Source organism: Caenispirillum bisanense (genome assembly GCF_900230255.1).
Classification (GTDB): domain Bacteria; phylum Pseudomonadota; class Alphaproteobacteria; order Rhodospirillales; family Rhodospirillaceae; genus Caenispirillum; species Caenispirillum bisanense_A.
The window spans coordinates 1-56,236 of record NZ_OCNJ01000008.1; the positions used below are offsets into that span (position 1 = coordinate 1).

At 70.2% G+C, this 56,236-nt stretch carries 48 protein-coding genes (1 of these 48 cut by a window edge); 14 read left to right on the forward strand and 34 right to left on the reverse strand.

The features are described 5' to 3' along the window. The 4 genes from CRP50_RS17140 to CRP50_RS17155 form a co-directional block, all read left to right on the forward strand. Window positions 1-591: glycosyl hydrolase family 8 (locus CRP50_RS17140; RefSeq protein WP_245913512.1), on the forward strand; the 591-nt coding region annotated here is incomplete at its 5' end. Window positions 592-677: 86 nt separating this feature from the next. Continuing rightward, on the forward strand, window positions 678-1,883 hold the full coding sequence (locus tag CRP50_RS17145) for an HlyD family secretion protein (RefSeq protein WP_097280412.1): 1,206 nt from the start codon (window positions 678-680) through the stop codon (window positions 1,881-1,883). After that, a complete protein-coding gene (locus CRP50_RS17150; protein ID WP_097280413.1) occupies window positions 1,883-3,853 on the forward strand; it encodes a glycosyltransferase in 1,971 nt (656 codons plus the stop codon). The genes CRP50_RS17145 and CRP50_RS17150 overlap by 1 nt, the downstream gene beginning before the upstream one ends. A gap of 29 nt (window positions 3,854-3,882) precedes the next feature. Beyond that, the gene (locus CRP50_RS17155; RefSeq protein ID WP_097280414.1) at window positions 3,883-4,986 is read left to right on the forward strand and encodes a cache domain-containing protein; all 1,104 of its coding nucleotides are present in this window, start codon (window positions 3,883-3,885) and stop codon (window positions 4,984-4,986) included. Window positions 4,987-5,284: 298 nt separating this feature from the next. Here the strand turns inward: CRP50_RS17155 and CRP50_RS17160 are convergent, their stop codons facing one another. The 17 genes from CRP50_RS17160 to CRP50_RS17235 are packed head-to-tail and all read right to left on the reverse strand — an operon-like array spanning window position 5,285 to window position 23,916. Beyond that, the gene (locus CRP50_RS17160; protein ID WP_097280415.1) at window positions 5,285-5,905 is read right to left on the reverse strand and encodes a Bro-N domain-containing protein; all 621 of its coding nucleotides are present in this window, start codon (window positions 5,903-5,905) and stop codon (window positions 5,285-5,287) included. 35 nt (window positions 5,906-5,940) lie between these two features. Beyond that, window positions 5,941-8,877 carry a TraI/MobA(P) family conjugative relaxase gene (gene traI, locus CRP50_RS25820; RefSeq protein ID WP_097280416.1) on the reverse strand — a complete coding sequence of 979 codons (2,937 nt, stop codon included), beginning with the start codon at window positions 8,875-8,877 and terminating at the stop codon, window positions 5,941-5,943. Then, the gene (locus tag CRP50_RS17170; RefSeq protein WP_097280417.1) at window positions 8,874-9,236 is read right to left on the reverse strand and encodes a plasmid mobilization protein; all 363 of its coding nucleotides are present in this window, start codon (window positions 9,234-9,236) and stop codon (window positions 8,874-8,876) included. The genes traI and CRP50_RS17170 overlap by 4 nt, the downstream gene beginning before the upstream one ends. A gap of 10 nt (window positions 9,237-9,246) precedes the next feature. After that, window positions 9,247-9,780: a hypothetical protein gene (locus tag CRP50_RS17175; RefSeq protein WP_217992071.1), complete on the reverse strand. Its 534-nt coding sequence runs from the start codon at window positions 9,778-9,780 to the stop codon at window positions 9,247-9,249. Between the two features lie 28 nt (window positions 9,781-9,808). Beyond that, a complete protein-coding gene (locus CRP50_RS17180; protein ID WP_097280418.1) occupies window positions 9,809-10,066 on the reverse strand; it encodes a hypothetical protein in 258 nt (85 codons plus the stop codon). Further along, a complete protein-coding gene (locus CRP50_RS17185; RefSeq protein WP_097280419.1) occupies window positions 10,048-10,587 on the reverse strand; it encodes a hypothetical protein in 540 nt (179 codons plus the stop codon). The genes CRP50_RS17180 and CRP50_RS17185 overlap by 19 nt, the downstream gene beginning before the upstream one ends. A 53-nt stretch (window positions 10,588-10,640) precedes the next feature. Beyond that, window positions 10,641-13,550 carry a zincin-like metallopeptidase domain-containing protein gene (locus CRP50_RS17190; protein ID WP_097280420.1) on the reverse strand — a complete coding sequence of 970 codons (2,910 nt, stop codon included), beginning with the start codon at window positions 13,548-13,550 and terminating at the stop codon, window positions 10,641-10,643. Beyond that, entirely contained in the window at window positions 13,543-13,761 is a 219-nt protein-coding gene (locus CRP50_RS17195; RefSeq protein ID WP_097280421.1) for a hypothetical protein, read from the reverse strand. Before CRP50_RS17195 ends, CRP50_RS17190 begins: the two co-directional genes overlap by 8 nt. After that, window positions 13,751-15,574, reverse strand: a complete 1,824-nt coding sequence (locus CRP50_RS17200) for a type IV secretory system conjugative DNA transfer family protein (RefSeq protein WP_097280422.1) — start codon at window positions 15,572-15,574, stop codon at window positions 13,751-13,753. The genes CRP50_RS17195 and CRP50_RS17200 overlap by 11 nt, the downstream gene beginning before the upstream one ends. Then, complete coding sequence (locus CRP50_RS17205) at window positions 15,568-16,545, reverse strand: ATPase, T2SS/T4P/T4SS family (protein WP_097280423.1); 978 nt, start codon at window positions 16,543-16,545, stop codon at window positions 15,568-15,570. Before CRP50_RS17205 ends, CRP50_RS17200 begins: the two co-directional genes overlap by 7 nt. Window positions 16,546-16,547: 2 nt before the next feature. After that, window positions 16,548-19,319: a hypothetical protein gene (locus CRP50_RS17210; RefSeq protein WP_141415185.1), complete on the reverse strand. Its 2,772-nt coding sequence runs from the start codon at window positions 19,317-19,319 to the stop codon at window positions 16,548-16,550. Next, complete coding sequence (locus CRP50_RS17215) at window positions 19,316-20,386, reverse strand: TrbI/VirB10 family protein (RefSeq protein ID WP_097280425.1); 1,071 nt, start codon at window positions 20,384-20,386, stop codon at window positions 19,316-19,318. The genes CRP50_RS17210 and CRP50_RS17215 overlap by 4 nt, the downstream gene beginning before the upstream one ends. Beyond that, a complete protein-coding gene (locus CRP50_RS17220) occupies window positions 20,383-21,432 on the reverse strand; it encodes a TrbG/VirB9 family P-type conjugative transfer protein (protein ID WP_097280426.1) in 1,050 nt (349 codons plus the stop codon). The genes CRP50_RS17215 and CRP50_RS17220 overlap by 4 nt, the downstream gene beginning before the upstream one ends. Further along, complete coding sequence (locus CRP50_RS17225; protein WP_097280427.1) at window positions 21,429-21,812, reverse strand: hypothetical protein; 384 nt, start codon at window positions 21,810-21,812, stop codon at window positions 21,429-21,431. Before CRP50_RS17225 ends, CRP50_RS17220 begins: the two co-directional genes overlap by 4 nt. Continuing rightward, window positions 21,809-22,624, reverse strand: a complete 816-nt coding sequence (locus tag CRP50_RS17230) for a VirB8/TrbF family protein (protein WP_097280428.1) — start codon at window positions 22,622-22,624, stop codon at window positions 21,809-21,811. The genes CRP50_RS17225 and CRP50_RS17230 overlap by 4 nt, the downstream gene beginning before the upstream one ends. After that, window positions 22,612-22,779: a hypothetical protein gene (locus tag CRP50_RS25635; protein WP_176525238.1), complete on the reverse strand. Its 168-nt coding sequence runs from the start codon at window positions 22,777-22,779 to the stop codon at window positions 22,612-22,614. Before CRP50_RS25635 ends, CRP50_RS17230 begins: the two co-directional genes overlap by 13 nt. Before the next feature lie 45 nt (window positions 22,780-22,824). Then, a complete protein-coding gene (locus CRP50_RS17235) occupies window positions 22,825-23,916 on the reverse strand; it encodes a type IV secretion system protein (protein WP_097280429.1) in 1,092 nt (363 codons plus the stop codon). On the opposite strand from CRP50_RS17235, the gene CRP50_RS17240 reads away from it, so the two are divergent. Further along, a complete protein-coding gene (locus CRP50_RS17240; protein WP_097280430.1) occupies window positions 23,915-24,391 on the forward strand; it encodes a hypothetical protein in 477 nt (158 codons plus the stop codon). The genes CRP50_RS17235 and CRP50_RS17240 overlap by 2 nt on opposite strands. Window positions 24,392-24,414: 23 nt before the next feature. On the opposite strand, the gene CRP50_RS17245 is transcribed toward CRP50_RS17240, so the two are convergent. From CRP50_RS17245 to CRP50_RS17280, 9 genes are all read right to left on the reverse strand, one after another. Beyond that, window positions 24,415-25,236 carry a hypothetical protein gene (locus tag CRP50_RS17245; protein WP_176525239.1) on the reverse strand — a complete coding sequence of 274 codons (822 nt, stop codon included), beginning with the start codon at window positions 25,234-25,236 and terminating at the stop codon, window positions 24,415-24,417. After that, window positions 25,218-27,599 carry a VirB4 family type IV secretion system protein gene (locus CRP50_RS17250; protein ID WP_097280432.1) on the reverse strand — a complete coding sequence of 794 codons (2,382 nt, stop codon included), beginning with the start codon at window positions 27,597-27,599 and terminating at the stop codon, window positions 25,218-25,220. The genes CRP50_RS17245 and CRP50_RS17250 overlap by 19 nt, the downstream gene beginning before the upstream one ends. After that, window positions 27,596-27,901: a VirB3 family type IV secretion system protein gene (locus CRP50_RS17255; RefSeq protein WP_097280433.1), complete on the reverse strand. Its 306-nt coding sequence runs from the start codon at window positions 27,899-27,901 to the stop codon at window positions 27,596-27,598. Before CRP50_RS17255 ends, CRP50_RS17250 begins: the two co-directional genes overlap by 4 nt. A gap of 11 nt (window positions 27,902-27,912) precedes the next feature. Next, window positions 27,913-28,203: a TrbC/VirB2 family protein gene (locus CRP50_RS17260; RefSeq protein ID WP_176525240.1), complete on the reverse strand. Its 291-nt coding sequence runs from the start codon at window positions 28,201-28,203 to the stop codon at window positions 27,913-27,915. A gap of 127 nt (window positions 28,204-28,330) precedes the next feature. Then, window positions 28,331-28,750 (reverse strand): hypothetical protein, encoded by a 420-nt coding sequence (locus CRP50_RS17265; protein ID WP_097280435.1) that lies wholly within the window; start codon window positions 28,748-28,750, stop codon window positions 28,331-28,333. Continuing rightward, window positions 28,747-29,487: a conjugal transfer protein TraL gene (locus CRP50_RS17270; RefSeq protein WP_097280436.1), complete on the reverse strand. Its 741-nt coding sequence runs from the start codon at window positions 29,485-29,487 to the stop codon at window positions 28,747-28,749. The genes CRP50_RS17265 and CRP50_RS17270 overlap by 4 nt, the downstream gene beginning before the upstream one ends. Before the next feature lie 14 nt (window positions 29,488-29,501). Continuing rightward, window positions 29,502-29,957: a TraK family protein gene (locus CRP50_RS25235; protein ID WP_141415186.1), complete on the reverse strand. Its 456-nt coding sequence runs from the start codon at window positions 29,955-29,957 to the stop codon at window positions 29,502-29,504. 273 nt (window positions 29,958-30,230) lie between these two features. Then, window positions 30,231-30,650 (reverse strand): hypothetical protein, encoded by a 420-nt coding sequence (locus CRP50_RS17275; protein WP_097280437.1) that lies wholly within the window; start codon window positions 30,648-30,650, stop codon window positions 30,231-30,233. A gap of 25 nt (window positions 30,651-30,675) precedes the next feature. Beyond that, window positions 30,676-30,981 (reverse strand): hypothetical protein, encoded by a 306-nt coding sequence (locus CRP50_RS17280; RefSeq protein ID WP_141415187.1) that lies wholly within the window; start codon window positions 30,979-30,981, stop codon window positions 30,676-30,678. A gap of 441 nt (window positions 30,982-31,422) precedes the next feature. Between CRP50_RS17280 and CRP50_RS17285 the strand changes: the two genes are divergently transcribed. From CRP50_RS17285 to CRP50_RS17295, 3 genes are all read left to right on the forward strand, one after another. Next, on the forward strand, window positions 31,423-32,151 hold the full coding sequence (locus tag CRP50_RS17285; protein ID WP_097280439.1) for a DUF2652 domain-containing protein: 729 nt from the start codon (window positions 31,423-31,425) through the stop codon (window positions 32,149-32,151). A 100-nt stretch (window positions 32,152-32,251) separates the two neighbouring features. Beyond that, window positions 32,252-32,590, forward strand: coding sequence for a P-II family nitrogen regulator (locus CRP50_RS17290; RefSeq protein ID WP_097280440.1), 339 nt, complete (start codon window positions 32,252-32,254; stop codon window positions 32,588-32,590). Window positions 32,591-32,692: 102 nt separating this feature from the next. Continuing rightward, the gene (locus CRP50_RS17295; protein ID WP_097280441.1) at window positions 32,693-34,000 is read left to right on the forward strand and encodes an ammonium transporter; all 1,308 of its coding nucleotides are present in this window, start codon (window positions 32,693-32,695) and stop codon (window positions 33,998-34,000) included. 108 nt (window positions 34,001-34,108) lie between these two features. Here the strand turns inward: CRP50_RS17295 and CRP50_RS17300 are convergent, their stop codons facing one another. From CRP50_RS17300 to CRP50_RS17310, 3 genes are all read right to left on the reverse strand, one after another. Further along, window positions 34,109-34,843 (reverse strand): pyrimidine 5'-nucleotidase, encoded by a 735-nt coding sequence (locus tag CRP50_RS17300; protein ID WP_097280442.1) that lies wholly within the window; start codon window positions 34,841-34,843, stop codon window positions 34,109-34,111. A gap of 369 nt (window positions 34,844-35,212) precedes the next feature. Continuing rightward, window positions 35,213-36,136: an acetylglutamate kinase gene (argB, locus tag CRP50_RS17305; RefSeq protein ID WP_097280443.1), complete on the reverse strand. Its 924-nt coding sequence runs from the start codon at window positions 36,134-36,136 to the stop codon at window positions 35,213-35,215. Between the two features lie 88 nt (window positions 36,137-36,224). Beyond that, window positions 36,225-37,130: a LysR family transcriptional regulator gene (locus CRP50_RS17310; protein ID WP_176525241.1), complete on the reverse strand. Its 906-nt coding sequence runs from the start codon at window positions 37,128-37,130 to the stop codon at window positions 36,225-36,227. Between the two features lie 106 nt (window positions 37,131-37,236). Between CRP50_RS17310 and CRP50_RS17315 the strand changes: the two genes are divergently transcribed. Continuing rightward, a complete protein-coding gene (locus CRP50_RS17315; protein WP_097280657.1) occupies window positions 37,237-38,361 on the forward strand; it encodes an alkene reductase in 1,125 nt (374 codons plus the stop codon). A gap of 573 nt (window positions 38,362-38,934) precedes the next feature. Beyond that, a complete protein-coding gene (gene purH / locus CRP50_RS17320; protein ID WP_097280445.1) occupies window positions 38,935-40,515 on the forward strand; it encodes a bifunctional phosphoribosylaminoimidazolecarboxamide formyltransferase/IMP cyclohydrolase in 1,581 nt (526 codons plus the stop codon). Window positions 40,516-40,725: 210 nt separating this feature from the next. Here purH and CRP50_RS17325 read toward each other — a convergent pair whose 3' ends face one another. After that, window positions 40,726-41,919: a hypothetical protein gene (locus tag CRP50_RS17325; protein WP_097280446.1), complete on the reverse strand. Its 1,194-nt coding sequence runs from the start codon at window positions 41,917-41,919 to the stop codon at window positions 40,726-40,728. A gap of 241 nt (window positions 41,920-42,160) precedes the next feature. On the opposite strand from CRP50_RS17325, the gene CRP50_RS17330 reads away from it, so the two are divergent. Continuing rightward, entirely contained in the window at window positions 42,161-42,481 is a 321-nt protein-coding gene (locus CRP50_RS17330) for a heavy metal-binding domain-containing protein (protein WP_097280447.1), read from the forward strand. A 5-nt stretch (window positions 42,482-42,486) separates the two neighbouring features. On the opposite strand, the gene CRP50_RS17335 is transcribed toward CRP50_RS17330, so the two are convergent. The 4 genes from CRP50_RS17335 to CRP50_RS17350 form a co-directional block, all read right to left on the reverse strand. Then, complete coding sequence (locus CRP50_RS17335) at window positions 42,487-42,828, reverse strand: type II toxin-antitoxin system PemK/MazF family toxin (RefSeq protein WP_097280448.1); 342 nt, start codon at window positions 42,826-42,828, stop codon at window positions 42,487-42,489. Next, on the reverse strand, window positions 42,825-43,073 hold the full coding sequence (locus CRP50_RS17340; RefSeq protein ID WP_141415188.1) for an AbrB/MazE/SpoVT family DNA-binding domain-containing protein: 249 nt from the start codon (window positions 43,071-43,073) through the stop codon (window positions 42,825-42,827). Before CRP50_RS17340 ends, CRP50_RS17335 begins: the two co-directional genes overlap by 4 nt. Before the next feature lie 60 nt (window positions 43,074-43,133). Beyond that, entirely contained in the window at window positions 43,134-44,459 is a 1,326-nt protein-coding gene (locus CRP50_RS17345) for an MFS transporter (RefSeq protein ID WP_097280450.1), read from the reverse strand. 83 nt (window positions 44,460-44,542) lie between these two features. After that, window positions 44,543-49,597, reverse strand: a complete 5,055-nt coding sequence (locus CRP50_RS17350; protein WP_097280451.1) for a choice-of-anchor L domain-containing protein — start codon at window positions 49,595-49,597, stop codon at window positions 44,543-44,545. A gap of 387 nt (window positions 49,598-49,984) precedes the next feature. Here CRP50_RS17350 and CRP50_RS17355 point away from each other — a divergent pair, with 387 nt between their 5' ends. The 3 genes in view from CRP50_RS17355 to CRP50_RS17365 are tightly spaced (each overlapping or abutting the next) and all read left to right on the forward strand, a layout consistent with a single transcriptional unit that may run on beyond the window. After that, window positions 49,985-50,851: an endo alpha-1,4 polygalactosaminidase gene (locus tag CRP50_RS17355; RefSeq protein ID WP_097280452.1), complete on the forward strand. Its 867-nt coding sequence runs from the start codon at window positions 49,985-49,987 to the stop codon at window positions 50,849-50,851. Further along, window positions 50,848-53,193, forward strand: a complete 2,346-nt coding sequence (locus CRP50_RS17360) for a polysaccharide deacetylase family protein (protein WP_097280453.1) — start codon at window positions 50,848-50,850, stop codon at window positions 53,191-53,193. Before CRP50_RS17355 ends, CRP50_RS17360 begins: the two co-directional genes overlap by 4 nt. Next, window positions 53,190-56,236 carry the 5' portion of a tetratricopeptide repeat protein gene (locus CRP50_RS17365; protein WP_097280454.1) on the forward strand. Its footprint extends 364 nt past the window's final position, so only the first 3,047 of its 3,411 coding nucleotides appear in the window; its start codon is at window positions 53,190-53,192; its stop codon lies off the right edge, out of view. The genes CRP50_RS17360 and CRP50_RS17365 overlap by 4 nt, the downstream gene beginning before the upstream one ends.

Genomic DNA, 56,236 nt, shown 5'->3' on the forward strand with positions numbered 1-56,236 from the left:
AGTGCCATTGCCCGCCTCCTTATCGTCGAGGAGCCTTTCGGCCTGGTGCTGCGGCCCGGGCTCTCCGGCTTTCAGTTTCCTGATCGGCGGATCGCAAACCTGTCGTACTGGGTTTGGCCGGCGCTCGACGCGCTGGCGAGCCTCACCCAGGACGGAATTTGGTCGCGCTTGGGTGGGAGCGGCCTCGATCTGCTCCGCAACGCGCGGTTCGGTCCAGACTTGCCGCCGGACTGGCTCGACCTCACGCGGGGACTGTCCATCGCAACGGATTATTCATCCCGCTTCGGCTACGATGCCATCCGGATCCCGCTCTACCTCGTGTGGGGTGGGCGAGAAACAGACGTCCTCCTCGCTCCCTTCGTGCGTCACTGGAGCCGTGACCCGATACCCGCTTGGACCGATCTGATCGGCGGTGGGGAAGGCGGGGCACCGGCTCCGACGGGGATGGCGGCAGTGGCCGAACTCGTTCGAGCCCGGTTTGAAGGGCGGCCGGCGCAGTTCCCGTGTCTGACGGAACGCGACGGGTACTATTCGGGAACTCTTCTTCTGCTGGCGCGACTGGCCGAAAAGGAGGCGACGGATCCGGCGTGACGGCATGCAGGCGCACTGTTGCACTCCGGTCCCTAAGGGGTAACCATTAAGCCCTACTGGTCCACTACGGTATGTGAGTGCCCTTCATGCGGATCGTCAAACTGGTGGTAGCCGGCTCCATCGTGGTGTTGGGCTCCTTCGTCATCATCGGGGAGCAACTTTCCGGAGCCAGTACGGACGCAGTCATCAACGCCCGCCTCACGACCGTGACCGCGCCGGTGGCCGGGCAGCTGACGCTCGCCGACCGGCCACTTGGCGCGCTGGTACGCCGCGGCGAGCAGCTCGGCTCGATACAGGATCCCCTGGTCGACACCATACGGCTCGACGACCTGAGCCTAGAACGCAGCCTCGCCCAGAGCGAGCGGACGCGTCTAAGCGAGCAGATCTCGGCGATCAACCAGTCGGTGGACGGGCTGACGAAGCGGTCGGACCGCTATCGGAACGAGCGCATCCGCCAGTTGGAAGCGGAGGTGGCCGCCGCGGGAGCCAGGGCCGAAGCGGCCAAGGCTCGCCTGGAAGAGGCGCGCGGCACGCTGCGGCGGGCGGAGGACCTGTCGGGGCGTGGCTACCAGACCGCAGCCGCCCTCGAAAGCGCCCGTGCGGATGCCCGTGTGGCAGAGAGAACACTGGAGCAGGCGCAGAACGAACTCAGCGTCTCCAACATCCAGCTGGAAGCCGCGCGCAACGGCACTTTCCTAGGTGACAGCTACAACGACGCGCCCTACTCGGAGCAGCGTGTCGAAGAGTTGTTCCTGCGGCGGCAGGAACTCGAGGCGCAACTCGCGGAGGTGACGGAGCGGATCGCCGCCCTCACGGATCGCATCGCCGCAGAACAGCGCCGAGTTGCCCGTTTTTCCGGTTCGGAGATAGCGGCCAACGTCAATGGGCGGCTGTGGCAGATTCCGGCCGGCGACGGCGAGAGAGTGCAGCGTGGCGAGCCCGTAATGCGGCTGGTGAACTGCGAGTCCGTGATCGTCACGCTCAGCGTCACCGAAAGTGTCTACAACGATCTTCGCATCGGAGATCCAGCCACGTTCCGCTTACGAGGGTCTGACGTGGCCTTCGAGGGCACCATTTCCCGTCTCGCCGGGTCCGGCGCCGCGACGATCTACGAGAACCTGGCGGTCAAGCCAGGGCAGAAGCAGTTGGAGCGCTATGACGTGACGCTGCTGTTGCCAGCCTTGCGAGACGATCAGGAACTGGGATGCGCCATCGGCCGCACCGGGCGTGCCTTCTTCACTGCCCGGCCGCTGGACCGCCTGCGGGCCTGGATCGGTGGTGACGGTGCGTGATGCTGGCTCTCACGGAGACGCAATCAGCCCTCGTGCATCTTGTGGTCGCCGCGGCGATGGTGGTCGTCTTTACCACGATCCTGCGTCCGGAACGGAATGCCCACCGAGTTGTCATGTTCGGGCTGGCGAGCTTTTTTGCACTTCGCTACATCGCGTGGCGGGCGACCGAGACGCTCGCGCCGTTCGGCGCGACATGGGATTGCGTCGCGAGTTGGAGCTTCTTCCTGTTCGAGTGCGGCGCCCTTCTGTCGTCGCTTAGCGCCTTTCTCATCCTGTCTCGGACCAAGTCGCGCAGCGCGGAAGCCGATGCCCATGCGCAATGGTGGTCGCCCCGCCGGGCGCCAAAAGTGGCAGTGCTGATTGCGACATATAACGAGGATCGCTCGATCCTGGAGCGCACGCTGGCAGGGGCCAGTGCGCTCGATTACCCCGACGTGGACGTCTACGTTCTCGACGATGGGCGTCGCGAATGGCTGTCGGAGTTCGCGGCCGCTTACGGCGCGCGACACGTAATGCGCCCCGATAATACCCACGCCAAAGCCGGAAACATCAACCACGCTCTCCGGATGCTCCTCGCGCAGGATGAACCGCCGGACTTCGTGGCGGTCCTGGACGCCGACTTCGTGCCGCACAGCGACTTTCTGACGCGAACGTTGGCGCTCTTTCACGAGCAGGACGTCGGACTCGTGCAGACGCCCCAGCATTTCTTCAATCCGGATCCGGTCCAGTACAACCTGGGCCTTCAGCGCTCTTATCCCGACGAGCAGCGCTTCTTCTTCGATCATCTCCAGCCATCGCGGGATGCCTGGGGTATCGCCGTCTGCTGCGGTACGTCGTCGGTGATCCGCACGTCGGCGCTCGCGGACGTGGGGCTCTTTCCGACGGACAGCGTGACGGAAGATTTTCTCCTCACCCTGGTTCTGAAGAACGCGGGCTACCGAACCGTCTACCTCGCCGAGCCCGTGACCGAGGGCCTGGCGCCCGAGGGGTTGAAGGAGTACGTCACCCAGCGTGCTCGGTGGTGCCTGGGGCAAATGCAAATTCTCCGCGGGCGGCTCGGTCCCTTCCGCCCCAACGCGCTGTCGTTGGCGGACCGCTGGAGCATGGTGGACGCGATGCTCTATTGGACCTTGAGCTTCCCTTTCCGCGTGGCAGCTCTCGTTTATCCGATTTTGTATTGGTACTTCAACATCATCGTCGTGAATGCCGACGTTCCTGATGTCCTCACCTACTTCGGCGTCTACTTCGTCTTTGTCCTAGGCACGATGAACTTCATTTCCGGCGGTCTCATCGTTCCGCTGGTCCACGACGTTAGCCAGCTTCTGGGGGCCTTTCCCATAATGCGAGCGGCAGCCATCGGCCTCGTCCGGCCGCATGGCCACCCCTTCAAGGTGACGGCGAAGGGCGGTGACCGAACCCGCACGGTTGTTCAGTGGACGTTGATGCGGCCGTTCATGGTGCTGTTCTCTCTGACCGCCGGCGGCCTTCTCATCGGCCTGTTCTCGCCCAGCTTCGCTTTTGCTGACGCAGGCGACGGAAAGGCGGTGATTCTGTTTTGGACGCTGGTCAACCTGCTCGTGCTGGCCCTCGTCATGATGGCGTGCGTCGAACTGCCGCGCAGCGAGCGCCATCTCGTCGACTTGCCTGACCGGGTCGGTGTCGAGATCGGGGGTGAGCAGCACGTCGTGTGGATGCGCGGCCTGACACCAGACGGAGCCCGCTTGCGCGGGATCGTGGGGCGCGTCGGCGAGCCACTACGGGTGTCGATCGAACGCATCGGCGTGGTACCGGGTGTCGTCGCCGCCGTCGACGAAGGCGGCATTCGCGCCTCCCTGCAGCCGGATCAGGCTCAACGGACGGCGATCCTGCGCCATCTCTACGGCACTGGATCGGCGCCTGGTGTCGTGAAGTCGAGTTCGACGAGCGTCTTCAAAGATTTCGTCATTCGCCTGCGATCCGGGCGCCCCTAACGGTCCTTCAGACGACGAGAGGAACAAGGATGGAGCCCCTATCTGTTCGCGCGCCGGCCCTCGCGTCCTCGATCATCCGCTATTCGTTGATGAGTGTCGCGCTGGTCATGGTCATCCTCGGCGTCGGCGCCTACCGGCACTTGGGTACGGTGAACCACGACACGCTCGCCACAGCGACGCAGGCGCGAGGGCAGGGGCTGGCACTGGTGCTGATGCGCGCGCTTCACCAGACATGGACGGATCTTCAAGCCATCGGCAGTGACTATTCGACCCTGCCGCCCGACGAACTGGCGACGCGCCTCACGGCTCTGACGGAGGGAGAACGCTGGGTCGCGTGGGCAGGCTATGCCGGCCTGGACGGACGGGTCCGAGCGGCGTCCGGTGGGCTGCTGGATGGCGCCGACGTGGCGGGAAGGCCTTGGTTCCGGCAGGGCCTGGAGGGACCCTTTGCCGGAAATCCGCACGAAGCGAAGCTCCTGGCGCCCCTCCTGCCGGCCAATGCCGACGGCAGCCCGGTGCGCTTGCTGGACCTCGCCGTTCCCGTGACCAACGACCGTCGGCAAGTGGTGGGCGTGGTTGGCGCCCATGTCGGATTGGCGGAGGTGGCGGAGTTCGTTCGCGAGACGGCCGCGGCTCTGGACATCGACGCCTTCATGATCACCGGAGACGGAGCCGTGGTCATCGCGTCGTCCGGTCCCGCTGAGGCTACCATCGATACCGCGAGTATTCGTGCCGCCATGGCAGGCGCGCGCCGGCCGTTCGTCGAGACCTGGCCCGACGGCGCGGCCTACATGACATATGTCCTGCCCAAGCTGACCTACAAGGACCTACCGCCCTTCGATTGGTCGTTGGTCGTTCGCATCCCGGTCAGCGCGCTGGCGTCGCGGAGCGAAACGATGCTGCAGGTCATGGGTATTGCCGCGCTGGTGGCGTCCCTTGTCGCTGCAGGCCTGGCGCTGTGGTACGCACGGTCGGTTGGAGGACCTCTTCAGAGCTTGGCGGAAAGTGCCGTGGCGATCTCGCGCGGCGAGGACGTCTATCCGGCCGAGTCCCGGCGCACGCGGGAAGCCGCCATTCTCTCCGGCGCTCTGGCTTCGCTGCAGCGTCAGCTTCGCCGTCGTGCGGCGGAGTGAGCCTGCCCTTGCGATGAGCTCCTTTTAGGATCACTTCGGCGCGAGTCAGGATGGTCGCGTTCCGCTCATCGCTATCGTGTGCTCTGACACTGCCTCCGATCACGTCCGTTCGGTCGATACATCCAGATCCAGATAAGGTTATCCTCGGATCCGCATGAGGCCACCGGGGGCGTTCCTCGCGCGTAAGCGACTCCCTGCCCATGCCGCATTTGCAAGCGCTAGGGCTGCAACAAAGGCCTGCCATTTGCGATCCGCCCGCGATGCGGGAGCCTTCTGGAGGCGCTCGGCGAGGGGCTGGTCACGACGATGCGGAGGATTCTCCCAGCTTGCGCCGCTGCCACGCCACCCATTCCGGGGCATAGGAGCCCAGCACGTCTTCCATGGTATGGGCGATGTCCTCGTCCGACAGGCCGGTCGTCAGCATCGCCTGGGCCATCTTCACGAAGAGGTCCCGGCCGGCCACCTTGGACAGCTTCCGCTCCAGCGCGGCAATGTGGTCCTGCTTGGCGATCAGGTCCTGAAGCAGGCGCTCGTAGCGCTGGAACGGGATGCGCACGTCGAAGGCCTGGTCCGACGGCGCCGGCTGGCCGGCCGGCTCGTAGCGGCCGGTCTTGCGGATCGCCGGCAGGACCTCGCCCACCACCCAATCCTCGAACCGCTCGGCCGCCGGCAGCTTGGAGCGCATGATCAGGCGGTACAGGTCGCGCTCTGGAATCACGTTGGTTTGAGGGTCCAGGGTGGGCGAAACGCCCACCCCCACCGGACGATAACACTTGCAGTGCGCCTTGATCGCCTTGGCCGTGTCGGCGTAGCCCAGCACATCGGCGACATCTTTGGCGATGAACCAGGGTTCACCGTCGATGCTCAGGCAGCGCACACCGGCGCCCTCGAAGTCGAAGGACACGATCTCAGTGGTCATGGCGAGGATCTCCGTATGCGGGTGGTGAAAGTGGATCAGTCGAGGCCGGCGCCCTTCGCTCGGCCGTTCTGAAGGCCGCGCGGCTCCAGCCCAGCGGCCGTCACGGCGACCTGGACCTGTCGGCGGTGGTCGGAGTTATCGGCGCGGGCCGGCAACGCCAGCGTTACGGCCTTCACGGCTGCCGGAAGCGGCGCCGACGCTGCCGCCGCGACCAGCACCCGCCGCTCCGGGAAGCGCTTTCGCAGGGCGTCCACGGTGGCGGACAGATCACCGGCGGCCTGCACCACCGGCGCCTTGGTCTCGCGGTGGAGGGCGAGCGCTGTCGGCAGGCTGTCGGCCACCACCAGCGGGCCACCGTCCTTGCCACCGAGCCAGCCGCCGAGGACGTGAATCAGGGACTTCGCGGCGTCGGCCGGAAGGTCGTCCAGGCGCCATCGCTCGCGGCCTTCGGCGTCGACGACCAGCAGGCCGGCGTGGCGGAGGTCGGCGTCGCGCAGCGGCAGGAGGATGTCGCCGGCGTCGTCGATGCGGGCGGCGGCGATAATGCGGCCGGCGGCTAGCCAGGGGTAGGTGGCGATGTCGTCGCGGGTGGCCGGGCGGGCGGCATCCCAGCGCAGGAACACCTGGTCGTCCAGCGACGAGGCGAACAGGCGGCGGAGGTCCTTCGCGTGTTCCGGTCGGGTGCGGTTCGCCAGGTCCTCGGCGACCACCGTTAAGCCCAGCTCGGCGGCCGGCTCGGCTGCCGCTGCGGCGTGTGCCGGCGGCAGGGCGAGGACGATGCGGGCCTCGGGGTGCTTGTCCTTCAGCGCCTTGGCGATGGCGGGCCAGTCGGCCGCGTCGGCGGCCGTCACCACCGGCGCCGCCGTGGCGCGGTGGAGGGCGGCGGCTTCGGCGTAGCCGGTGGTGATCACCACCGGCCCGCTGCCGAGGCGGTTGCGCGGGTCGATCACATGCACCAGCGGCTTCGGTGCGTCGGCGCCCACGATGCGCCGGCCGGCGCCGGCCTGGTCGATGAGCAGCACGTCCTCGATGCGGCCGGCGAGGGTGCGCAGCGGCACGGCGATGCTGCCGTCCGTCGTTGAGCGGACGCCGAAGCCGGGCACGCCCCTGTCCTTCAGCCAAAGGCTGGTCTTGGGTGTCGCCCAGTCGGTGGTGGCGTCCCAGGCGGCGATGGCGAGGTCGCCCAGCTCGGCGGCGAAGAGGGAGCGCAGGACGTGGCCGGGCCGCTTCTCGGGTAGCAGGATGCGCGGGCAGGACACCGGCACCGTCACCTTGGGCGAGGTGGCAGCCAGGATGGGGCGGATGCCGCCGTGCTGCCGGTCGAGGGCGGCGATCACCGCCGGCAAGTCGGCCTCGCTCGGCGCCACCACGACCGGCGCGCGGGTGGCGCGGCGGATCGCCACGGCCGCCTCGTAATCGGTGGTGACGACGATGGCGGCGCCGGGGCCGATCTGCCGGCGCGGGTCGATCACGTGCATGGTCGCACCACCGACGGCGCCGATGTCCAGCTGTTGGCCGGCGCCGTCGAGCAGGCGCAGGCCCTGGAGCAGGCCGCTCGCCTCCCGGAAGGGGATCACCAGGTTCCCGGCCTCGTCGATGCGGGTGTCGGCGCTGACCCTTGTCCTTTCCTTCAGCCATGGCGAGGCGGGCGCGTCCTGCCAACGGCCGGCGGCGCGCCAGCGGGCGAGGATGCTGGAGATCTCAGGCGACACCGGCTTCGGCGGGGCCGGTTCGGCCTCGCCGAGGAGAACGGCCAGAGCCTCCTGGTGCGCCATGAGGACGACGAAGGCGAAGGGGTCGTCGTACGCCTCCATCATGAGGAAGGCCTTCCAGTTGCGGGCGACCTTGCCCACGAGCGTCGGGCGCTTGCGTCCGCGCTGGGCCAGGTAGGCGCGCCACAGTGGCGCGATTCCGGGCCGGCGCAGCAGCGGGCGCGGCGTGTAGCGGGCCACCGGCCGGGGCGTCGGGAGGGGCGGCAGGTTCAGGCCGTCCCGCGGCGGCTCCGGCGCGCCGGCAACGTGGGTGATGCTGACCGGGGGCGCCGGCGGTAGGGTGGGCTGGGCCGTGTCAGGCGCTGGCGGCGCATCCGGCGCGCCATCGTTGGCCGGTGCGGCAGGTGGCGGTTCGTCATTCGCCGGCCGGTCGCCCCCAGTACTCTGATCCGCGAACCGCGCCGCCTGAAACCGCCCGAACCGCCGCTCCAGGGCGGTCTTGCCGCAGGACCGGTGCAAGGCGCTCGCCTTCATGGTCTGGCGCCCGGTCGGGTCGGTCAGCACCAGGCCGGCGCCGTGCGGTTTCAGGCGGATGTTGTAGCGGGCGAGGACGCTGTGCACGTCCTGCCAGTCGGTCGCCGTCTTCAGCTCGTCCAGGATCTCGTCGCGGTGTTCCAGCACGTGGCGCTGGAAGCTCTGCTGCCAAGTGTTGGCTTCGAAGTCCCGCGCACCGGGCGACAGCGTGGCCTCGGGCTTGGGGTCGGACATGCCGCGGTCGATGGCGAGGCCGTACTTCTTCTCCAGCGCCCGTGACGCCTTCTCCAGGGCCTTGAAGTCCTTGAACGGCGCGTGGAGCTTCAGCGTCTGCGGGTGGACCCGGTTGAAGGCGATGTGGAGGTGGAAGTTGTCGGTGTTGATGTGGCTGCCGGCGACGTACTGATGCTCGGCGAAGCCCAGGGCGTCCGCGAAGGTGGCGGCGATGTCCTTGAGTGCTGTGCCGTCCAGCCGCTCCCTGTCGTCGGGCCGCACGCTGACCACCAGGTGATAGGTCTTGTCGCCGGCCGGGGCGCTGAGGTGGCGCACCGCCTCGATCTCGGCGAGGGCGGCGTCGAGGTCGGCCAGCTCGGTGCCGGCATCGCAGTTGGCGATCCAGAAGCGGTCGAGCTTCTCGCCCTCCTCGCGGGCGGCCGCGATGTACTCCGCGAGGTGGGTGAAGTCGTCGGCGACCTCGGGCCGGCGGGCGATCTTCTTGGCGATCATGCCTGGCGGCGAGGCTGGAGGGTGCGGCGCAGGTCGACCACCAGGGCCTTCAGCTCGGCCTGGGTGGCGGCGATGTCGGCGGCGAGCGTCGTCACCTTGGCGGGGATCTCGGCCTCGGGCGCCTGGTCGAGCACCAGCTTCAGCAGGTTGCCGAGGCGGGCGAGGTCGGCGTTGGCGGCCATGAGGTCGCGGATGTGCTCCCAGCCGGCGGCGCGGGCGGGATCGGGCAGGTGCTGGCCGAGGATGAGGCGGCGCAGGATCGCGGAGCGGGAGAGGCGGGTCTGGGCGGCCAGGGCGTCGAGGCGGGCGCGCTCGTCGTCGCTGAGGTAGGTCTTGACCTGGTGGAGGGTGGAGGGCATCGGCCGCGCCTCACATACCGGCGGCCTGGGCCCTGTTCCGCTGGCGCTCCGGCGGCGGCAGCCCGAGGGCCTCGCGCTGGAGGGCGGTGTAGACCTTCTCGGCCGCCCGGATGTTGGCCTTGCGCTGGTCGAGGAGCTGCTTTTCCTCGGGATCGAGGCGGGAGCGGTCCTGGTTCAGCAGGCGGGTGGCGTGGGACTTGAAGAACTGGCGGGCCTCGTCATGGGGGACGCCGGCGGCGTTGCCCTTGGGCAGGCGGTTCTTCGGCAGGCTGTAGGTCTCGTCGATGGCTTTGTAGGCGGCCGGGTCCCGCACCAGCTGGACGTGCCGCTCGGCGGAGCCGAGTTCGGCGAGGGCGGCGGCCAGACTGTCGGCCATGCCCTTGCTGTTGGCGTGTCGGTCGAGGTCGTTCTGGAGGAAAGTACGCTCGGCGGTGAGGATCAAATCTAGGTCGCCGCTCTTGCCGACCACCTTCACCTGCTCAAGAAGGTCTCCACGGGTCTCCTGGAGCCGCACGGCCGGAGGGGTTCGGCCACGCTCCATCATGAAACCACCTTCCTGGAGTTGGAGGCGTTTAATGATCTCGATCAAGCCAGTCTTTTCCATAGACCTTCTCCGCCGTTTCCGTTCTCAATCCCTTGGCGCGAACCCAGTCCGCACCATTCAGCTTCTTCGCCGACATCAGCGAGTGCGCCGGCAGTTCTGCCAGCGCCAGCCATTGCCACGCGGCTTCCTCGTCGCCTGCTTTTCCGGCCGCAAGAGATTCCGCCAGGATGGCGCAGTTCTCGCTCATACCGGCCTTGTCGGCGTCGCTCAGGTAGCTCTTCGGCATGGTGGGTCTCCCATGGTGTGGTGTCCTTCGGAGGGGAGTTTAGCCGCCGGGGAGGCGGGCGTCAGGGGGTGAATTGTTGAAGCTCCGGCCTGAAGCACACGCCGCTCGACCAGCCGCAACAGGGTGCTTTTTCCTGCCGGTGGCGGCGGGGTGGTGGTGAGGTCGAGGGTGCCGAGGCCGGAGAGGCCGAAGGTCTGGCCGCCGGCGTCGGGGCGGAAGGTTGTGACGATGTCGTGCTCGATCAGCAGCGCTTGCGCTGGCAGGGTCCAGGTGATCAGCACCGACAGCTCCATCAGCGGCGCCGCCGGCAGGCGCACCTGAAGGCGACCGTCGTCGTCGGGACCATGGGCGACCAGCTGGTCGCCGTCGCGGCGCACCGTCAGAGGTGGCATGGGGATCTCGGTCAGGCCGATGCGGCCGGCGCCGAGGACGGCGACGTGGCAGCAGGTCGCCCCGGTGTCGGAGGCCCAGACCGGCAGGCGCAGGCGGGGGCGCAGGGGGAACGAGGGGCAGAGCGTCATGCGGGCATCCCAGGCAGGCCCGGCCGGGACCGCAGGCCCGGCCGGACGATGAGTCACATCGCCATGCCGGCGGCGCGGGCGCGGGGCTTGTGGCGGCGCAGTTCCTGGCGCGGCGGCTCCTTTTCCTGCTCTTCGGCCTGCTCCTGCCCAACCGCTGGCTTTAGCGGCGGACGCGACAGCGCCGCATCGAGCACCTGCAGGATGGTGGCATGGGCGGCCTCCGCGCCGCGCTCGGCGACCAGGTCGTTGAAGTCGGTGCGGCCCTTGGCCTTCTCGGCCTCGGAGAGCGGCGGGCGGATCAGGCGGGCGCCCACCAGCTCGGCGGCGGCGGTCGCGCGCTCGATGCCGGTGTTGGGCTTGTTCCGGGCTTCCAGGTGGTGGTCGTCGTCGGCCGCGATGATGAGGTCGGCCGCGGGATACTTGGCGCGCAGGGCCTCGGCGACCGCCTTCAGGTTGCCGGCATCGAAGGCGACCACCGTCGGCCGCCCCGTCGCGGTGTGCAGGGTGGCGGCCGTGGCGTAGCCCTCGGCGATGATCGTCGGCCCGACGCCGAGCCTGCCGTCGGGGTCGATGGGGTGATAGAGCCCCACCTTCTCGGCGCCGGCGACGTAGCGCTTCTCGCCGTCGGCGGCGATGGATTGGACGTTGCGCACGGCGCCGCCGGCATTGACCATGGGGACAAGCAGCGTGTCGTCCTTGAGGTGCAGCCGCGACATCGGGACGATGCCCTTGCGCTGCAGGTAGGGATGCGGCGTGCCGGCCTCGAAGGGCTTGCCGGCCCGCAGCAGGCCCCGCGCCACCTGGGCGCCGCGGTCGGCGGCGGCGGCGCGTTCGGCTTCGCGCAGGACGGCGCGGGCGGCGGCCTGGGCCTGTATCTGGGCCCGCTCGGTGGGATCGACGGTGGCGCCGGTGGCGACCCACTTCACCGCCTCCTTGCCCGTCTTGTAGTTCATGATCTGGCCGTTGGGGACGCCGTCGAGGAAGCCGCGGTAGCTGCCGCTCTGCACGCCTTTGCGGTCGCCGTCGACGGCGGCGCGGTGCCAGCGGCCGTCCATCACCGGCGCGCCGTCCACCACCAGGCCCTGGGCCTGCAGGGCATCGGCGAACTCCTTCACCGGGTCGACGGCGGGAGCCGTGGTGACGGCCGGCTCCTTGGCCTGCCAGCGCGCGACGGCGGCGGGATCGGCGTCGGTGCCGACGTACCACGCCTTGCGATGGCGGTCCCAGCGGGCGCCGGCGGCCTTGGCAGCGTGGCGCTCGGGGTAGGGCACGGCGAGGTAGACGCGCTCGGTCTTGTCGGGCGCTTTCTCAGCCGTGGGTGCCGGTGCCGGCGCCGGAGCCGGAGCTTCCGCTCCCTTCTCCCACTTGGCGAAGGCGGCCGGATCGGTGCCCTCGGGCACGTACCAGGATTTCGCGGCCTTGTCCCAGCGGGCGCCGGCTGCCTTGGCGGCGTGACGCTCAGGATACGGCACATCGAGATAGTGACGTTCGGCTGCCTCGGGGACCGGTGCCGGCGCAGCGGACAGCCACGCGGCCAGGCCGGATCGGTCGGCCTCCAGCGTCACCGTCCCATCGGGTGCGTGCTCGAAGGTGACGGCGGCGCCGGCTTCCCGCGCCTGCACCAGAGCGGCGATGGAAGCCCCATCGAAGCGCAGGGCGGCCAGATCGTGCAGGACCAGCCCGCTCTCGGCCTGTTGGAGAGCATGGCGGGCGCCGATGTCGACGACAGGGCCGGTGTGGTGGCCGGGACCGGCCAGGGTAACGGCCTGGCCCTCAGGCACCGGAAGCCGCTCCAGCGCCGGCATCTTCTGATCCCGGCCGGCGGCGGTGAGAACCGCGGTGAGGTCGGCGGGCGAGGCGCCGGTCTCCAGCGCCCAATGGACGGCCGCGGCGGGACCGCCCAGCGTCGTGGTGACGCCGTCGCGGGTGACTTGCGCCATGCCGTTGCGCACATCGACCGTGGCGCCGGCGAGTGAGGGCAGCGGTGCGCCGTCCATGGCCGGCTCGGAGGCCTGGCTCGGGGCGATTACGGGTTCGAAGGTGGGCTTGGCGGCGGCTTCGTTCTCCATGGCGGCTCCTCTCTCCAGGGCCTGGCGCCGCTCGGGCTCCAGCACCCAGGAGCGGATGGTTTCGGCGTCGCGGGCGGCGCGGAACAGCAGGTTGCGGTCGTCCTGCAGCACCTTCAGCCAGCTCTCGACGTAGCCGGCGTGGCGCTCGGGGTAGTGGCCGAGGCCGCTTTCGGTGGTCAGCAGGAAGCTCGCCATTTCGGCGCGCAGCTCCTCGACGGCGTAGTCGCGCGACCCGAAGGGGCCGAAGGTGCGGGCGAGCCGGCTCGGGTGGCCGGTGGCGTGGCCCAGCTCGTGCAGCGCCGTGGCGTAGTACTCGTAGGCCTCGGCGAAGGCCGCCTTGGCCGGCAGGTGGATGCGGTCGGTGGACGGGCGATAGAAGGCGCGGTCGCTCTGGTCGTGGGTGATGGAGACCCCGCCGGCGGCGAGGATCTCTTCGGCGCGCGCCACAGGCTCGAAGGCCGGTTCCGGCGTCACCAGCGGCGCCAGGCCGTCGATCTGTTCGGCGTTGAAGACGCGGGCGAAGAAGACGCGCGGCCGGTCGAGGCGCACGGTCTGCAGCTTCGGCTTGCCGTCGTCGTCGAGGATCTCGTTGCCGTCGGTGTCGACCTCGGGCACCTGGCGCGTCCACTGCCAGTATTCGACGGTGGTGCCGCGCTCGCCCTTGCGGACCTGGGCGTCGAGCGCCGTCGCCTGGCGGTAGGTGAGCCAGCGCGGATCGCCGCGGCCCTGCATCTCGAGCCACCAGCTGTTGATGCCGCGATAGTCCTTGCCGCTGGCCGGATTGAACGGCCGGGCGCGGATGACGCCGGGCTGCCACGGCTTCTGCCAGGGCGCGGTGCCGGCTTCGATCTGGCGGATCATCTCTTCCGCCACCTGGGCGCGGTAGTCAGCCATGGCCGGCGCCCTCCTCGCCGTCGGCCAGCCAGTCGACGATGCTGTCGAGCGCCTCGGCCTCGCTCAGGGCGTCGTCCTCGAAGGCGCCCATGAAGTCGGCGACGTCGGGATCGACGGCGACGGGGCCGTCGCCGGCGGCGCGGCCGACAGCGTCGGCGGCCGATTTTAGGTAGTCGTCTTGGGTGATCTCGGGCTCGGGATCAGGCTGCATGGGTCTGGTCTCCTGGTGCGGGGGAAGGGGATGCCGGCGGCGACACGGATGCGCCGGCCTTCCGATCGGGCGGCGGCGCCAGGCGCGCCCGCTTGAGCAGGGCGCGGTCCTGGAAGTAGAGGCGCTGGACGCCGCGGATGGCGGGATGGCCGGCGACGAAGGTGAGCACCTCGCCGGGGCGGACGCGGCCGAAGCGGTCCTTGCGGATGCCGCGCAGGCGCATGGCCTCGTCGGCGGTGAGCAGGGGGCGGGCCGTTTCCTGCAGGGAGTCCGACACCGAGCCGATCTCGCCGACGCGCCCCGACCGCGAGCGGCGGTGCTGCACGATGGTCGCCTTGCCGGCGAGGTCGGAGAGCGCCTTGGCGGTCTCGATCTTGTTGGGGGCGAAGGCGATGCGGACGTGGCAGTTGCCGGTGACGGCCTCGTCGCGGCCATAGGCCTCGTTGAGCTGCGCCAGGTCCTGGACGATGAGGAAGGCCTTGATGCCGTAGCCGGCCATGTAGGCGAGCGCCTTCTCGACGATCTCCAGCTTGCCGATGCTGGTGAACTCGTCGAGCAGCAGGAGCAGGCGGTGCTGGTAGCCGGCGACGCTGCGGCCGTCGGCGAAGGCCATGCTCTCGGTCAGGCGCGAGAGGATCAGCGTCATCATGATGCGCAGCAGCGGCCGCACCCGGCCGATGTCGGACGGCGGCACCATGAGGTAGAGGGCGGCCGGCGCCGCGCCGTGCATCAGATCGGCGACGGTGAAGTCCGACGCCGCGGTATTGGCCGCCACCAGCGGATCGGCGAACAGGGCCATGCCGGTGATGGCGGAGGAATGCACGCCGGAGCGTTCCTGCGGCGCCTTCAGCTTCATGCGGTTGGCGCCGCGCTGCACCTCGGCGTCGATGACGGGGTCGCCGTGGGCGAAGCCGATCATGTCGTCGAGAAGGGACGTGAAGCTGCCGCCTTCGTCGCTGTCGTCGTCGTCATCGACCACGCCGGAGAGGAAGGCGTTCACGTCGGCCAGCGTGGCCGTGCGGTTCTCGTCGCGCCGGATGCGATAGAGGACGTGAAGGAGCGCGGTGGACAGCCAAGCCCAGCCCTCCTTCATCCAGTAGTCCTTGAGGCCCTTGCCGTCGCCGTCGACGATCATCAGCGCCACGTTCTGGCAGTCGGCGATGTCGCGGCCGGTGCCGATGCGGATCTCGGCGAGGGGATTGAAGCGGGCGGAGCCGGTGGCGGCCGTGGGATCGAACTTGAGGATCGTGTGGCCCAGGGACGCCCGCCAGCCGGCGGTCAGAGCGTAGTTCTCGCCCTTGATGTCGAGCACCAGGACGGAGTGCCGCCACGACGACAGGAGCGTGGGGAGGATCAGGCTGACGCCCTTGCCCGACCGCGTTGGGGCGAAGCAGAGGACGTGCTCGGGGCCATCGTGCTGCAGGGTGCGGTTGCTGATCCACCGCTTCCAGCCGCCCGCCACGACGCCGGCCTTGGCGAAGAGGCCGGCCTCACGAACCTCGGCGCCGGTGGCCCAGCGGGCGGAGCCGTGCAGCGCATCCGACCCCACGCCGCCGCGCGCGGTGCGGTTTCTCGCATGCACCATGAGGGCAGTGAGCGCCCCCATGCCGACCACGCCGCCGACAGCGGTGAGGTACGCCGCGCGCGTCATCTCCGCTGGCAGGCCGGCGGGGTGGGTGCCGGCATGCCACAGCCAGATCCACCAGCGGGAGTCGCTGGGGTCGAAGCCGACCAGGTTCCGCCACTGCCACAGGATGGCGGCGAGCACGCCGACGAACAGGGCGATCAGCGTCAGGCGCGCCGCGATCAGCATCCACTGACCTCCCGCCCGTCCTTGAACACGTACCGCCCCTCGCGCACTTCCCAGATGTCGGTGATGTGGCGGAAGCCGGTGGGGGTGCGCTTGATCTGCACCACCACGTCCACGAGGTCGGTCAGGTACTCGGGGATGTCGGGCATCACCGCGCCGGCCCAGGCGACGTTCTGGGTGAACTTGCGGTGGATCACCTGCTCGGGGCTCTCGGCGTGGATGGTGCACATGAAGCCGGTGACACCGCTGTTGAGCGCCGCCAGCGCCGCGAAGGCGTTCTGCGTCGAGATCTCGCCGAACAGGATGTGGTCGGGGGTGATGCGCATGAGGTGGTCGTAGAGTTCCCGCCACCCCACCATGCCGGTCGCGGTGTTGGCCTCACGCGCCGCCAGCAAGCCGTTGCCGTCCCAGAACCGGCCGATCTGCAGTTCCGGTGTATCCTCCACCGCCACCACGCGCCGGTCGTCGGGCAGGGTCGCCAGCAGCATGTTCAGGAGCGTCGTCTTGCCGGTGTTGGTGGCGCCCGAGACGATGAGGTTGGCATCGCGCGCCACGGCCGCCGTCAGGTAGTCGCGCACGAAGGGCGTCGCGCCCCACTGTTCCCAGGTGGGGCTGAACGGGTGCTTGCAGCGGATGGCGAGGCTCAACCCGCTCTGCACGCTGGCACCCACGAGGCACTCGAAGCGGTGCCCGCCCGGCAGGACGGTGGAAAGCTTGACGTGCTCCTCGCCGTCGAAGGCCGTGCCGCTGGCGTTGCCCAGCGAGCGGGCGATGCGCTCGATGGCCGCCCGGTTGAGCCGGGCGTCCTCGTGGGCCTGCTTGCCGATGCCGCGCCGCTCGGTGATCACCTGGTGCGGCCGGTTCATGCGGATTTCGACGGTGGCCGCGTCGCTGTAGTAGTGGGCGAGCGGCGCCAGCAGGCGCCGCATCACCTCGCCGCCGGAGCGGCCGGGGAAAGAGTGAACCGCCGTCATGCTCACCACCCCAGCTCGGCGAGCCAGGCCGCGATGCTCGACGTCTGCGGCTGATTGCGGTTGGGGTTGGGCAGCCCGAGGGCGTGCTGCTGCGGGAACTCGTAATTTGGCTGCGCGCCATAGGGCGGCGGCGGCGCGGCCGGCGACCAGCTCTGCGAATAGGAGGCGCACGAGCCCGAGGTCTCGCTGCTCTGGCTGCACGAGGTCTGTAGCACCAGCGTTTCCCACTTGGTGGCGGTGGACGACGACATGGGCGTGCCGTCCTCGCGCACCGTCGTCAGGGTTCCCTGGTACTGCGCGGCGTGGAAGGCATAGAAGGCGGTGCAGGCGGAGTGCTGGCGGTTGTCGCCGTCCATCCACTGCACGGCGCTGCGGCACTCGTGGCGCCACGGCTGCACCGACACCAGCGTCCACTGGCCGGGATCGCTCGGCTGCTGGGTGTTGCAGGCGCCGCCCAGGTTGGCCGGGGCGCCCGGGCCCATGGGGCGGGTGTACTCGCTGCCGTCGGGGCGGCGCCAGATCTCCGACTTCTCGGTCTTCGCGAACCGGGTGCAGCCGTCGTAGTAGATCTGGTCGGTCTGGGTGACGACCTCGCGCTCCAGCACGTAGGGGTGCTGTTCGGTGCCCGGCAGCACCTCGGCCACCAGCAGGTCGTGCCGGCCCTGGGGAGTGCTGATGTAGACGGTGGAGAGACGATAGGCGAAGCGCTGCTCGTCGTGGTTCTGCCAGCCGGCGATCTCGATCTGGTGCGGATAGGTCGCCGAAGACGGCTGGCAGGCGGTGACGTACTCGCGCCGGCCGTCCTGGCGGCTGTAGTAGAAGCGCTCCTGGCCGTAGCTCTGGCCGGCGCTCAGGTCGTGGCGCCAGGTGCCGGGGTTGTCGCAGCCGTCGGTGGTGGCAATGAGCGCGCTCGACGCCGTGTCGGGCTGGCACTCGGTGATGAACTCGGGTTTGCCGTCCCCCGTGATCTGCACCCGGCTGGCGCGGGTGATGCGCTTGCCGGCGGTGTCGACCACCGGCGGGCAGATCTCCTGGCCGGCGGCGGTCTCGTAGAGACGCACCTGCGGGTACCAGGTGGCGCTGTCGATGCAGTCGCCGGCCTGATAGGTGAGGTCGCCCATGTGGTAGACCAGCTTGGTCTGGCGCCACGAGCGGCCGGCCGTGAAGTCATGCCGGATGGTGCAGCCTTCCGCCGTCTCTTCGAGGGGCACCGGCGTGGCCCCTTCGGCCGGGGCGCAGTCGCGCACGACGATGGTTTCGTTCTCGGCGTCGCGGTAGAGCAACTGGCCCTGCTCGACGACGGTCAGGCCGTCGTAGTCGACGAAGTGCGGGCAGACGGTGCGGTCCTCCTCGATGGGGAAGACCTGCTCGGGATGGTCCTCGCAAGCTTTGACCTCGACCTCGCGCCCCGTCGGGCCGACGTAGTAGAGGCGCCGCTGGGCGGTCGCGGTGCGGGCCGTCAGGTCGATGCGGTCGGGGCAGCTGAGCGACGACCACAGCAGCGGGTAGCGGGTGGTGCCGTCGCGGCACTGTTCGCTCGACGTCCCGTCCTCGCCGACGGTCTCGGTGCGGATCTGCTGGATCGCCATGCCCTGGTCGAGGTCGACGCGGATGTCGCAGCCTTGCGTCAGGACGCGGCGGGTCTCGATGGGCTGGCAGTCCTGCACCACCACGGTGGCGTTGTTGGCGTCGCGGTAGATCAGGCGCTGCAGGCGGACATAGGTCTGGTTGACGTCGTCCTGCTGCACGGCGCAGCCGGCCTCGTCCTCCTCGATGGGGAAGGAGCGTTCGGGGTCGGGCTGGCACTCGGCGACGCGCGTTTCGCGGCCGTCGGGGCCGGTGTAGGTGAGGCGGAAGGTGGGCGTGGCGTAGCCGGCCGACAGGTTGACGATGTCCTCGCAGCCGGCCGAGGTGCGCTCGATGGGGAAGCGGGTGGCGCCGTCGGCGCAGGGCTCGGTCTCGGTGGTGCTGCCGGTGGTCATGATGACGCGGCTCTGCTGGATGGCGACGCCCTGCGCCAGGTCGACGCGGATGGGGCAGCCGTCGGCGGTGATCTCCACCTCGGGCACCGGGCCGGGATCGAAGTCCTCGCCGTCGGTCTTGGCCTGCTCCAGCTTGTCGGGGGTCTTGTAGCCAGCGGCGTCGGGATTGGACGACGTGCCGGAGCCGCCGCTCTTGCCGTCGCGGCCGTCCTTGTTGTCGCGGTTGTCTTTCTCCTCCTTCTCGTCGTCCTCTTTCTCTTCCTCCTCCTGCAGGCGCTTCAGGGCGGCGATCATCGTCTCCTGATCGCCCTCGACGGTGACCTCTTCCGCCGTCGGCAGGACGGGGGCGGCCTTGATCTCGAACTGGCTGACGAACAGCTCGTGCGGCAGCGCTTCGACCTTCTCGTCCTTGGTGACGGCGGTCAGCACGAGCTGGCCGATGCGGTCGCCCTCCACCGTCACGTAGCGGGTGAAGGCTTTCGCAGTGACGCCGTCGAGCAACTCGGGCTCGGCGCCAGGAACCTCCTTCAAGGTCATGTCCAACGGCACGGGCTCGTTCTCCGGCACCTCCACCGACACCTTGGGCAGGGTCAGCATCGGGACTTTCTCGACGACGAGGTCTTCGGGCTTGGTCGGCGTGCCAGTGGTGCCGGGTTGAGCAGTGCCGGGTTGAGCAGTGCCGGGTTGGGCCGTCGCAGCGGGAGCGGCGGCCGGCGTCGCCGGCGTGCTCTGCGCCAGCAGCGGGGCGCTCAGGCAGGTGGAAGCCAGCAGGATGAGGAAGAGGCGTTTCATGAGGTCACCTCGCGGATGTACCAGTCGGCGGCGGGGCGGATCTGCACGCGGGTGCCCTGGGGCACGGTGATGATCGGCGCCAGGTCGACGGTCTGTTCGAGGACTGAGGCGGTGATTTCGCCGAAGCGGGTCGACATCTCCTCGGCGCCGGCGTCGGTGGCCTGCGCCAGCGTGTCGGCGGTCTTGTCGCCGCTCGACGCCATGGCGGTCGCCAGACGGACGGCGGTCGAGATGCCGGTCAGCATGAGGGCGGTGCCGTAGCGCTCGCCGAAGCGGGTGTCGACCTCGCCGGTGAAGCCGGCGCGGCCCTGGACGTCGCCGGCGGCGGCGGTCAGTTCGATGATCTCGGCGCGGTGCTCGGCCATGAGCACGCGGTTGCACGAGACGGCGAGCCGCGAGGCGCCGATCTTGTCGGGGCTCTCGTAGTCGCACACCAGCCGCGAGCCCTTGGGGATGAGCAGGTTGCGGCCGTGGTAGCCGAACACGTCGCGGCTCACCTGGATGACGATGGAGCCCGACGAGCCGTCGAGCTGGCTGTTGATGCCGGTCTCCAGCACGCCGGTGATGTAGCGGTCGGTGGTGACGATGCGGCTGTTGTCGACGGGGAGCGACGAGACGCGGCGGTCGCCCTCGTACTCCGGCTTGGGCGCCGGCGGTGCCACGTCAGGCGGTGCCGGCGTCGGGCCGGGCGTCAAGGACGCGGGCGACAAGGTCGGCACATTGCTGCGGTACGTGCTCATGCTGCCGTCGAGGGTGGGCCGCGCCGCTGCACGGGCGTTCCACACCGCCTGTGCCGCCAAGCGATAGGGATCTGGCGGCGGCGGTGGAGGCGGTAACGGCGGCGGCGCCGGCGGAGCCGCGGCCGGCATCTGCACCACCTTGGTGATCACCACCGGCGGCATGGGAGGCGCCACCTCGCGCACCGGCGGGGCCGGCGGGGCCGGCACCGACCACGCCGCCTCGTCGTCCTCGGGCAGGGCGGCGGCCGGCGGCGGCTCGGCCGGCGGGGCGCACAGGCCCGAGAGCGTCAGGCCGAGCACCAGGGCGACGTCGCAGACGGCGCTCATGCCCCGGCCTCCGCTCCGTCGTAGCGGATGCAGAGATAGCTGTCGCCCGACTTCAGCGTCACCAGCGGGCGGGTGCTCTCGACGATGAAGGTGTCGCCGTCGACGCGGGTGTTGACCAGCTCGTCGATGCCGTCGACGACGACATAGGCCGTCGGCAGCTCGATGTCCTTCCAGCGGTCGCCGAACTTGATGTAGGTGAAGTGGTCGTCGCGGTAGACGGTCTGCGGCTTCAGGCTGTCGTCGCTGCCCCACAGGCTGTAGTCGCCCCAGCCGCGCAGCGACGACGGGTTGAAGGGCTCGGACTTCACGAAATCCTTGTCGGCGGCGGCTTCCGTCGTGGCGGCTTCGGCCTCGGCGAGCGCCTGCGGCGGCACCAGCGGCAGAGGTCCCTCATTGTCCGGTGCCCCGCCCAGCGGCTCGAAGCCGGCGACGGCGGGGTCGCTGTCCTCGCCGACCTTCACCGAGCCTTCGATGCGCACCAGCAGGTCGGGGACGCGCTTGGAGTTGTAGCCCTCGGCCCGTAGGTAGATCGGATAGACGGTGCCGCTCTTGCCGTAGACGACGATGTTGCTGTCGAAGCCGAAGCCGCCGGCGCGGATGGCGAGGCGGCGGTCGCCGCGCGGCTTCACCTCGAAGCCCTTGCCGTCGCCGAGGTCCACCGCTTCGATCTGCTCGCCGGCCGGCAGCTCGACCACCGTCACCATGTATTCCCGCACCCGCACCTTGTAGGTGCTCATGGGGTCGAGGTCGTAGGTGAAGACCGCCGCACTCTCGGGCGCGTCGTCCCAGGCCGACTGGATCATGCCGATGGAGCGGTTGCGGGTGAGATCGCCGAAGTCGCCCTCGGCATGGGCCTTCATCTGGTCGACCATGGCGTCGGGCACCGGCAGGGCAGGAGCCGGCTTGGCGGCCGGGCTCGGCGGAACGCTCTGCACCGGCGCTGGCGGAGGCGGCGGCGCGCCGACCGGCGTTTGGGCGAGGGCCGGGGTCGACAGCAGGTGGAACACGGCGAGGCCGGCGGGGACGGTGAGGAAGCGGCAGGTCATCGGGATGGGTCCTCGGAAAGGGAGCGGCTGAGGGCGGCGCAATTGGCGATGCCGGACAGCGCGCCGGCGCACGCCAGCAGGACGAGGGTGGGCAGCAGGAAGGGGCGGCCGGGGGTACCGCTGGCGCCGGCGTAGGCATCGGCCAGGGCGAAGGCGGCGGCGACGGCCAGCAGGACGAACCGGCCGCCGGGTGCCTGGGGCATGGTGCGCTGGAGCCGCGCAGCCACGGCGGCGGCCACTGTCCAGGCACCGGCAGCGACGGCGCCGGCAGCCACGAGCACCATCCACAGCAGGGCCGGCCGGCCGGTGGTTACCACGTCGCAGGCGGCAGCCGTGGCGAGGGCGGCGGCGGTGCCGGCGAAGGAGAGGGCGGGTCTCATGACGTCGGCCGCTCCTTCAGCACGAACTCCAGCACCGTGATGCCGAGGGGATTGCTGAAGCGGTCCTCTGCCGAGACCGACTGCGGCCGCGTCGTCATGGACAGGTAGGCCCGCAGCGCCTTGCGGCCGATCTCCTGGCCGTGGCGCTCGTCGATCTGGGTGAAGTCGACGGCCAGCTTGTAGTCGTCGTCGAAGCTGACCAGCCGCGTCGCGTCGTCGACCACGACGTGACGGATCACGCCGTCGGCCAGCGCGTCGGAGCGCTCCTTGGTGTCGATGCGGTCGCGTCGGAAGCCGCGCCAGAAGCCGCCGTCGGACATGCGGGCGGCCTCGGCGCGCCGTTCGGCCTCGGTGATGGGGTCGATCTCCAGCACCAGGCGCACGTAGCGCCGCGCCATGGATTCCAGCAGCAGGTCGAAGCCCTGGACGTCCTCGGAGATCGGCTCGATCTGGTAGAGCTTGTCGTCGGCCTCGGAGGTGCGCACCAGGGCGACCTCCGTCGTCTTCAACGGCACCAGCGCGCCGATGGCGTTGGCCTGGACGACGACGGACGCCAGCAAGCCGACGTTGACGACCACCGACAGGCGAAGGAGCCAAGCCAGGCGCCGATGGGACACGGCGAAGCCGTAGGGATCGGCCTCGGCGACGGCGGTGTGGCGGTTGGTTTCGGGCGCAGGGCTCTCCGGTGCCGTCGGCGCGTCGTTGGCGGCCGCCGGCATCGCACCGGCCGTTTCCGGCGGCACCACCTTGCGCCGGCGGCGCAGGGTGGGCAGCGTCGGGCGGCGGAGCGTGATCTTGCTCAGCCGACCCATCGGAAGCCCTCGCTGTTGAAGGGCACCGGATCACAGGCGCAGGGGCTCAGCTTCATTTCGTCGGCGCCGTTGCCGCCGCCGTTCTGCGGCATCTCGCGGGGCGCGCCGCAGGCGGCCAGCGCCAGCGTGAAGGCAAGGACGGTCAGGATCTTCATGGGGGAGGTCCTCTTCGGGGGATGGGGACAGGGGGGCGGGCGCCGTCACCTGTCGAAGTGCGGCGTGTTCAGCTTTTCCTTGATCTTCTCGACGGCGGTCTGGGCGCCGGTCTGGCCGGCGCCGGGACCGGCGCCGCCACCGGGCAGCCGGGCCTTGTCGAGCATGTCGCCGACGTTGCCCTTGAAGTTCTTCAGCGGCTTGCCGAGGAGCGTGAGACCTGTCGCCGTGGCGCCGGCGGTGATGATGGCCGCGGCCTGGTTTGTCAGCTGCGAGTGGGTGACCGAGTTGGCGATACTGGTGGCCTCGGCGAGGAAAGCCGTGCCGAGCCAGCCCAGGGCGATGGCGACCAGGAGCTTGGGGTTGCTCAGGGTCATAACCCTGCCGATCTCGGCGCCCATAGAGGGGTCACCGATCCCCAGTTGCTGCGCCCCGTAGAGGATGAGGGCGACGGCGACGGTGCTGCCGAACAGCACCATGAAGGCCGCGAAGAGGGTGCGCAGCGCCGTGTAGGCCATGCCTCTGCCCCAGCCGAAGCCGAAGCACATCATTAGGATGGGGCTCAGCGCCGCCAGCATCATCACGCGGAAGATGCTGACGACCACCTGCGCGAAGAACACCACCAGCAGCAGAAAGTAGGGAATGATCAGCAGCAGGGCGTAGATGAGCGGCGCCAGTGGGTCCGTGAGGCCCGTCTGCTTCGCGATGTTGGCTGCCATGCCGAACATCTTGAAGACCCCGGTCTCAGCGGTCATGACCAGCTTCGTCATGCCGCCGATCCCTTCCGGAGCAAGGGTCGTGCCGCTGACGCTGCCGACGGACAACGCGGCGCTGGCGCCCGATCCCATGACCGACAGAGAGGCGTCGTAAACCTGCGAAACGAGCCCCGGTCCTTGGCCCGCCAGCAGCAGCCCTGCTATGCTGACGAACACGAATTCCTTGCCGAGTGCGGCTAAATCAGCCTGCCCGAGCATCATTTTGAAGCCGTGGACGACGATCCACAGGCTCGCCAATGAAAGGAACACCGCCCACATGGGACCGATCAGCACGTCGCTGAGATCGCTGACGAAGTTGTTCGCCAGGTCGACGTATTCCGTGACGATGTCGCAGGTGAAGCAAGTATCTTGCTGTCTAGCCATGGCTCTGGCCCTCGCGCCTGCAGATGCCGCTGCCGAGAATGCTCTGAAGAAGGGTTTCGTAGACTGGGAGTACGCCGTGCGTGTCTGGCAGACTCTGCCGACCGGCGAGGCCTTCGACCGCGAGTATGAGCGCGTGAACCCGGCCTACGAGGCGTGGAAGCAGGAAGGCGGGCAGCCGGATGTAACGACGCTGGCCGCTCTGCATGGCGACGACGCCGACTTGATTCGCCAAGGATACGACCTGGAGGGCGTCTATCTGGTCTGGAAAGACATATATGCCGTCTGGTGGCGGAGCCGAGGGACCGTCGATCCGGCGAACCCTTGGAACGAAACCACGGCCTGCGGCCTCATTGAATCGATGAACATCTTCACCGGCCAATGCAACGCTCTTCCCGACTGGCGCACCGAAGCGGATGTCGCCCGAGATGCCGAGGTGCTCGCCGATTATCGGGCGAAGCAGGCCGCCACCAACTGACGGGATCTGACGACGGAGGGTGCTCATTGGGCACCCTCCGGCGCTTCCGGCGCGTCCTCGTCGCTCATGGGGTCCTGGTCGACCATGCTCATGGTCGCCGTAGCGCCCTGGATCTTCAGCAGGCTCGCCAGCAGCTGCGTCTGCGTCGCCTGCTGGCGGGCGATCAGCAACAGCGCCTGATTGCCCACCGCCATGCGCGAATTGAGATCCTTGGCCGCCTTGGCCGCACTCTCCAGCTCGCGCACCGCCCGGTCGGACTGCTCGGCCGCCGCGGCGGTCTGCACGTCGGCGTGTGCCAGCGCGTCGACGGCGGCGGTGCGCAGCACCCGCGCCCGGCGCTGGATCACCTCGCGGCGTGCCTCCTCCTGCTCGGCCCAGTCCATGCCCGCGGCCCGCGCCGGGTCGAACCAGAGCGTGTTGGCATAGGCCTTCCGCGCCCCGCACACCGAGGTCAGGTCGAGATCGTCGAGGTCGACGTTCGGCATGATCTCGCTCAGGTCCGGCATCAGGCAGGTGGCGTCGCGCTGGATCTGGCCGGCCAGCTTCGCCATGGTGGTGAAGGGCACGGTGATCTGCCCGACCTCGCCGATGGCGTTCACCGTGTCCTGCACGAAGGTCGACACGTCGTTGAGCACCGACAGGATCTGCAGCGAGTTCTCCACCTCCTGCTTGATGAGCGAGATCTGCTCCTTCAGTGCCGACAGCTGCTTGGCCGCCTCGGCGAGGTTTTTGGTGTCGATCACCGCATAGGTCGCCATGGCCGCCGTGGGCGCCACGATCAGCCCGACCGCCAGCGCCGTCACCCGAAGCCGATGCCCGCGCCGTTTCACAGGTGCCGGTGCCATTGGTCCCCCCAGGTGGTCTTGAGCCGGTCGAGGTCGGCGTTGGCATCGGCGCCCGAGCGGTAGAACCGCAGCGCCCCGCCGAGGAACGACAGGTCGATGTCGAGGATGGCGCTCTCGTCGAAGCCGGTGGCGCCGTCGCGCTTGACCACCAGCGCCTGGCGCCGGCCGCCGGTCACCGTCTGGCCGAGGCAGAAGGCCAGCTGCTCGTCGTTGAGCCCGAAGGGCGCGAAGGTCTCGGCCTTGGCATTGGCGTTGGGCAGGAAGATCAGCGTCGCGCAGGATTCCACGAAGGCGTCGGCCCGCCCGGTCTTGAACAGTGCCGCCGGGTCCTGGAAGGCCATGCCGACGACGCCGTTGAGCTTGCGGTACTCGCGGAACATCTCGACGGCGAGGTCGAGGAAGCCGGCGTTCTGCAGCAGCTTCGCCGCCTCGTCGATGAAGATCACGAAGCCGCGGCTGTTCCTGGCCGCCGTCTGGCCGATGGACGAGGCGATGTGCGCCACCACCGGCGGGCCGAGGTCGGGATCGCCCAGCGCCTCGTTCATGTTGATGCCGACCATGTAGTGGTCGAGCACGCCCGCCAGGCTGTCGTGAGGGGCGTTGAAGACGTGGGCGTGCATGCCCGTGTTGCCCTTGTCGTCGACCACCCACTGGCTGAAGTGGCGCCGCAGGTCGGAGCGGCGGGCGAAGGCATGGTCGAAGATCTCGTTGAGCGTCCGGTGCGGCGGGTCCAGGTGGAAGGCGAGGTCGACGGCATGGCTGAGCGCGTCCTTGTCCTCGGCCGTCAGGTCGAGCCCGCCGCACAGCGCCCGCAGGATGGCGTAGACGCGGTTGCGGGCGGCCGGCGTGTCGGCGCCGACGTCGAGCGGGTTGAGCGCCAGCTTGTCGTAGCTCTGGTAGGCGCCGCCCATGCCCTCGACCATGAAGCGGGTGCCCTCTTTGGAATCGAAGATGTAGCTGCGCACGCGGTCGAACTTCGCCAGCCCGCCGAGCAGGTGCATCAAGAGCGTCGACTTGCCGCCGCCCGACGGCGCGAAGACCAGGAAGTGGCCGAGGGACTGCGGCTTGTCGGCAACGTGGAACTGGAAGGCATAGGCGCCGCCCGAGGGCGTCATGAAGTAGCGCACGGGCTGCGGCCCGAAGGGGCCGCTCTCCAGGCCGCGCGGCGCATGGTGCACCGGCCACAGGGCGGCGATGTTCTGGTCGCGCAGCACCAGCGGCCGCAACAGGCGCCCGCCGGGGACGACGGCGCGCTTGGCAGGGGCGGTCGGAAGACGGCCGAACCAGCACACCGGCGCCCCTGTCGTCTCTACCGAATAGCTGATGCGGCGGTCGCCCAACACCTCGCAGATGCGCTTGACCAGCTGCGCCAGCGCCAGCTCGTCCTTTGCCCGCGCGATCACCTGGAACTGGGTGACGAAGAGCGTCGAGCTGCCGTCGGAGAGCAGCTCCAGCACGGCGGCCGTCTCGGAGGCGAGCGCCGCATTGCCAATCAAGGCCGTGCGCTGCGCCCGCTCCTGGCGCTTGTACATGAGCAGCGCCTTGTCGCGGTCGAAGGGGTCGCAGACCTGGACGATCTCCAGGTCGCCATCGAGCGCCAGCAGGTCGCCGATCAGCCGGCCCGACACGGCCTCGGGCCATTCCCGGATGCCGATGATCCGATGCACCGCCGGCTGCGGCCCAAAGCTGCGGACGATGCCCGACGGCTCGAAGTGCAGGTCGCAGGCCGGCAGGCTGCCGGACAGGGAGCGGGATTGCGCCTTGAGGTCCCGGCGGTATTCGCCGCTGACCAAGCCATTCAACAGGCCCGTCAGCGGACAGGGTTCATTGGGATCGTCCGGCTTGGTGACGGCCTCAGGCTTGTAGGCCGCGAGGCTCGACGCCACGGCCTGGTCGGCGTCCGCCAGCACATGATGCAGCCGGCCGGTGGCAATGAGATACCATTCGACCTCATAGCTCGACTGGTAGCGAGCCGTCTCGGCGGCGCCGATCTCGGCCAGTGTCGGGTGCGGCCAGTGGCCGGCGCAGGACAGCGGCCGGCGGCGCTTCACCGCCAGCCAGCGCAGCTGCAGCCCCTTGCCGCCGAGCTGGTGCAGCAGCGCCTGGCGCCCCAACAGCAGGGCCAGCTGTTCCTGTTCCACCTTGGCGTCGTAGCTGACGCCGCGCAGGCGCCACACGCGGGACAGGGCACCGTCCTTGCCGACCACGGTGCAGCCGTCGCCGGCGATGTGGTCGAGTTCCAGCTCGCCCTGCAGCCAGTCCTGCTTGACGTCGCCGAGCACCATGCGGCGGGCGGCGGGCACGGCGACGGCGCCGCCGAGGGCGGCCATGACGCCGGTCGCGATCACGTCGGGCCAGATCATCGCCGCGCACTCCCCGCCACCAGGGCGCGGCCGGTGCGGAGCTGCGCCTTCCACCAGCGGCGGGCGGTGATCAGCACGCGGTCGTAGTGCGGATCGGCGCGGCTCGCCCGCCAGAACCGGTACCAGCCGACCAGGAAGACGACGACGGCGGCCGGCAGACTGAGCGGCATCAGGCCGAGGACGACGCAGAAGGCGGCGCTCACCGCGGCGGCGGCCGAGGTGAGGCCGAACAGCAGCGGCGGCAGGCCGAGGACGGTGATGGGCCGCTGGATCTGCGGCAGCACGGGGCTCGCGGCTTTCATGGCACCCACCGTCACGACGCGAAGAGGGCGGCGACGATGGTCGGGCCGACCATCACCAGCAGCCCGCCGATGAGCGCGAAGGCGAAGCGGTTCCAGTCCATGCGGCCCGACATGGCCGCCCACAGGCCCAGCGCGATGATGCCGAGGCCGAGCACGCCGGCGCCGATCTGCCCGAGGCCGCTGGTCAGCGTCTCGATGAACTTGGTGATCGGCGCCGTCCAGTCCTCGGCGGCGAAGGCGGGCGTGGACGACAGGGCGAGCAGGGCGGCGAGCGGCAGGGCACGGCGGCAGCGACGGATCATGATCGGATGTCCTTGCATCAGGGGATCTGGGAGAGGAGCAGGACGGCGCCGCCGAGGACGCAGACCGCCCCCAGCAGAGGCGCCGTGACGCAGGTGAGAAGGAGGGTGCGGCGGCTCACGGCGGACCTCACCGCAGCACCAGCACGGCGGCGGCGACCGCGAGGGCGGCCGCCACACCGGTGGCGAGGCTGAGAAGGGAGAGCCGGACCACCAGCCGGCGCATGGCGGCGGCGCTGCGGTCGGCGAGCACCGCCGCCTCCTGCATGGCCGCCAAGCGCTGCTTGAGCGCGTCGGAGGTGACGGCGTCGTGGATCTCGGCGAGTGCGGTGCGCACCTCGGCCGTATGGCCGCGCGAGATCGCCGCCACCTCGTCGCGGAGCGCAGCGCGGAAGGCGTCGAGGGCCTGGACGGTCTCGCCGAGGGCGGCGCGGTGGATGGTGTAGACCATCAGCACCGGGTCGTCCTTGGACACCGTCGCCCCGTGGTCCTTCAGCAGGGCGGCGCGGAGGTCGTCGATGCTCTGCGGCGGCGGCAGCGGCGCGCTCATAGCTGCGCCAGCTCCATGGCAGCGCGAATGCTGCGCCAGGTCATGGAAAGCCGCTGGCGGCTCATGATGGTGAACTCGGGGTCCTGGGCCGCCTGGTCGAACGAGAGATGCCGCCGCAGCATCATCTCGATGTCGAGGCCGAAGGTCTCCTTCCGCACCTGCGGCAGGCGCACCATGGCGAGGATGCGCTCGGCGTTCTTCTTGTAGAGTGCCGCGTCCTCGAAGGTCTGCACCTTGCCGCCGCTGACCCGCTCGACGCGGCCGAAGTACTCGTTCAGCCACACCACCACGGGGACGGTGGGGCAGTACTGCAGCACCGACGCCAGCCCCTCCAGCGTGTCGGTCATGGCCTGGCCGCCGGTGACGACGGAGTGGATGCGCACCTCGTGGCCGGCGCCCTGAATAAGACCCAGTGCTTCGTTTTCCACCATGTAGGCCAGCAACGGCAGGAACGTCGCGGCGCCGTTGTCGATCACCACGGTGGCGTCGGCCGGCGCGGTGACCAGCTTCTCCAGCAGCGCGTCGAAGGACCGCGGGTTGATCTCGTCGACCCGCTCGCCGAGCTGCACGCGCTCGACGCCGAAGGCGGTGTAGCCGCCGAAGGACTGGTTGACGGGGTCGGTGTCGTAGCAGGCGAGCGCCCCGCCGCGGCCCTGGTAGTACTGCGCGAGCAGCGAGGCGACGAAGGACTTGCCGACGCCGCCCTTGCCCTGAAGGGTGAGATTGATGAGCGCCATGATGGTTCCTTGGATCAGGGGGTGTCGTCGTCGAGATCCGGACGTGCGTCGTCGCCGCCGGCGGGCTCTGGGCCGTCGACGGGGGTGTCCGGGGTCTCGGTGTCGGGATCGGAGGGCGCGTCGCCCCAGAGGTCGGCACCGGTAGTGCCGGGCAGCTGCGTCACCGTCGGCATGTGCGAGGTGATGGCGGCAGACGGCGCCGGCGGCGCCGCGATGGCGGCCGGTTGCCGAGTCGCACTCGGGGAAATCTGCTGGGACGGCGGAGTCGCAGGCTGAGGACGCCGGATCTCGGCCGCCCTGCCCGTCACGTCTCGCCGCACCAGATCAGCAAAACGGCGGCGAGATACGGTAAGGCGGCCGGCTTCTGTTAGCAGCCGGTGAATGTAGGCAACGGAATGCCCTTGATCGATCAGGTCGAGGATCTCTCGGCGGAGAGTATGAACCTCGACTCTACCCTGTCCCCAACGCATGAGGTCTCCGCAGCAACATTTGGTTTACAGCACACGGCGTGGCTGTATATGCTGCTGCTGGATTCAGGGCAGGTGACGTCTAACGCGGCACGTCAGCTCCACCAGAATTCCGGTGAAACCCGCTGTCGTAAGACGGCGGGTTTTTCGCTTTCGAACCCCTGCCCCGGGGGGTGCGCACCTCTGGTGCGACGGGTTCGACTCCCCCCAGCTCCACCAGAATTCCGGTGAAACCCGCTGTCGTGAGACGGCGGGTTTTTCGCTTTCGGGTCCGGGTCAATCCAGGTTCTCCAGCGCGCTCGTCACCCGCGAGAACAAGGCGCCGGGGCAGGTCGGCAGGGGCATGATGTCGTAGAAGCCGAAGTGCCGTACCAGCGTCAGGTCGCCCACCGACGGAGCGGCGACGGCGAAGATCTTCGGTGTGCGGCGACGGTTGCTCTTCCAGATCTTGTTCACGCGCCGCGCCTCGAAGAACTGATCCCACCGGCGCACATCGGCGTGGATGATGACGGCGTCGGGATCGTCCGACTGCATGGCCTCGAAAGCCTCCTGGTAGGTCGTCGCGACCACGGTGCGGACGATGCCCGCCCGCTGCGCCGCCGCCGCCAGATACCGCGCCACCCCCGGGCTGCGCGAATACACGAGCAGGGTGAGCGCCGCCGGCCGTTCGGCCGGCACGAACATGTTGTTGGCCATCGCGGATGTCTCGGCAGCAGGAGGGTCAGGCAGTCAGCGGCGAGGCGTCGGGAACATCGTGCGGCGCCGGGGCCCGCTCGTCCTCCGTCAGGGGGACGATGGTCAGGATGTCCACCAGGGGCTCGATCATGGGACAACGCCGGCTGCAGGCCGTGCCGTCGTGCACGCCCGTGTCGAGAAGATCGCGCAACACACCCGCACGACCGGTGGATGCATTGTTGATGATCATACAGCCAATATAACGGGACTGCGGGCACAAAGAACGCAGATCGCACATGAGTTGTGCCCGCCGCAATCGATCAACTCGCCTGACCAGCTCTACCGTGATCATCAACCCCATCCCCTCGGTTCTTTGGTTTCTTCGATGATTTACCTGTAGAGAGGGTTTCGTCGGCAACCGCTCCATATTCATAAGACGATGGTCGCGCGCGCACGGAGGGCGCAGCCGCCTTGGGAAACTCCCCGACCCATGCGCTTTGAGCCGGCCTCCCATGCGCCCAATGCATGGCTTACTGGGAAGCTCTGCGGTATTTCCGCACCTCCAGGAAAGAGGTCGCGCAACAACGCCTCTGCGGCCCCAAGTGAAAGGCAAGATCTTCACAACCGGGGCACGCCTCGGCTCCGATCGACGCCGAGACTTAGATTGTGTCGGTTTTATTACAGACGGACGACGCGCTTTCCGCCCCGGCCTCGACGCGCCCGTTTCTTCGCCCTTCGCATCCTCACGCAGTCGTGCCTACCGCGCCCGCCGCAGTGCTGGTAGCGTCGAACCATGCCGCACGATCACGCCACCCACGCCACCGCCCACACATCCTCGCCGCCCCTGCCGGCGGCGGAGGATCTGTTGCTGCTGTTCGCCGACATCAGCGGCTACACCCGCTTCATCCGCGACAATCCCTACGACCTGGCGCACGCCACCTGGATCGTGAACCAGCTCATCGAGGCGGTGACGGCGGCACTGGCCCCGGACTTCCGACTGGTGAAGCTGGAGGGCGACGCCGCCTTCTGCGCCGCCGACCGCCCGCCCGCCGGGCTCGACGCCCCGCTGGTGGCCGCTTTCGAGGCCTTCCAGGCCCGCAAGGCGGGGCTCGCCGGCGAGAACGTCTGCCCCTGCGCCGCCTGCGTGGCCATCGGCAGCCTGGACCTGAAGATCCTGCTGCACCGCGGCCCGGTCGTGCGCTTCCGCGCCGGCGGCGTCGAAGACCTGTCCGGCCTGCCGGTCATCGTGCTGCACCGGCTGGGCAAGAACGGCGTGCGGTCGTCGCGCTACCTGCTGTGGACCGACGCCGTCGACGCCCTCGGCACGCCGCTGCCCGGCCCCGCCGACCGGCGGGTGGAGCGCTATGCCGACGTCGGCGCCGTGCCGGTGTCGGTCTTCGCCGACCTGCCGGGGCCGCGGCCGGTGGTGCGGGCCGGGCCGGTGCCGCGCGGCGTCGATTTCGTGCGCAAGATGGCGCTGTGGCTGCCCTTGCGCCTGCGCGGCGTGCCCCGCCCGGCGTGACGGCCGGCCGCCTTCCTTCGATGTAATCCGAAATCGGCACGCGGTGTGCTGGAGAACGGATCGCGGGGCTCGTCCCGCGATCCGTGCAGGAGCACACGCGATGAAGCTCGTCATCGCCATCATCAAGCCCTTCAAGCTCGACGACGTGCGCGAGGCGCTCTCGGCCGTCGGCGTGCAGGGCATCACCGCCGCCGAGGTGAAGGGGTTCGGGCGCCAGAAGGGGCAGACCGAAATCTACCGCGGCGCCGAATACACCGTCGCCTTCCTCCCCAAGATCCGCCTGGAGGTGGCCGTCCCCGACGCCATGGTCGACACCGTGACCGAGGCGGTGGAGAAGGCCGCCCGCACCGGGTCCATCGGCGACGGCAAGATCTTCGTGGTCGACCTGGCGCGCGCCGTGCGCATCCGCACCGGCGAGCAGGGCGACGCCGCTTTGTGAACGGTTGATGAATAAAGCGGCACGATCCGGCGCAATCGCCCGAAAAGCGGGCACGGGCTGAGGCGGGCCGCCCCCTCCGACTTTCCTTCCCAGAGGATTCCGATGCAGGCCTATTCCCCCCTTCGCCGCGCGCCGGCCGTCGGCGCCTTCGTCGCCGGCCTCGCGCTCGCGCTGCCGGCCGCCGCCCAGGACGCCGCCGCGCCGACCCTCGATTCCGGCGACACCGCCTGGATGCTGATCTCGACGGCCCTCGTGCTGATGATGACGATCCCCGGCCTCGCCCTCTTCTACGCCGGCATGGTGCGCAAGAAGAACATCCTGGCGACCCTGATGCAGAGCTTCGCCATCACCGCCCTGGTGACGGTGCTGTGGACCATCGCCGGCTACTCGCTCGCCTTCACGCCGGGCAACGCCTTCATCGGCGGGCTCGACAAGGTGCTGCTGGCCGGCGTGGGCGTCGACTCGCTGCAGGGGACCATCCCCGAGACCGTCTTCGCCATGTTCCAGCTCACCTTCGCCATCATCACCCCGGCGCTCATCACCGGCGCCTTCGCCGACCGCATGAAGTTCTCGGCGCTGCTGGTGTTCATGAGCGTGTGGCTGTTCGTGGTCTACGTGCCCGTCGCCCACTGGGTGTGGGGCGGCGGCTTCCTGGGCGGCGACGGCGTGCTCGACTTCGCCGGCGGCACCGTCGTGCACATCAATGCCGGCGTCGCCGGCCTGGTGGCCGCGCTGGTGCTCGGCAAGCGCCTCGGCTTCGGCAGCGAGAACATGGCGCCGGCCAACCTGACGTTTGCCGTCATCGGCGCCTCGCTGCTGTGGGTGGGCTGGTTCGGATTCAACGCCGGCTCGGCGGTCGCCGCCAACGGGCTCGCCGGCATGGCCATGGCCGTGACCCAGATCGCCACCGCCGCCGCGGCGCTGACCTGGATGTTCGTGGAATGGGCGCTGCGCGGCAAGCCGAGCGTGCTCGGCATCATCTCGGGTGCCGTCGGCGGTCTGGTCGCCATCACCCCGGCGGCCGGCTTCGTGACGCCGGGCGGCGCGCTGATCATCGGCCTGATCGCCGGCGCGGTGTGCTATTGGGGCGCCACCTGGCTCAAGCACAAGATGGGCTACGACGACAGCCTCGACGCCTTCGGCGTGCACGGCATCGGCGGCCTGACCGGCGCCCTGCTGACGGGCGTGTTCGCGGCCGAGGCGGTCGGCGGCAAGACCGGCCTGCTGGAAGGCAACGTCGAACAGCTGTGGCTGCAGGCCTACGGCGCCGGCGTCACCATCCTGTGGTGCGGCGTGGCGACCTTCGTGATCCTGAAGATCATCGACGCCACCATCGGCCTGCGCGTCAGCCCCGAGGACGAGACCATGGGCCTCGACCTGTCGCTGCACGGCGAGAAGATCCACGATTGATGTCCGGCTGCCTTGATCGGCGATCAAGGCAGCGCCCTCAGGCGCCGGGCGCGCGCGTCGCGCGCTTGGCTCCCGCGGCAGGGGCCGCGCGGCGCAGTCGCGCCGTGTTTACTGTGGCTTGCGCAGCACCCGGCCGGCGGCCTCCAGCCACGCCACCAGATCGTCGGTGATGTGGTGGATGAAGCCGAGGTCGTGGGTGTGGCGGAACCACTGCACGTCGTGCGGCCGCACCCACACCGTCGTCATGCCGATCTCCGCCGCCGGCTTCAGGTTGGCGGCGCTGTCCTCGAAGAAGGCCGAGGCCTCCGCCCGCACGCCGAAGGCCTTCAGCATGGCCTGGTAGGTCGGCGGCTGCGGCTTCGGAATGAAGTCCGCGGCGCGGATGTCGTAGATGCCGGTGAAATGATGATCCAGCTTCAGCCGCGCCAGCACCGCCTCCGCATGCCGCTCGCTGCCGTTGGTGAAGATGAGCTTGCGCCCGGGCAGGGCCTGCAGCGCCGCATCCAGCGCCGCCGACGGCTCCAGCACCGAGTGGTCGACGTCGTGCACGTAGGCGAGGAACTCGTCGGGCTCCAGGCCATGGTTCAGCATGAGGCCGCGCAGGGTCGTTCCGAACTCGTGATAATACCGCTTCTGGATCTCGAAGGCGGCGTGCGGTTCCACCTTCAGGAACTTGGCGATGAATTCCTTCATGCGCAGGTCGATCTGCGGGAACAGGCTGGACGTCGCCGGATAGAGCGTGTTGTCGAGGTCGAAGATCCAGTCCTCGACGTGATCCAGGCCCGGCGCGTTGGGGCTGTCCGGGGTTTCGACACGGTCGAGCGGGCTCTGGTCATCGGCCACGGGGATGGTCCTTTTCTCTTTGTGTGTCCCTCAGGCGCCGGGCGCGCGCTCGTCGCGCGCTTGGCTCCCGCCGCTTGCGCGGCGCCGGCCCAGTCGGGCCGGTTTGCTTTTCTGGTCCCTCAGGCGCCGGGCGCGCGCTGACCGCGCGCTTGGCTCCCGCCGCTTGCGCGGCGCCGGCCCGGTCGGGCCGGTTTGGTTTTCTGGTCCCTCAGGCGCCGGGGAGGGTTTTTGTTTGTCCCTCAGGCGCCGAGCGGGCGCTGACCGCGCCCTTGGCTCCCGCCGCTTACGCGGCGCCGGCCCGGTCGGGCCGGGGGGTGCCTGATCGCCCGTCGGGTGCTCGGCGCCGGCGCTTGGCCGGCGCCCGCCGCCTCAGTCCATCCACACGGCCGTACCGGCGCCGTGCGGGGTGAAGATTTCCAGCAGGATGGCGTGCGGCACCCGGCCGTCCAGGATCACCGCCCCTTCCACGCCCTGCTCCACCGCGTGCATGCAGGTTTCCACCTTGGGAATCATGCCGCCCTTGATGGTGCCGTCGGCGATGCAGGCGCGGGCTTCGGCGATGGTCATGTCGGGGATCAGCTGCCCCTCCTTGTCCAGCACGCCCACCACGTCGGTCAGCATGAGCAGGCGCGAGGCCCCCGTCGCCGCCGCGATGGCACCCGCCGCGGTATCGGCGTTGATGTTGAACGTCTCACCGTTGGGGCCGATGCCGATGGGCGCGATGACCGGAATGACGTCCGACTGCTCGAACATGTCGAGCAGATGCGGCGTGATCTCCGTCGGCTCGCCGACGAAGCCCAGGTCCAGCACCCGCTCGATGTTGCTGTCGGGGTCCTTCTTGGTGCGGCGCAGCTTGCGGGCCTTGATGAGGTTGCCGTCCTTGCCCGACATGCCGATGGCGAAGCCGCCGGCCTTGTTGATGGCGGTGACGATTTCCTTGTTGATGGCGCCGGCCAGGACCATTTCCACGATGTCCACCGTCGCCTGGTCGGTGACGCGCAGGCCGTCGACGAATTCCGACTCGATCTTCAGGCGGTCGAGCATGCGGCCGATCTGCGGCCCGCCGCCGTGCACCACCACCGGGTTGATGCCCACCTGCTTGAGCAGCACGATGTCGTTGGCGAACTGCTCGGCCAGGGTCGCGTCGCCCATGGCGTGGCCGCCGTACTTGACGACGACGGTGCTGCCGGCGAACTCGCGCATGAAGGGCAGCGCCTCCGACAGCGTCTTGGCCTTGCGCAGCCACACGTCGCGCTCTTCGGGGGGCAGCGGGGTCTTCTTGGGCGGGGTCATGGGCGGGCGGCTCCTCGCTTCGAACCGGGGTGACGGATGGCGGCGATCCTAGTGCAAGAGCCGGAAAGCTGTCTGCGAAAATCTGGCGTCAGGCCGCCTCCTCCAGCCGCGCGAAGCAGGCCACCAGCCGCTCGCGCAGGGCCGCGACGCGGGCCGGCTCCAGCCGCTGCGGCGGCGACACCAGCATGAGCGGCAGCGGCGACGGCTCCCACCCCTGCAGCACCTTGACCAGCCGGCCGGCGCGCACGTCGTCGATGACGTCGAGGCAGCTCTTGATGGCGAGCCCGGCCCCCGCCAACGCCCAGCGCCGCGTCTGGCCGCCGTTGTTGGAGACCAGCGCCGGCCGCACCCGCACCACCGGGTGCTCCGCCCCGCGCGCGAAGCACCACTCGTCGGCCAGGCGGTCGCCGGCCCGCCGCACGATGCAGCGGTGATGCGCCAGATCGGCCGGCACCTGCGGCGCGCCGTGTTCCGCGATGTAGGACGGCGCGGCCACCACCACCGGCCGGATGCTGCCGATGCGCCGCACCCGCAGGCGGCTGTCGGCCGGCACGCCGCCGCGGATGGCGAGGTCGAAGCCGCCGCTCACCAGGTCCACCAGGGCATCGTCGAGGTCGAGGTCCACCGTCACCTGCGGATGCTCTTGCTGGAACGCCTCCAGCAGCGGCGCCACGTGCTGGGTGCCGAGGTCGAAGGGCGCCGTGATGCGGATCATGCCGCTGAGCGCCGCCTCGCCGCCGCGCACGGTTTCCGCCAGCGACTCCCAGTCGGTCACCAGCCGCTCGCTGGCGGCCATGAAGCGGCGGCCTTCCTCCGTCAGCGACAGCGACCGCGTGGTGCGCAGGAACAGCCGCACGCCCAGGCTCTCCTCCGCCCCCTTCAGGCGGGCGCTGACGGTGGCCGGCGACAGGCCGGTCTCGCGCGCCACCGCCGCCATGCGGCCCAGTTCGGCGATGCGGCGCAGCAGGCGGATGTCGGGAAGGTCGAGGCTCATTGTTCGGTCGTTCCGAATAGTCTTTTCAGCGCTGGCGGTATTCTCTTGCCACACTATATACGGCATGTTCGCGGTCATGCATCCCTTTCCTCCCGAGGACGCCTTCATGACCGACACATCCGACATTCTCTTCCGCCCCCACCGCATGGGCGCCGTGACCCTGCTGAATCGCGTCGCCATGGCGCCCATGACCCGCTCCCGCGCCGCACAGCCGGGCGACGTGCCGACCGAGCTGACCGCCGCCTACTACGCCCAGCGCGCCGGCGCCGGCGTCATCGTCAGCGAAGGCACGCAGGTGTCGCGCGTCGGCCAGGGCTACGCCTTCACCCCCGGCATCTACTCGCCCGAGCAGACCGCCGGCTGGAAGACCGTCACCGACGCCGTGCACGCCAGGGGCGGCCGCATCTACGCCCAGCTGTGGCACGTCGGCCGCGTCAGCCATCCGCTGCTGCACGGCGCGCAGCCGGTGGCGCCCTCGGCGGTGAACGGCGGCGGCCAGGCGGCCTTCGTGGTCGACGACAAGGGTCCGCGCATGGAGCCCTCACCGGTGCCGCGCGCCCTGTCGACCGACGAAGTGCGCGCCGTGGTGCAGGAGTTCGCCCAGGCCGCCCGCAACGCCAAGGCCGCCGGCTTCGACGGCGTCGAGCTGCACGGCGCCAACGGCTACCTGATCGAGCAGTTCCTGCGCGCCGAGAGCAACCGGCGCACCGACGCCTACGGCGGCAACCTGGAAAACCGCCTGCGCTTCCTCGCCGAGGTGACGGAAGCGGTGGCCGGCGTGTTCGGCGCCGACCGGGTGGGCGTGCGGATCTCGCCCTTCCTGCCGCTCAACGGCATCGGCGCCGAGGAAGACGCGGCCGAGCTGTTCCTGGCGGTGGCGAAGATGCTCGACGGCCTGGGCGTCGCCTACCTCCACACCAGCGAGGCGAGCCCCATGGAGGTGCCGCCGGGCACCGATCCGGTGCCGCAAGACTTCCGCAGCGCCCTGCGCCAGGCCTTCCGCGGCACCATCATGGTCGCCGGCGGCTACGACGGCGCCCGCGCCCGCGCGATCCTGGAGACCGGCCTCGCCGACGTGGTGGCCTTCGGCCGGCCCTACATCTCCAACCCCGACCTGGCGGAACGCCTCGCCCGCGACCTCCCCTGGGCCGACGCCGACCGCAGCACCTTCTACGGCGGCGGCGAACAGGGCTACACCGACTACCCGGCCCACGCCGACGCGGCGGAGTGAGGGCGGAGGGGGTACGGGGCGGGGCTGGAGTGGGGCGGCGGCGACGTGTCCTCCACCCCGCTGCACGTTGCCCCCCCTCCCTCGTCATGGCCGGGCTCCGACCCGGCCATCCACGGCGTCCCCGGCGGTGGCCATGGGCTCCGTCCTCCACGGCCCCCGTCCGGGGAGCCGTGGATGCGCGGATCAAGTCCGCGCACGACAGTGTTGAGTGCTGCGGCGAATGGGGCGCTGTGGCGGATGGACCGCCGTCGCCACCGTCGCTCGCCCGCTCCCCGCCCCCTCCCCCGTTGTCATGGCCGGGCTCCGACCCGGCCATCCACGGCGTCCTCGGCGACGGCCATCGGCTCCGTCGCCCACGGCACCCGTCCGGGGAGCCGTGGATGCGCGGATCAAGTCCGCGCATGACACGGAAGGAAGAGCGGCCGACCACACTTCACCCCTGGTCAGGCCCGCCCATGACACTGGTGCATGGCAGCGACCGCCCATCCCGCCACCCCCTCCCTTCCGCCCCGGGCGCGGCTGTGCTATAGCGCGGCGCAGCTTCCTTCCACGACAGTCCGGGGTTTTCGGCCGATGACCACCACGCTTCCCATCCGGCGGGCGCTGCTTTCCGTTTCCGACAAGGCGGGCCTGACCGAGTTCGCCTCGTTCCTGGCGGCGCAGGGCGTCGAGATCCTGTCCACCGGCGGCACCGCCAAGGCCATGCGCGACGCCGGCATCGCCGTCATCGACGTGGCCGACTTCACCGGCTTCCCGGAAATGCTCGACGGCCGCGTCAAGACCCTGCACCCCAAGGTGCACGGCGGCATCCTCGGCATCCGCGGCAACGCCGAGCACGAAGCCGCCATGAAGGATCACGGCATCGCCCCCATCGACCTCGTGGTGGTCAACCTCTATCCCTTCGAGGCGACCGTCGCCAAGGGTGCGGACTTCGACACCTGCATCGAGAACATCGACATCGGCGGCCCCGGCATGATCCGCGCCGCCGCCAAGAACCACGCCGCCGTCACCGTGGTCACCGACCCCGAGGACTACGCCGCCGTGAAGGCCGACATGGAAGCCAACGGCGGCGCCACCACGGCCGCCCTGCGCACGCAGCTGGCCGCCATCGCCTATGCCCGCACCGCCGCCTACGACGCCGCCATCTCCACGTGGTTCGCCGGCCAGGTGAGCGACGAGTTCCCGCGCCGCTTCGCTGTCGGCGGCCGCCTGAAGCAGACCCTGCGCTACGGCGAGAACCCGCACCAGAAGGCCGCGTTCTACGTCACCGGCGAGGACCGCCCCGGCATCGCCACCGCCGAGCAGGTGCAGGGCAAGGAACTGTCCTACAACAACCTGAACGACACCGACGCCGCCTTCGAGCTGGCCGCCGAGTTCGACGAGCCGGCCGTCGCCATCATCAAGCACGCCAACCCCTGCGGCGTGGCCGTCGGCGGCGACGTCGTCGCGGCCTACCAGCGGGCGCTGGCCTGCGACCCGGTCTCGGCCTTCGGCGGCATCGTGGCGCTGAACCGCCCCATCGATGCGGCTGCGGCGGAGGAGATCACCAAGATCTTCACCGAAGTCGTCATCGCCCCCGACGCCGACGCCGAGGCCCGCGCCGTCTTCGCCGCCAAGAAGAACCTGCGCCTGCTGCTGACCGGTGGCATGCCGGACCCGGCCGCCCCCGGCGTCACCTTCAAGAACCTGTCCGGCGGCTTCCTGGTGCAGAGCCGCGACAACGGCCGCGTCATGGCCGCCGACCTGAAGGTGGTGACGCAGCGCCAGCCGTCCGAGCAGGAACTGCGCGACATGCTGATCGCCTTCCGCATCTGCAAGCACGTGAAGTCAAACGCCATCATCTACGTCAAGGACGGCGCCACCGTCGGCATCGGCGCCGGCCAGATGAGCCGCGTCGACAGCTCGCGCATCGCCTCGTGGAAGTCGGCCGAAGCCGCCAAGGCCCAGGGCCTCGCCCAGCCGCAGACGGTGGGCTCGGTGGTCGCCTCCGACGCCTTCTTCCCCTTCGCCGACGGCCTGCTGGCCGCCGCCGAGGCGGGCGCGACGGCCGTCATCCAGCCGGGCGGCTCCATGCGCGACGACGAAGTGATCAAGGCCGCCGACGAAAAGGGCCTCGCCATGGTCATGACCGGGATGCGCCACTTCCGGCATTGATGGGTGTTTGGAGTCTGTTTGCCCCTCAGGCGCCGGGGGTAGAGTCTGTTTGCCCTCAGGCGCCGGGCGAGGGCCTCTCGGCCCGCTTGGCTCCCGCGGCTGGGGCCGCGCCGTGGGGAGGCTTGGCGCGCCGACGACTATGCCCAGTAGAAAAAGAACGGGGCGGAGCTTCCCCAGCTCCGCCCCGTTCCCCCCTGTCCGGCCGATGCGTCAGAAGGCGACGCGGACGCGGCCGGTGATGCCGGTGATGTCGCCTTCGCCGAAGATGGCGCCGATACCGGCCGCCGCCCGCCCGGCCGAGACGCCGGCGGTGATCTCCTCGTAGGACTCGCTGTAGAGCGCATCGCCGAAGAAGCGCGTGTCGGTGATGCCGAGCGACAGCCGCAGCGGCGCATCGAAAGCCCGCGCGCCGGTGTCGTAGACGGCGGTGATGCCGTTGCGCGCCACCACGTTGGTCAGGTCGTAGTCCACCTCGTAGTCGCCGACCGTGACCGGCACCGTGGTGAACACCCCCGCCGTGTTGCCGACCACCAGGCTCAGCCGCTCGGTCAGGGCCGCCTCGTAGCGGCTGGTGAGCGCGCCACCCGTCAGCACCGCGCCGGCGCCCAGGTCCACCGAGCCGACGGCACCGGCCGAGACCGACGGCGTCAGGCTCCACGACTCGGTGACCGGCATGGTGAGGCCGAGGGAAAGCTGGCCCGACCAGGTGTCGGCGTCTTCCGTCTTCTGCCACGTCAGCGGCATGTCGAGCGCCAGCGTCCAGCCGTTGGCGAAGCCCCAGCCGATGGTCGGCGTCGCCGTCATGCTGCGCACGTCGGTGCCGTTGGCGCCGATCTTCATGCCGTCGGCGGCGAGGCCGAGCACCAGTCCGTCGGCGTCGAGGGCGCGGGTGCCCGCGTCGTGCATGCCGGCCGCCATGCGGCTCATGAGCGAGGCCGGGTTGCCGGCCACGGGGTCGAGCGCCGTGCGCGCGGCGGCGGCCTTGAGGATCTGCGTCAGCGTGCCGTTGCCTTCGCCTTCCAGATAGGCTTCCAGTTCCTCCTGGGCGGCGTCGCGGTCGGCGGCGGTGGTGCCGAAGCGGCGGTTCACGCCGGCCGCCGGCACCGTCAGCACGATCTCGGTGCCGTCGTAGGCGATGGTCGCCGGCAGGCCGCGGATGGAGGCATCGGCGGTGATGCGGTCGATGGTCGTCAGGTCGACGCCCAGGTTGGCCGACAGGGTGTCGATGTCGACGCCGTCGACCAGGTCGCCGACCGTGTCGAAGGTCAGGCGGCGGGTGATGCTCTGGCCGGTGGCGGGATCGGTCCAGGTGGGCTCGATCACGAACAAGGGCGTCTCGGCGAGCGCCGGTGCGGCCGCGCAGGCCAGCACCGCCGCCGCCACGGCGAGGCGGAAGGGTCGCATGGGAACTCCGGTCGGGTCGGATGAAGAGCGCCGAGGCGCGAATGGGCGGACCCTATGGGGCCAGTGCCGAACAAAGTATTAAGCAGCATGTACTTGCGGTGGAGCAGACGCAGAACGACTCGGCCCGAAGTACCTTTCTGCCACTTCTTCCCGACGGTCACGCCATTGGATCGCCAGCTGTGGGCAGCGGGGCGCGCGTGCTATAACGGGTCACCGATCCACCGCTGCGGGAGTCCGCCCCATGATCGTCACCACCACCGACGGCGTCGACGGCAAGCGCGTCGTCGCCTATCTCGGCATCGTGTCCGGCGAGGCCATCATGGGCGCCAACATCTTCCGCGACTTCTTCGCCGGCATCCGCGACATCGTCGGCGGCCGCTCGGGCGGCTACGAGAAGGCCATCCGCGACGCCAAGGAAGCGGCGCTGTCCGACATGCGCGCCAACGCCGCCGAACTGGGCGCCGACGCCATCGTCGGCGTCGACCTGGACTACGAGGTTGTCGGCCAGAACGGCAGCATGCTCATGGTCTCGGCCAACGGCACGGCGGTGCGGCTGGGGTAGGGGCGTCAGTCCCCCATGCCGATCAGGGCTGCGAGACGTGCCCGCACGTCTTCGAGAACCGCCATGTCGACCCGTCCAGCAAGCCGGATCGGCCGCGCCAATGTATCGATGCTGCGCACATGGCTGGTCAGGATCTCACCGGCCACCGCACTATCGGGCGGGAGGACGACGCTGGACGGAAACGGCCGGATCCGACTCGTGATCGGACAGACGATGGCGAAGCCCGTCGCCTGAATGAAGGCACCTGGAGACACGACCAACGCCGGCCGCCGGCCACCCTGCTCTCGCCCCGTCCTCGGATCGAAGTCGGTCCAGACGAGGTCGCCTGCCTCCGGCAGCCACGTCATTCAGAGACGTCCTCACGCCCCACGTCCGGCCCCCAATCATAGGCCCCGCACATATCTTCCGGGGTGACACCTGCGATCAGATCTTCCAGCCGATACCGCGGCTTCGGCAACGCGAGCACGATCTGCCCGTCGTGTACAACTACGGAAAGCCGCGAGCCCTCGGCGACACCGACGGCTGCGGCGACGTCCTTCGGGATACGAACGCCGAGGCTGTTGCCCCACCGGGACACCTGGACCGTCTGCATGATGACCTCCACGAGATATCCTATGGATATCTAGCCCTGCCGTGAGGGTTCCGCAAGCCCTCACCGTCCCCGCGCCGCGGCCTCCACCGCCGGGTCGCGGGCGTCTTCGGGGACGCTGCGCAGGAGCCACAGGCCGGCCACCAGGAACACCAGGATGGTCGCCATGCCGACGCGCTGGCTGTCGGCCAGGGCCGTCGCCCAGCCGACCGCGAGGGGGCCGGCGAAGGCGGTGATCTTGCCCGTCACGGCGTAGAGGCCGAACATCTCGGTGCGCACCTCGGGTGGGGCGAGGCGGGCCATCATCGAGCGGCTCGCGGCCTGCACCGGCCCGAAGAACAGCCCCATGGCCAGCGCCAGCGGCCAGAACAGCGCCACGTCGCGCACGATCAGGATGGCGGCGCCGAACACGATCATGCCGATCAGGCCGATGACGATGGTCCGCTTCGCCCCCAGTTTGTCGTCGGCCCAGGCGAACAACACGGCGCCCAGGCCGGCGGTGACGTTCATGGCGATGCCGAAGACGATGATCTCGGCGAAGCTCATGCCGAAGCTGCCAGCGGCGTAGATGCCGCCGAAGGCGAACAGGGTGTTCAGCCCGTCGGTATAGACCATGCGCGCCACCAGGAAGCGCGCCACCGGCCCCCAGGCGGTCAGCGCCCGCAGGGTGCCGCGCAGCTCGCCCAAGGCCTTGCGCACGATCTGGCCGGTGGAGGCGGTCGCGGCGCGCGGGCGGTCGGGCACGAAGACGAACAGCGGCCAGGCGAACAGCGCATACCACACCGCCACCAGCAGCACCGTCGCCCGCACCGGCTCCGCCTGCTCTGGGTCGAGGCCGAAGGGCGGCGGGTCGGCCTGCACGAAGACCTTCAGCGCCACCACCAGGCACACGAGCCCGCCGGCGTACCCCAGGCCCCAGGCCCAGCCGGAGATGCGGCCCATGCGCTCGGGCCGCGACACCTCGGGCAGCATGGCGTTGTAGAAGGCCGTACCCAGCTCGAAGGCGGCGTTGGACAGCGCCACCAGCACCAGCGCATAGAGCATCCAGCTTTCGTCGGGCGCGGCGTACCACAGCAGGGCGGAGCCGGCGATGCAGGCGAGAGTCAGGCCGCCGAGCCAGGGCTTGCGCCGCCCCGTCTGGTCGGCGACGGCACCGAGGATGGGCGCCAGCACGGCGATGAGCAGGCCGGAGACGCCCATGGCGTTGCCCCAGGCGGTGGTGCCCGCCACCTCGTCACCGGCGATGCCGCGGGTGAAATAGGCGGCGAAGACGAAGGTCGCGATCACCGTCGGATAGGCGGAATTGGCCCAGTCGTAGAGGCACCACGCGACGGTGGCGGACCGCCGCGGCGGCGGGGCGGAGTCTGTGGCGGCGGGGGAATGGGACACGCGAGCGACGCTCCGGCGGCGGAAGGGGGATCGGCGGGCAGGATACGGTGTCCCGCCCGCCGATGCCACCGCGCAACCGGAGGTCAGGCGGCCAGCGGCTGGCTGGGCGCGTTGTGGTCGACGATGGTGACGGTGTGGCTGCCGTTGGAATAGGACGTGTAGCCCTCGGGCGCCTCGCCGTCGACCGCCAGGAAGTCCTCGCTCAGCATCACGTTGTCGGGCGTCGCGTCCTGCACCTCGATGGTCAGCTCGCTGGTGTCGGAGCCCGAGAGCAGCTGGGCCACCGCTGCCGCGTCGAGGGTGATCGCATCGCTGCCTTGGTCGAGCACGAGGCGCTCGATGGACGCGACCTGACCCTCGCCGAGCTGGGTGAAGTCCAGGTCGCCGTCGATGTAGAGCGTGTCGAGACCGGCACCGCCGTCAATGCTGGGGAAGTCGGTGGAGGACACGTAGAAGGTATCGTCGCCGTCGGTGCCGACGGTCGGCTCCCCGCCGCCTTCGTCCTCGACCACCGCCAGCGGGGTCACGGTGCCGACGAGCTCGTTGAAGGCGATGAACAACGCGCTGTCGAAGCCCGTATCCGACGTGTCGGACACGGCGAAGGTGAGCGTATGGGTGCCGGCGGTGAGCGGCACGAACAGATCCTGCGGCGAAATCACGGAATCGTATTCGGTCGCCAGCTGGCCGCTGTTGAGGGTATAGGCCGCCGTCTGCGTGGTGTTGCCGTTGTACCAGGCGACCGGCGTCTCGCCGTCGGGCATGAACAGCAGGTTGGTGCCGTTCAGGAAGACACCCGCGATGTCGGTGACCGACTGTTCAGGCGCTTCCTCGGTGCCGTACATCCAGCGGAACGACAGCCCCTCGATGCCGCTGTCCACCGTGAAGGTGACGGTCAGCACCGTCGCGTCGGTGGTGGTGCCGATGTTCGGGATCGCGTCGAGCAGGGCATTGCCCTGGCCGCTCGCCAAAGTGCCGGTGCTGCCGGTGGTGTTGGCGTTGTCGAGCGGGTTGCTGCCGCTCGCCAGGGCGATGCCGGCCGACAGGCTGTGGACGCCGCCCATGGTGAGGCCGGAGAAGCTGCCGTAGGACTGCTGGCCGCTCGTGTCGTTGCCTTGCAGGGTGGCGCCGGTGACGGTGATGCCCGTCAACCCGCCCAGCAGCTGCGCGGCGAGCGACTCGGCGCTGCCGCCGCCAACCGTGTCGTCCGCGCCGGTGAGGGCGGTGACGTCGATGCCGTCCTCGACGCGCAGGGTGAGGGTCTCGCCCTGGTAATCCTGCGTCAGGGTCTTGTAGGCGACGCCGCCGATGGTGGTGGTGCCGGACGCGAGGCTCCAGGCTTCGGTCCCGTCGATGGTGTCGTCGGCATCGCCGCGGATGTAGAGGACGCCGTCGGTCGCCATGGCGGCGACGTCGTCCGCTTCCAGCGTCAGCGTCATGGCGCCGGCGCTGTCGAGCAGCAGTCCTTCGATGTCGGTGATGTCGTATTCGAACAGCAACGCGAGGTCCGACGCCGCCAGCGAACTGCCGCCGCTGAAGCCGTCGTGCACCTCCAGCAGGTCGAACCCGTCGCCGCCGTCCAGCACGTCGTCCGGGTCGTACCACAGGACGTCGTCGCCGTCGCCGGCGTAGATCGTGTCGTAGTCGCCGGCGATGGTGTCGGCGCCCGGGCCGCCCACCAGGATGTCGTTGCCGGCGCCGCCGTAGATGACGTCGTCGCCGAGACCCGCACGAACCTCGTCGTCGCCGTCGCCGGCGTAGATCAGGTCGTCGCCGTCACCGCCGCTGCCCTCGCCGCCTTCCACGATCAGGTCGTCGCCGCTGCGGCCGACCACCAGCTGGCCCTGGTCGGTATTCGACGTGAGGTAGATGGTGGAATCGGAAAGATCGTAGGTGAGCAGGGAGTAGCTCTCGTTGACCTCGCTCCACAAGGTGACGATCGTCAGCTCGTCCGCCGGATCGGCGGCATAGGCGCCCGACACCGTGACCGTGTAGGCCGTGCCGCGGTCGTGGCTGTACGTCGCGAGCAGCAGGTCGTCGCCGCTGCGGGAGGCACCCTGGATCTCGATGCCGATGGCGGTCGGCTCGTACTCTTCCTCGGAGTTGAACTTGAGGTCCATGGCGACGGTGGCGACGATGGTGTCGTCGCCCGTGCCGCGCACGATCTCGTCGTTGCCCGCGGTCAGGTAGTAGCGGTCGTTGCCGGCGCCGCCGTCGAGGGTGTCGTCCACCGCCGTCGGCAGGTCCACGAGCATGTCTTCGTCGGCGCCGAGGCCGACCAGGGTGTCGTTGCCGGTGGTGCCGACCGCGGCCTCGACGTTGCTCAGGGTGGCGATGGTGGTGCCGAACTGGGTCACCTCGCCCACCAGCTGTTCGCTGTGGTAGTCGTAGGTGCTCAGGCGGATCTCCACGGCCGTGCCATAGCCCGACAGGTCGAGGGTGTCGAGCCCCTCGCCGCCGTCGACGGCGTCCACGCTGCCGGGGCTGGTGTCGGGCCCGAAGGGCCGCAGCACGTCGTTGCCGGCGCCGCCCTGCAGGGAGTCGCTGCCGTTGCCGCCGACCAGGGTGTCGTCGCCGGCGCCGGCGTCCAGCAGGTCGTTGCCCGCGCCGGCGGTCAGCAGGTCGTTGCCCTCGGCGCCGAACAGGCGGTCGGCGCGGGCGTTGCCGGTCAGGCTGTCGTTGCCGCCGGTGCCGATGAGGATGTAGCTGCTCGCCGAGTCGGAACCGGTGACGGAGCTGCCGGTCAGGGTCACGAAGGGCGAGGCGTCGGCGATCTTGGTTTCCAGCGCGGCGACGAAGCTGCTCACCGTCGACGCCAGGGTGCCGGCGGCGATGGCCGAGGCGACCGTCGAGGCGGCTTCGCTCTGCGCCACGATGGCGACCTGAACGACGCCCGTCAGGGCGGCGGCGGGGTCACCGGCGGCGTTGCTGAGCGCCGTGTCGACGGCCGTGTTCAGGTTGGTCAGCACGGTCGCGACGCTGGCGACGTCGCCCGCGTCGACGCCGGCGTTGCCGAGCAGCGTCGTGAGGCCCGTGTCGAACAGGCCGGACGAGCCGCCGCTCGCCACCACCGCATCGGCGATGGCGGTGCTGGCGGCGGCCGGGTCGCCGTCGCCGCGGATGGCGGCGACCATGCTGATGACGTTGGCGACCTTGATGCCGGCGGCCAGCAGCTTGGCGCCGGCTTCGGCGGTGGCGCCGCTCAGCAGGGCCAGCGGGTTGGCGGTGGTGAGGTCGAGCCCGCCGATGTCGGCGGTGGTCAGGCCGACCATGCCGAGCACCTGCGACTGCGCCGCCGCGGCGGTCAGGCCCGGGTTGGACGACATGAGCGCCTGCATGAGCGTGGTCAGCGGCGTCACGGCCGAGGCGCCGACGGGCGCGCTCATGGTGAAGTTCAGCGCGCTGCCCGTCAGCATGTCGATGCCGCCTTCGCTGACGATGCGGCCCGAGGTGCCGGTGGTGGACAGCGAATAGCGGCCCTCGGCGTCGGTGTAGGTGAAGGCCTCGGTCGGGTCCCACACGCCGTCGCCGTCCTCGTCGATGAAGACGCGGGCGCTGAACACGTAGGGGTCGACGACGCGGCCGGCCACGGTGACGGTGCTGCCACCACCACCGCCGCCGCCACCACCGCTGCCGCCGGGGGTCGGATTCGGCGTCACGACGGGCGGAAGGGTCGGCGGGGTGGGCGTGGTCGGCGTCGGCGTCACCACGACGGGCGGCGGAACGGGCGTGCCGCCGTCGCCGCCGGTGATCGGCGTACCGCCCGTCGGGGGCGTCGGGGTGACGGGGTCGACGGTGGTCGGCGGGGTGGTCGTCGGCGTCGTGGTGGGCGTGGAGGTCGTGGTGCCGCCCGGGGTCGGAGTGGTCAGGGTGGCGACCACCACGGCGTCGGTGCGCACCGGCGCCATCAGCTCCAGCACCGACACCACGTTGGCGAGGTCCTTCTCGCCGACGTCGAGGCGGGCGCCGAGGATCTCGCGCAGCTGCCCCGCATCCAGCGAGACGCGGATGGTCGAGTTGCCGTCGGAGAACGGGTTGTCGAGGCGGCCGAGGGTGTCGAAGCCGGTCTGCTGCTGCTGCAGGCCGCCCTGCTGCTGGTTGTTCTGCGGACCGTCGACGGGGCCGTCCACGGCGCCCAGGTTGAAGCCGGCCGGCGTGTCGTACTGACCGGGCTGGGCCGACGGCAGGAAGTTCAGGGTGCGGCCGACGTCGGGGTTGGACGCCACGTAGTCGGCGTCGACGACGAACAGGCGCAGGGTGTTGCCGCCGCCGAACAGGGCATCCGCCGCCGCCTGGTTGGAGACCTGCAGGCCGGTGTTGACGGTGTTCAGGGTCTGCATCTGGCCGTTGAGCGTGCGGACCACGATCTCGCCGGAATCGAGCAGCGCGATCTCCATGCTCACCGGCCGCTCGCCGTCGAGCACGTCGTCGCCTTCCGCCACCTTGATGACGCCCTTGGTGCCGCGGATGCCGATGGTGGCGACCGGCGTCTGCACCTGCATGGCGTCGGGGCCGGTCTTGGCGATCTGGCCCGACACGAAGGAGAACACGCCCGACACCAGCGAGAACGAGCTTTCGCCCTGGCCGCTGTCGGGGTCGAAGATCATCTCGTCGAGCACGAGGCGGCCGCCGTTGCCGAGCGACAGTTCGGTGTTGTCGACGAAGGTGATGCCGACGGCGCCGTCGGCGCCGGTCTGCAGCACGTCGCCCTTGAACACCTGCGAGCCGCTCTGCAGCGCCACGCGCGTGCCGTCGCCGCGCACCACGAAGACCTCGCCGTCGATCTTGGTGACGACGCCGATGGCCTCGCCCGCCGAGGGGGCGGGGCCGGCGCCGGAGGCCTGGGCGACCGCCACCGGCGCCGGGCCGGCGAGGCGGGCCACCAGGGCGCCCGACAGGGTCTCGCCGCCGGGACCGGTGAGGTCGGCGGTGGGGCGTCCGGCCTGGAAGAAGTCGGTGACCAGGGTGCGCGTGCCGTCCGGCGCCTCGATCAGCAGATCCTGCCCGAGCCGGCTGTAGCTGCCGTGCAGCAGCGTGGTGCTGTCGGCGATGCGCGCTGCGCCGTCGGTGACGGCGACGACGGTGTCGAACCCGCCGGTGGTGTCCTGCGGCCCCGCAGCCGCGGAAGTCTCGAGCGACATGGCGTCCCTCCCCTGGTCATGCCCGTCGCCGCCGGTCACAGGAATACCCGGTGCGGCGGCGGCCCGATGGGCGATCTACCGGCAGAGTAAGCTGGTCTTTCGGAGTACGACCCGTTCAGTTGAATAGGCGGCAGGGCTTTTGTCAACGCTTGCAGAAAAAGGGGTATTGTTCGCGCAAGAGAAGTGTGCACAGGACAGGTCGACAAACTATTGGTCGCAAGTACAAGGCGACGTCCGTCGTAGATCCTGTAGACGGGTTGCCTTGGTCGATAAATTAACCTAAAAAATCATTCTAAAGTGGTGGCGGTAACGACCGCGGGGGAAAGAGTGTTACGCCCTGGAGATGACGTCGTCCGTGCGGCCTCCCGGCTGCGGCGATCTTGGGCCATGATCGGATGCCTTGCCGGCTGTCTGGCCGGTCTGGCGGCGAGCCCCGCCGGGGCCGCCGAACCCGCCCCGCCGCGCGTGGAAGCGGCGCGCCTGGCGGCGCCGTGGGTCGTCTACTATTCCGATCAGGCCCCGCTCGACGCCTTCGATCCCTATGGCCTCGTGGTGCTCGACAGCGAGTACCATCCGCCCCTGCGGCCGCTCGCCGACCGCGGCAAGACCCTGCTCGGCTACGTCAGCCTGGGCGAGGTGGAGCGCCACCGGCCGTGGTTCGCCGCCGTCGAGGCCGAAGGGCTGCTCGGCGACGAAAACCCCAACTGGCCCGGCAGCTTCTATGTCGACGTGCGCGACCCGCGGTGGACGCAGCGGGTGCTGACCGACATCGTGCCCGGCATCCTGCGGCGCGGCTTCCACGGCGTGTTCCTCGACACCCTCGACAACCCGGTCTACCTGGAGGAAGCCGATCCCGTCCGCTGGTCCGGCATGACCGAGGCGGCGGCCACCCTGGTGCGGGCGCTGCGCCTGCACTACCCGCGCATGCCGATCATGCTGAACCGCGCTTACGCCCTGCTGCCGGCGGTGGGCGGCAGCATCGACATGGTGCTCGGGGAATCGGTGCACGCCGACTACGATTTCGACGCGAAGACCTATGGCTGGGTGGAGGACGAGCTCTACCGCGAGCAGGTGCGGCTGCTGAAGGACGCCAAGGCGCGCCACCCCGGCCTCGCGGTCATGACCCTCGACTACTGGCGGCCCGACGACGCCGCCACCATCGCCCGCATCTACGCCGAACAGCGGCGCAATGGCTTCAACCCCTACGTCGCGACGGTCGAGCTCGACCGCATCGTGCCCGAGCCGCCGCCATGATCGGGCGCCGCGACCGCCTCATTCCCCTGGCGGCCGCCCTGGCGCTCGCTCTACTGGTCGTCGTCGCGGGCCTCGCCGGCCCCGCGCGGGCGGAGACGGGGACGGCGGTGCCGCGGACAGTGCTGTCGCTCTACGACGGATCGCAGAAGCGTGCCCGCACCTCGGCCGGGCACCAGTTGGCCGAGGCGGTGCTCAATCACCTGGGGCTCGAGGTGGTGCACCTCGACGTCACCCGGCGCCCGCTGCCCGATCCCGCCAGCCTGCCGCACGTGCGCGGCGTGCTGGCGTGGATCGAGAGCGACACGCTGCCCGACCCGGCCGGCTACATGACCTGGCTCGAACGCCTGGCGGGCGACGGCAAGCGGCTGGTGCTGGCCGGCTACGGCGGCGTCGACGCCGACAGCACCACCGGCGAAGCGCCGCCGCGCGAGCTGCTGCTGCGCCACTGGGCGCTGGTCGGCCTGCGCCCGCTGGATCAGTTCGTCGCCATCACCTACGACGTGACGCCGCGCATCCAGGATGCCGGCATGATCGGCTTCGAGCGCCCGCTGGCCAAGCCCTACCCGCCCTTCGTCGCCCTGCGCTCCATCGACCCGGCCAACACGGTGCACCTGCGGCTCGGCCGCGACGGCATCGACCCGGTGACCTCCGACCTGGTGGTGACGGGTCCGAAGGGCGGCTACCTCGCCCCCGACTACGGCGCCTTCCGCGGTCCCGACGGCAATGCGCGCGAGTGGATCGTCGACCCGCTGAAGTTCTTCGCCGCCGCCTTCGACACCGCCGCCCTGCCCAAGCCCGACGCCACCACCCTGGTGGGTCGCCGCCTCTATTACAGCCACATCGACGGCGACGGCTGGAACAACATCACCGAGATCCCGTCGCTGAAGCGCGAGCAGCTGCTGTCGGCCCGCGTGGTGATGAACGAAGCCATCGTCCCCTTCCCCGACCTGCCGGTGACCGTGGCGCCCATCGTCGGCGACCTGCATCCCGACCTCTACGCCCGCGAGGACAGCGTCGCGGTGGCGCGCGACCTGTTCGCCCTGCCGCAGGTGGAGGCGGGCACCCACACCCACAGCCATCCCTTCCAGTGGAGCTACTTCGTCGACTACGACCGCGCCGACGAGGAGCGGTTCCTGCCCGACCGCGGCGCCCTGTCGGGGGTGCTCGGCGGCCTCTACGGCGACGACCGCCGCGTCGCGCCCGCCGTGGTCGACCTCGCCCACGACGAGGAAGACGGCGAAGACCCGGCCCTCGGCAACGGCTACGCCCGGCCGCGCGCCTACCTCGACACGCCCTTCGACCTGGACGAGGAAATCTCCGGCTCCGCCGAATGGTTCACGCAGCTCCTGCCGCCCGGCAAGCGGGTGGAGATCCTGCAGTGGTCGGGCGACACCAGCCCCTTCGAGCTGGCCCTGCGCAAGACCCGGGAAGCGGGGATGGTCAACATCAACGGCGGCGACACCCGCTTCGACCGCGAGTACCCGTCGCTCGGCTGGGTGGCGCCCACCGGCCGGCGGGTGGGGGCGGAGATCCAGATCTACGCCTCCAACAGCAACGAGAACACCTATACCGACCTGTGGACGGACCGCTACTTCGGCTTCCGCCATCTGGTGCGGACGCTGGAGAACACCGAACATCCGGTGCGGCTGAAGCCGCTCAACATCTACTACCACATGTATTCGGGGCAGAAGCTGTCGAGCCTGAACGCCCTGCTCGCCAACCTGCACTACGCCCGCAGCCAGCCCATCGCGCCGGTCACCGCCGCCGACTTCGCCCGCATCGCCGCCGGCGTCTTCACCACCCGGCTGGAGGCCCTGGACGGCGGCCGCTGGCGGGTGCTCGACCGCGGCGGCCTGCAGACCCTGCGGTTCGACGCCGCCGCCTTCCAGGCGGTGGACTTCGCCCGCTCCACCGGCGTCGTCGGCCAGACCCACTACCAGGGCTCGCTCTACGTGGCGCTCGACCCGGCCGTGGCGGCGCCGGTGGTGGCGCTGCGCGACCACCCCCACCCCGACCGCCCCCCCGAAGCGCCCCAGCCCTACCTGATGGACGCCCGCTGGCCGGTGCGCGCGGTGGCGGTGGCCGACGACGGCCTGACCGTCGACTTCACCGCCAGCGGCTACGGCGCCGGCGAAATGCGCTGGAAGGTGCCGGGCGGCGCCGGTGCGTGGGTGGTGGAGGCGGACCTGCCCGACGGGCCGCGGCGCCAGCGTATCGCCGTCGGCGAGGACGGCGTCGCCACCTTCACCCTCGCCCCCGGCACCGTCACCCAGCCGGTGCGGGTGCGCCTCGCCCCGGCCCAGGGCGGCCGCCAGCGGCAGGCGGGGGCCGCGTCGCCATGAACCTGCGCAACCACCTGATCGCCGCCCTGCTGATGGTGATCGCCGTGATGGCGGGGGCCTTCCTGCTCATCCCGGGCGAGCGCGAGACGGCGCTCATGTACTTCCGCGACAAGGAATTCGAGCAGGCGCTCGACCGCTACGAGGCGCAGGTGCGTAGCGGCAACCTGTCGCCCACGGTCATCATGCCGCTCGCCAACCTCTACCTGCAGTACGGCCGGGTGGAATCGGCGGTGGCGCTGCTGGAACGCTACGTCGAGGAACACCCCGACGACCTGACGGCACGGCGTCAGCTCGGCGTCTATTACATGTACGCCCAGCGGCCCGACGACTACCTGATGAACCTGGAGCAGATGACCCGCGTCGACATCGGCGAGGATCAGCTGCGCGAGCTGTCGCGCATCTACAACTTCCGGGGCGACATCGACCGCCAGGTGGAGGTGCTGGAAGCGCTGGTGCGCCTCTACCCCGACCACGCCGAGGACTTCCTCGACCTCGCCCGGCTGCAGGCCAACCTGCGCCGCTTCGAGGACGCCGCCGCCACCCTGGAGCAGATGGCGAGCCGCTTCCCCGAGACCATGACGGGCGAAGCGGTGCTGTTCCGCGTCTACGTCCTGCTCGACGCCGGCGAGAGCCGCAGCGCCTTCGCCGTCGCCCGCCAGGCGGTGGCCGACGCCCCGGCGGCGACGCTGGCGCGGGTGGCCGGCGAGCTGTCGGGGCCCTTCGTCGCCCGCAGCCATCCGGAACTCGCCCTCGAGCTGCTCGCCCCGCACGAGGCGGCGCTGCACGAGGACCCGCGGCTGCTCGCCCTCTACATGCGGCTGCTGGCCCTCAACGGCCGCGGCGGCGAGGCCTTCGCCGCCCTGCACGCCCTGTGGCGCGACGGCACCCTGCCGCAGCAGGCGGTGGAGCCCCTGCTGGAACTGGCCGTGAACCGGCGCGAGGTCGATGTCGCCTTCGACGTGGTGGCGCGCACCGACGTCATGCTCCTGGCCGACTGGCTCATGGTGGCGACGGCCGAGATGGCGCTCAGCGTCGGCCGCCACGACGTGGCGCTCGGCCTGGTCGAACAGCTCGGCGAGGACTTCCTGCAGGAGCGCCCGGTGCTGGCCGCCCGCCTTGCCGTGCTGCGCGAGGACGGGCCGGCCATCGCCCGCTGGATCGGCGCCGCCGAACGCCGCCTGCCCGAACTGGACGCCGAGCAGCGGGTGGACCTGGCGACGCTCTACGGCCGCCTCGACCGGCGCGGCGACGCCCTCGCCCTGCTCGGCCGCGTGGTGGCGGCGGGCGACGCGCCGGCCGACGTCTTCGCCCGCGTGGCCCGCCTCTACGTGACGCTCGACGCCGTCGCCGACGGCCTCGCCGCCACCGAGGCGGCCCGCCGGCCCACCGCACCGGGGCCGGTGGACGCCGCCTGGGCCGCGCTCGCCGCCGCCGCCGGGCGCGAGGACGAGGCCGTGGCCTGGCTCGACGGCCTGCCCGACGATGCCGCGGCCGCCGTCACCCTGCGCGAGATCCACGCCGTCGCCGCCGACGCCGGCGCCTGGGGCGCCGCCCTGGCCGCCGCCGAGCGGCTCTACCGCCTGCGCGCCGCCAGCGACGACCTGGCGCTGCTGACCCGCGCCCTCGTCATGGCCGCCTACGACGACGAAGCCCTGGCGCCGCTGCGTCCGCTGCTGGCCGTCGCGCCGCCGCCGGGGCTGGTGGCGGCGGTGGCCGACCGCCTGCGCGAAGCCGGGGCCGACCGCCTCGCTGCCGCTCTGACGCCCCTGGTCGCGGCGGGCGAGGGCGACGCGACCGCCGTGCCGGCCCTGAGCGAAGCCCAAGCCGCCGTCGTCGCCGAGGCCGCCGCCCTGATCGCCGGCGGCCGCGCCGGGGCCGCCCTGCCGCTCACCCGGCCGCTGGCGACGGCGGGCGAGGCGGGCGCCGGCGCCTATCTCGCCACCGTGCTGGCGGCGACGAACCTCGGCCGCTCGCCGCTGCACGACGTGCTGCAGGAACAGACCGCCGCCCTGACGGACCCCAACGTCACCGAGGCCGGCCGGCAGGCGGCGGTCGCCACCCTGGTGCAGCTGGGCGCCTTCGAGGTGGTGCTGCCGCTGGTCGAGACCATGGCCGCCGACATGGGCGGCTCGTGGCTCTACGTCTTCGTCGAGGCGGCGACGCGGGTCGGCGCCGAGGACCGGTTGGTCGCCTTCCTGCAGCGCGAACTGGACCGCAGCGACCTCGACCGCACCGCCATCGAGGAACGCCTCTACCTGCTGACCGAGCACGGCGGCGACCTCGCAGTCCTGCCCGCCCTGGCGCGCTACGCCCTGGAACTGGGCGAGGGCTGGATCTTCACCTACGAGGACACGCTGCAGCGCCTCGGCCGCGTCGACGAGCTGGCGGCCTTCCTGGAGCGCCGCCTCGGCCTGCCCGGCACCGACGCCGAAACCCGCCGCGGGCTCGCCTTCCGCCTGCTCGACCTCGGCCGCAAGAAGCCCGCCGAGGCGGCCTTCCGCGCCATGGCCGCCGCCGAAGGACCGGAAGGCGACAACCTGCGCCAGCTGCTTTACCTGTGGGGGCCGCGCCCGGCGGCGGAGCAGATCGAGTGGCTGCGCCGCAAGGCCGTGGCCCGGCCCGAGGGGCCGGCGCGCGGGCCGTGGATGCGCCTGCTCGCCGACCTCGGTCAGCCGCACCTCGCCCTCGGGCTGGTGTCGCAGGAGGTGCTGTGGGCTTCCGACGACGCCGACCTGCTCGACACCGCGCTGGCCGTCATGGCGGCGGCGGAGGAGCGGGCGACGCTGGCCGCCTTCGTCACCCACCGCATGGGCCGCGAGCCGCCGGGGCCGCGCCTGCACGCGCTCGCCCGCCGCGCCCTGACGGAAGGGCTCTATGTCGCTGCCCGCCACGGCTACGAACGCCTGCTGGCGGTCGACCCGAGCGACCGGCCGGCGCTGCGCGGGCTCGGCCATGCGGCCTATCTGAACGGCGCCTTCGACGTCGCCATGGGCGCACTCGCCCCGTATCTCGCCAGCGAGACGGGCACCTGGGAGGACAATTT

What these genes read in the sequence shown, in the direction of transcription:
- CRP50_RS17145 (WP_097280412.1), top strand. Translation starts at nt 678, where the DNA reads ATGCGGATCGTCAAACTGGTGGTAGCCGGCTCCATCGTGGTGTTGGGC.
- CRP50_RS17150 (WP_097280413.1), top strand. Translation starts at nt 1,883, where the DNA reads ATGCTGGCTCTCACGGAGACGCAATCAGCCCTCGTGCATCTTGTGGTC.
- CRP50_RS17155 (WP_097280414.1), top strand. Translation starts at nt 3,883, where the DNA reads ATGGAGCCCCTATCTGTTCGCGCGCCGGCCCTCGCGTCCTCGATCATC.
- CRP50_RS17160 (WP_097280415.1), bottom strand. Translation starts at nt 5,905, where the DNA reads ATGACCACTGAGATCGTGTCCTTCGACTTCGAGGGCGCCGGTGTGCGC.
- traI (WP_097280416.1), bottom strand. Translation starts at nt 8,877, where the DNA reads ATGATCGCCAAGAAGATCGCCCGCCGGCCCGAGGTCGCCGACGACTTC.
- CRP50_RS17170 (WP_097280417.1), bottom strand. Translation starts at nt 9,236, where the DNA reads ATGCCCTCCACCCTCCACCAGGTCAAGACCTACCTCAGCGACGACGAG.
- CRP50_RS17175 (WP_217992071.1), bottom strand. Translation starts at nt 9,780, where the DNA reads ATGATGGAGCGTGGCCGAACCCCTCCGGCCGTGCGGCTCCAGGAGACC.
- CRP50_RS17180 (WP_097280418.1), bottom strand. Translation starts at nt 10,066, where the DNA reads ATGCCGAAGAGCTACCTGAGCGACGCCGACAAGGCCGGTATGAGCGAG.
- CRP50_RS17185 (WP_097280419.1), bottom strand. Translation starts at nt 10,587, where the DNA reads ATGACGCTCTGCCCCTCGTTCCCCCTGCGCCCCCGCCTGCGCCTGCCG.
- CRP50_RS17190 (WP_097280420.1), bottom strand. Translation starts at nt 13,550, where the DNA reads ATGGCTGACTACCGCGCCCAGGTGGCGGAAGAGATGATCCGCCAGATC.
- CRP50_RS17195 (WP_097280421.1), bottom strand. Translation starts at nt 13,761, where the DNA reads ATGCAGCCTGATCCCGAGCCCGAGATCACCCAAGACGACTACCTAAAA.
- CRP50_RS17200 (WP_097280422.1), bottom strand. Translation starts at nt 15,574, where the DNA reads ATGCTGATCGCGGCGCGCCTGACGCTGATCGCCCTGTTCGTCGGCGTG.
- CRP50_RS17205 (WP_097280423.1), bottom strand. Translation starts at nt 16,545, where the DNA reads ATGACGGCGGTTCACTCTTTCCCCGGCCGCTCCGGCGGCGAGGTGATG.
- CRP50_RS17210 (WP_141415185.1), bottom strand. Translation starts at nt 19,319, where the DNA reads ATGAAACGCCTCTTCCTCATCCTGCTGGCTTCCACCTGCCTGAGCGCC.
- CRP50_RS17215 (WP_097280425.1), bottom strand. Translation starts at nt 20,386, where the DNA reads ATGAGCGCCGTCTGCGACGTCGCCCTGGTGCTCGGCCTGACGCTCTCG.
- CRP50_RS17220 (WP_097280426.1), bottom strand. Translation starts at nt 21,432, where the DNA reads ATGACCTGCCGCTTCCTCACCGTCCCCGCCGGCCTCGCCGTGTTCCAC.
- CRP50_RS17225 (WP_097280427.1), bottom strand. Translation starts at nt 21,812, where the DNA reads ATGAGACCCGCCCTCTCCTTCGCCGGCACCGCCGCCGCCCTCGCCACG.
- CRP50_RS17230 (WP_097280428.1), bottom strand. Translation starts at nt 22,624, where the DNA reads ATGGGTCGGCTGAGCAAGATCACGCTCCGCCGCCCGACGCTGCCCACC.
- CRP50_RS25635 (WP_176525238.1), bottom strand. Translation starts at nt 22,779, where the DNA reads ATGAAGATCCTGACCGTCCTTGCCTTCACGCTGGCGCTGGCCGCCTGC.
- CRP50_RS17240 (WP_097280430.1), top strand. Translation starts at nt 23,915, where the DNA reads ATGGCTCTGGCCCTCGCGCCTGCAGATGCCGCTGCCGAGAATGCTCTG.
- CRP50_RS17235 (WP_097280429.1), bottom strand. Translation starts at nt 23,916, where the DNA reads ATGGCTAGACAGCAAGATACTTGCTTCACCTGCGACATCGTCACGGAA.
- CRP50_RS17245 (WP_176525239.1), bottom strand. Translation starts at nt 25,236, where the DNA reads ATGGCACCGGCACCTGTGAAACGGCGCGGGCATCGGCTTCGGGTGACG.
- CRP50_RS17250 (WP_097280432.1), bottom strand. Translation starts at nt 27,599, where the DNA reads ATGATCTGGCCCGACGTGATCGCGACCGGCGTCATGGCCGCCCTCGGC.
- CRP50_RS17255 (WP_097280433.1), bottom strand. Translation starts at nt 27,901, where the DNA reads ATGAAAGCCGCGAGCCCCGTGCTGCCGCAGATCCAGCGGCCCATCACC.
- CRP50_RS17260 (WP_176525240.1), bottom strand. Translation starts at nt 28,203, where the DNA reads ATGATCCGTCGCTGCCGCCGTGCCCTGCCGCTCGCCGCCCTGCTCGCC.
- CRP50_RS17265 (WP_097280435.1), bottom strand. Translation starts at nt 28,750, where the DNA reads ATGAGCGCGCCGCTGCCGCCGCCGCAGAGCATCGACGACCTCCGCGCC.
- CRP50_RS17270 (WP_097280436.1), bottom strand. Translation starts at nt 29,487, where the DNA reads ATGGCGCTCATCAATCTCACCCTTCAGGGCAAGGGCGGCGTCGGCAAG.
- CRP50_RS25235 (WP_141415186.1), bottom strand. Translation starts at nt 29,957, where the DNA reads ATGCGTTGGGGACAGGGTAGAGTCGAGGTTCATACTCTCCGCCGAGAG.
- CRP50_RS17275 (WP_097280437.1), bottom strand. Translation starts at nt 30,650, where the DNA reads ATGGCCAACAACATGTTCGTGCCGGCCGAACGGCCGGCGGCGCTCACC.
- CRP50_RS17280 (WP_141415187.1), bottom strand. Translation starts at nt 30,981, where the DNA reads ATGATCACGGTAGAGCTGGTCAGGCGAGTTGATCGATTGCGGCGGGCA.
- CRP50_RS17285 (WP_097280439.1), top strand. Translation starts at nt 31,423, where the DNA reads ATGCCGCACGATCACGCCACCCACGCCACCGCCCACACATCCTCGCCG.
- CRP50_RS17290 (WP_097280440.1), top strand. Translation starts at nt 32,252, where the DNA reads ATGAAGCTCGTCATCGCCATCATCAAGCCCTTCAAGCTCGACGACGTG.
- CRP50_RS17295 (WP_097280441.1), top strand. Translation starts at nt 32,693, where the DNA reads ATGCAGGCCTATTCCCCCCTTCGCCGCGCGCCGGCCGTCGGCGCCTTC.
- argB (WP_097280443.1), bottom strand. Translation starts at nt 36,136, where the DNA reads ATGACCCCGCCCAAGAAGACCCCGCTGCCCCCCGAAGAGCGCGACGTG.
- CRP50_RS17310 (WP_176525241.1), bottom strand. Translation starts at nt 37,130, where the DNA reads ATGAGCCTCGACCTTCCCGACATCCGCCTGCTGCGCCGCATCGCCGAA.
- CRP50_RS17315 (WP_097280657.1), top strand. Translation starts at nt 37,237, where the DNA reads ATGACCGACACATCCGACATTCTCTTCCGCCCCCACCGCATGGGCGCC.
- purH (WP_097280445.1), top strand. Translation starts at nt 38,935, where the DNA reads ATGACCACCACGCTTCCCATCCGGCGGGCGCTGCTTTCCGTTTCCGAC.
- CRP50_RS17325 (WP_097280446.1), bottom strand. Translation starts at nt 41,919, where the DNA reads ATGCGACCCTTCCGCCTCGCCGTGGCGGCGGCGGTGCTGGCCTGCGCG.
- CRP50_RS17330 (WP_097280447.1), top strand. Translation starts at nt 42,161, where the DNA reads ATGATCGTCACCACCACCGACGGCGTCGACGGCAAGCGCGTCGTCGCC.
- CRP50_RS17335 (WP_097280448.1), bottom strand. Translation starts at nt 42,828, where the DNA reads ATGACGTGGCTGCCGGAGGCAGGCGACCTCGTCTGGACCGACTTCGAT.
- CRP50_RS17340 (WP_141415188.1), bottom strand. Translation starts at nt 43,073, where the DNA reads ATGCAGACGGTCCAGGTGTCCCGGTGGGGCAACAGCCTCGGCGTTCGT.
- CRP50_RS17350 (WP_097280451.1), bottom strand. Translation starts at nt 49,597, where the DNA reads ATGTCGCTCGAGACTTCCGCGGCTGCGGGGCCGCAGGACACCACCGGC.
- CRP50_RS17355 (WP_097280452.1), top strand. Translation starts at nt 49,985, where the DNA reads ATGATCGGATGCCTTGCCGGCTGTCTGGCCGGTCTGGCGGCGAGCCCC.
- CRP50_RS17360 (WP_097280453.1), top strand. Translation starts at nt 50,848, where the DNA reads ATGATCGGGCGCCGCGACCGCCTCATTCCCCTGGCGGCCGCCCTGGCG.